60 protein-coding genes and 1 pseudogene (1 of these 61 running past the window's edge) are annotated in these 57,671 nt (G+C 36.2%); 18 read left to right on the forward strand and 43 right to left on the reverse strand.

The genetic code is table 11. The features are described from left to right. The 4 genes from dnaX to amvA form a co-directional block, all read right to left on the reverse strand. Positions 1–1,225, reverse strand: a 1,225-nt coding sequence (dnaX, locus tag MSG66_RS06290; RefSeq protein WP_324653011.1) for a DNA polymerase III subunit gamma/tau, incomplete at its 3' end; no start/stop codon positions are given. Between the two features lie 122 nt (positions 1,226–1,347). Continuing rightward, positions 1,348–1,983, reverse strand: coding sequence for a metalloprotease secretion chaperone CpaB (gene cpaB, locus MSG66_RS06295; RefSeq protein WP_133972944.1), 636 nt, complete (start codon positions 1,981–1,983; stop codon positions 1,348–1,350). 22 nt (positions 1,984–2,005) lie between these two features. Continuing rightward, on the reverse strand, positions 2,006–3,787 hold the full coding sequence (gene cpaA / locus MSG66_RS06300; RefSeq protein WP_262472272.1) for a metalloendopeptidase CpaA: 1,782 nt from the start codon (positions 3,785–3,787) through the stop codon (positions 2,006–2,008). Between the two features lie 300 nt (positions 3,788–4,087). Beyond that, positions 4,088–5,566, reverse strand: coding sequence for a multidrug efflux MFS transporter AmvA (amvA, locus tag MSG66_RS06305; protein WP_202741784.1), 1,479 nt, complete (start codon positions 5,564–5,566; stop codon positions 4,088–4,090). Positions 5,567–5,691: 125 nt separating this feature from the next. Here amvA and MSG66_RS06310 point away from each other — a divergent pair, with 125 nt between their 5' ends. Next, positions 5,692–6,270 carry a TetR family transcriptional regulator gene (locus MSG66_RS06310; protein ID WP_133972938.1) on the forward strand — a complete coding sequence of 193 codons (579 nt, stop codon included), beginning with the start codon at positions 5,692–5,694 and terminating at the stop codon, positions 6,268–6,270. A gap of 51 nt (positions 6,271–6,321) precedes the next feature. On the opposite strand, the gene MSG66_RS06315 is transcribed toward MSG66_RS06310, so the two are convergent. The 3 genes from MSG66_RS06315 to MSG66_RS06325 form a co-directional block, all read right to left on the reverse strand. Next, the gene (locus MSG66_RS06315; protein WP_324653017.1) at positions 6,322–7,584 is read right to left on the reverse strand and encodes a serine hydrolase domain-containing protein; all 1,263 of its coding nucleotides are present in this window, start codon (positions 7,582–7,584) and stop codon (positions 6,322–6,324) included. Positions 7,585–7,655: 71 nt separating this feature from the next. Beyond that, the gene (locus MSG66_RS06320; RefSeq protein ID WP_324653019.1) at positions 7,656–8,510 is read right to left on the reverse strand and encodes a MaoC family dehydratase; all 855 of its coding nucleotides are present in this window, start codon (positions 8,508–8,510) and stop codon (positions 7,656–7,658) included. A gap of 77 nt (positions 8,511–8,587) precedes the next feature. Continuing rightward, positions 8,588–9,979 carry a 3-oxoacyl-ACP reductase gene (locus tag MSG66_RS06325; RefSeq protein WP_324653021.1) on the reverse strand — a complete coding sequence of 464 codons (1,392 nt, stop codon included), beginning with the start codon at positions 9,977–9,979 and terminating at the stop codon, positions 8,588–8,590. A gap of 234 nt (positions 9,980–10,213) precedes the next feature. Here MSG66_RS06325 and MSG66_RS06330 point away from each other — a divergent pair, with 234 nt between their 5' ends. After that, a complete protein-coding gene (locus MSG66_RS06330; RefSeq protein WP_042896925.1) occupies positions 10,214–11,785 on the forward strand; it encodes an acetyl-CoA C-acetyltransferase in 1,572 nt (523 codons plus the stop codon). A gap of 67 nt (positions 11,786–11,852) precedes the next feature. Here the strand turns inward: MSG66_RS06330 and aceI are convergent, their stop codons facing one another. Next, positions 11,853–12,287, reverse strand: a complete 435-nt coding sequence (aceI, locus tag MSG66_RS06335) for a chlorhexidine efflux PACE transporter AceI (protein ID WP_005039851.1) — start codon at positions 12,285–12,287, stop codon at positions 11,853–11,855. 89 nt (positions 12,288–12,376) lie between these two features. On the opposite strand from aceI, the gene MSG66_RS06340 reads away from it, so the two are divergent. The 3 genes from MSG66_RS06340 (at position 12,377) to leuE (ending at position 15,117) form a co-directional block, all read left to right on the forward strand. Next, positions 12,377–13,270, forward strand: coding sequence for a LysR family transcriptional regulator (locus MSG66_RS06340; protein ID WP_262472285.1), 894 nt, complete (start codon positions 12,377–12,379; stop codon positions 13,268–13,270). A gap of 130 nt (positions 13,271–13,400) precedes the next feature. Beyond that, the gene (tal, locus tag MSG66_RS06345) at positions 13,401–14,390 is read left to right on the forward strand and encodes a transaldolase (RefSeq protein WP_324653025.1); all 990 of its coding nucleotides are present in this window, start codon (positions 13,401–13,403) and stop codon (positions 14,388–14,390) included. Between the two features lie 73 nt (positions 14,391–14,463). Then, positions 14,464–15,117, forward strand: a complete 654-nt coding sequence (gene leuE / locus MSG66_RS06350) for a leucine efflux protein LeuE (protein ID WP_324653027.1) — start codon at positions 14,464–14,466, stop codon at positions 15,115–15,117. A gap of 46 nt (positions 15,118–15,163) precedes the next feature. Here leuE and MSG66_RS06355 read toward each other — a convergent pair whose 3' ends face one another. After that, positions 15,164–15,637 (reverse strand): Lrp/AsnC family transcriptional regulator, encoded by a 474-nt coding sequence (locus MSG66_RS06355; RefSeq protein WP_324653029.1) that lies wholly within the window; start codon positions 15,635–15,637, stop codon positions 15,164–15,166. 186 nt (positions 15,638–15,823) lie between these two features. Here MSG66_RS06355 and MSG66_RS06360 point away from each other — a divergent pair, with 186 nt between their 5' ends. After that, a complete protein-coding gene (locus tag MSG66_RS06360; RefSeq protein ID WP_324653031.1) occupies positions 15,824–16,999 on the forward strand; it encodes a benzoate/H(+) symporter BenE family transporter in 1,176 nt (391 codons plus the stop codon). Positions 17,000–17,055: 56 nt separating this feature from the next. Here the strand turns inward: MSG66_RS06360 and MSG66_RS06365 are convergent, their stop codons facing one another. From MSG66_RS06365 to MSG66_RS06375, 3 genes are all read right to left on the reverse strand, one after another. Next, positions 17,056–17,499 carry an RDD family protein gene (locus MSG66_RS06365; RefSeq protein ID WP_202741774.1) on the reverse strand — a complete coding sequence of 148 codons (444 nt, stop codon included), beginning with the start codon at positions 17,497–17,499 and terminating at the stop codon, positions 17,056–17,058. Positions 17,500–17,766: 267 nt separating this feature from the next. Beyond that, positions 17,767–17,940 (reverse strand): hypothetical protein, encoded by a 174-nt coding sequence (locus tag MSG66_RS06370; protein ID WP_133972923.1) that lies wholly within the window; start codon positions 17,938–17,940, stop codon positions 17,767–17,769. 177 nt (positions 17,941–18,117) lie between these two features. After that, positions 18,118–18,345: a hypothetical protein gene (locus tag MSG66_RS06375; protein WP_202741772.1), complete on the reverse strand. Its 228-nt coding sequence runs from the start codon at positions 18,343–18,345 to the stop codon at positions 18,118–18,120. A 288-nt stretch (positions 18,346–18,633) separates the two neighbouring features. Here MSG66_RS06375 and MSG66_RS06380 point away from each other — a divergent pair, with 288 nt between their 5' ends. Continuing rightward, positions 18,634–19,077, forward strand: a complete 444-nt coding sequence (locus MSG66_RS06380) for a universal stress protein (protein ID WP_004643207.1) — start codon at positions 18,634–18,636, stop codon at positions 19,075–19,077. A gap of 259 nt (positions 19,078–19,336) precedes the next feature. Continuing rightward, complete coding sequence (locus MSG66_RS06385) at positions 19,337–20,923, forward strand: ATP-binding cassette domain-containing protein (RefSeq protein WP_324653036.1); 1,587 nt, start codon at positions 19,337–19,339, stop codon at positions 20,921–20,923. Between the two features lie 66 nt (positions 20,924–20,989). Here MSG66_RS06385 and MSG66_RS06390 read toward each other — a convergent pair whose 3' ends face one another. Together MSG66_RS06390 and MSG66_RS06395 are read right to left on the reverse strand one after the other, a co-directional pair. Continuing rightward, a complete protein-coding gene (locus MSG66_RS06390) occupies positions 20,990–21,418 on the reverse strand; it encodes a DNA breaking-rejoining protein (RefSeq protein ID WP_324653038.1) in 429 nt (142 codons plus the stop codon). Positions 21,419–21,452: 34 nt separating this feature from the next. Beyond that, positions 21,453–21,539, reverse strand: a pseudogene (locus MSG66_RS06395) (hypothetical protein); the annotation flags it as partial. A 78-nt stretch (positions 21,540–21,617) separates the two neighbouring features. On the opposite strand from MSG66_RS06395, the gene MSG66_RS06400 reads away from it, so the two are divergent. Then, positions 21,618–22,124, forward strand: coding sequence for a GNAT family N-acetyltransferase (locus MSG66_RS06400; protein ID WP_202741769.1), 507 nt, complete (start codon positions 21,618–21,620; stop codon positions 22,122–22,124). A 92-nt stretch (positions 22,125–22,216) separates the two neighbouring features. Here the strand turns inward: MSG66_RS06400 and MSG66_RS06405 are convergent, their stop codons facing one another. From MSG66_RS06405 to MSG66_RS06420, 4 genes are all read right to left on the reverse strand, one after another. Then, entirely contained in the window at positions 22,217–22,579 is a 363-nt protein-coding gene (locus MSG66_RS06405; protein ID WP_202741768.1) for a NirD/YgiW/YdeI family stress tolerance protein, read from the reverse strand. Positions 22,580–22,828: 249 nt separating this feature from the next. Beyond that, on the reverse strand, positions 22,829–23,116 hold the full coding sequence (locus MSG66_RS06410; RefSeq protein ID WP_005039828.1) for a hypothetical protein: 288 nt from the start codon (positions 23,114–23,116) through the stop codon (positions 22,829–22,831). A 273-nt stretch (positions 23,117–23,389) separates the two neighbouring features. Further along, positions 23,390–23,521 (reverse strand): hypothetical protein, encoded by a 132-nt coding sequence (locus MSG66_RS06415; protein WP_133972913.1) that lies wholly within the window; start codon positions 23,519–23,521, stop codon positions 23,390–23,392. Positions 23,522–23,673: 152 nt separating this feature from the next. Next, positions 23,674–24,543 carry a LysR family transcriptional regulator gene (locus MSG66_RS06420; protein WP_324653044.1) on the reverse strand — a complete coding sequence of 290 codons (870 nt, stop codon included), beginning with the start codon at positions 24,541–24,543 and terminating at the stop codon, positions 23,674–23,676. A 224-nt stretch (positions 24,544–24,767) separates the two neighbouring features. On the opposite strand from MSG66_RS06420, the gene MSG66_RS06425 reads away from it, so the two are divergent. Further along, positions 24,768–25,634: a DMT family transporter gene (locus MSG66_RS06425; protein ID WP_324653046.1), complete on the forward strand. Its 867-nt coding sequence runs from the start codon at positions 24,768–24,770 to the stop codon at positions 25,632–25,634. A 23-nt stretch (positions 25,635–25,657) separates the two neighbouring features. Here the strand turns inward: MSG66_RS06425 and MSG66_RS06430 are convergent, their stop codons facing one another. The 4 genes from MSG66_RS06430 to MSG66_RS06445 form a co-directional block, all read right to left on the reverse strand. Next, positions 25,658–25,921: a hypothetical protein gene (locus MSG66_RS06430; protein WP_042896951.1), complete on the reverse strand. Its 264-nt coding sequence runs from the start codon at positions 25,919–25,921 to the stop codon at positions 25,658–25,660. Between the two features lie 161 nt (positions 25,922–26,082). Beyond that, the gene (locus tag MSG66_RS06435; protein WP_324653048.1) at positions 26,083–27,189 is read right to left on the reverse strand and encodes a minor capsid protein; all 1,107 of its coding nucleotides are present in this window, start codon (positions 27,187–27,189) and stop codon (positions 26,083–26,085) included. Positions 27,190–27,379: 190 nt separating this feature from the next. Beyond that, positions 27,380–27,622, reverse strand: coding sequence for a hypothetical protein (locus tag MSG66_RS06440; protein ID WP_324653050.1), 243 nt, complete (start codon positions 27,620–27,622; stop codon positions 27,380–27,382). A 608-nt stretch (positions 27,623–28,230) separates the two neighbouring features. After that, a complete protein-coding gene (locus MSG66_RS06445) occupies positions 28,231–28,545 on the reverse strand; it encodes a winged helix-turn-helix transcriptional regulator (protein ID WP_324653052.1) in 315 nt (104 codons plus the stop codon). Between the two features lie 110 nt (positions 28,546–28,655). Between MSG66_RS06445 and MSG66_RS06450 the strand changes: the two genes are divergently transcribed. Beyond that, a complete protein-coding gene (locus MSG66_RS06450) occupies positions 28,656–29,072 on the forward strand; it encodes a carboxymuconolactone decarboxylase family protein (RefSeq protein ID WP_133972903.1) in 417 nt (138 codons plus the stop codon). Positions 29,073–29,150: 78 nt separating this feature from the next. Here the strand turns inward: MSG66_RS06450 and MSG66_RS06455 are convergent, their stop codons facing one another. From MSG66_RS06455 to MSG66_RS06470, 4 genes are all read right to left on the reverse strand, one after another. Next, positions 29,151–29,720, reverse strand: a complete 570-nt coding sequence (locus MSG66_RS06455) for a lysozyme (RefSeq protein ID WP_324653054.1) — start codon at positions 29,718–29,720, stop codon at positions 29,151–29,153. 184 nt (positions 29,721–29,904) lie between these two features. Continuing rightward, positions 29,905–30,105: a hypothetical protein gene (locus MSG66_RS06460; RefSeq protein ID WP_042896955.1), complete on the reverse strand. Its 201-nt coding sequence runs from the start codon at positions 30,103–30,105 to the stop codon at positions 29,905–29,907. Positions 30,106–30,361: 256 nt separating this feature from the next. Next, complete coding sequence (locus tag MSG66_RS06465; RefSeq protein WP_324653056.1) at positions 30,362–30,736, reverse strand: TonB C-terminal domain-containing protein; 375 nt, start codon at positions 30,734–30,736, stop codon at positions 30,362–30,364. 149 nt (positions 30,737–30,885) lie between these two features. Next, a complete protein-coding gene (locus MSG66_RS06470) occupies positions 30,886–31,110 on the reverse strand; it encodes a hypothetical protein (RefSeq protein ID WP_324653058.1) in 225 nt (74 codons plus the stop codon). Between the two features lie 310 nt (positions 31,111–31,420). On the opposite strand from MSG66_RS06470, the gene MSG66_RS06475 reads away from it, so the two are divergent. Further along, positions 31,421–31,942 carry a hypothetical protein gene (locus MSG66_RS06475; protein WP_324653060.1) on the forward strand — a complete coding sequence of 174 codons (522 nt, stop codon included), beginning with the start codon at positions 31,421–31,423 and terminating at the stop codon, positions 31,940–31,942. A 53-nt stretch (positions 31,943–31,995) separates the two neighbouring features. Here the strand turns inward: MSG66_RS06475 and MSG66_RS06480 are convergent, their stop codons facing one another. Beyond that, complete coding sequence (locus MSG66_RS06480; protein WP_324653062.1) at positions 31,996–32,184, reverse strand: hypothetical protein; 189 nt, start codon at positions 32,182–32,184, stop codon at positions 31,996–31,998. Between the two features lie 117 nt (positions 32,185–32,301). On the opposite strand from MSG66_RS06480, the gene MSG66_RS06485 reads away from it, so the two are divergent. Both MSG66_RS06485 and MSG66_RS06490 read left to right on the forward strand, forming a co-directional pair. Then, complete coding sequence (locus MSG66_RS06485) at positions 32,302–32,661, forward strand: hypothetical protein (RefSeq protein WP_324653064.1); 360 nt, start codon at positions 32,302–32,304, stop codon at positions 32,659–32,661. A gap of 100 nt (positions 32,662–32,761) precedes the next feature. Further along, positions 32,762–33,157, forward strand: a complete 396-nt coding sequence (locus MSG66_RS06490) for a Fur family transcriptional regulator (RefSeq protein ID WP_133972893.1) — start codon at positions 32,762–32,764, stop codon at positions 33,155–33,157. Positions 33,158–33,200: 43 nt separating this feature from the next. Here MSG66_RS06490 and MSG66_RS06495 read toward each other — a convergent pair whose 3' ends face one another. Together MSG66_RS06495 and MSG66_RS06500 are read right to left on the reverse strand one after the other, a co-directional pair. Continuing rightward, positions 33,201–33,884: a Fe2+-dependent dioxygenase gene (locus MSG66_RS06495; RefSeq protein ID WP_262472308.1), complete on the reverse strand. Its 684-nt coding sequence runs from the start codon at positions 33,882–33,884 to the stop codon at positions 33,201–33,203. A 94-nt stretch (positions 33,885–33,978) separates the two neighbouring features. Then, positions 33,979–36,213: a TonB-dependent receptor gene (locus MSG66_RS06500; protein WP_133972889.1), complete on the reverse strand. Its 2,235-nt coding sequence runs from the start codon at positions 36,211–36,213 to the stop codon at positions 33,979–33,981. A gap of 507 nt (positions 36,214–36,720) precedes the next feature. Between MSG66_RS06500 and MSG66_RS06505 the strand changes: the two genes are divergently transcribed. Further along, positions 36,721–38,913 (forward strand): TonB-dependent siderophore receptor, encoded by a 2,193-nt coding sequence (locus MSG66_RS06505; protein WP_324653068.1) that lies wholly within the window; start codon positions 36,721–36,723, stop codon positions 38,911–38,913. 76 nt (positions 38,914–38,989) lie between these two features. Here the strand turns inward: MSG66_RS06505 and MSG66_RS06510 are convergent, their stop codons facing one another. From MSG66_RS06510 to pepN, 11 genes are all read right to left on the reverse strand, one after another. Next, complete coding sequence (locus MSG66_RS06510; protein ID WP_133972887.1) at positions 38,990–39,541, reverse strand: TetR/AcrR family transcriptional regulator; 552 nt, start codon at positions 39,539–39,541, stop codon at positions 38,990–38,992. Positions 39,542–40,152: 611 nt separating this feature from the next. Further along, positions 40,153–41,172 carry a hypothetical protein gene (locus tag MSG66_RS06515; RefSeq protein WP_133972883.1) on the reverse strand — a complete coding sequence of 340 codons (1,020 nt, stop codon included), beginning with the start codon at positions 41,170–41,172 and terminating at the stop codon, positions 40,153–40,155. 49 nt (positions 41,173–41,221) lie between these two features. After that, the gene (locus tag MSG66_RS06520) at positions 41,222–41,779 is read right to left on the reverse strand and encodes a chorismate mutase (RefSeq protein ID WP_324653071.1); all 558 of its coding nucleotides are present in this window, start codon (positions 41,777–41,779) and stop codon (positions 41,222–41,224) included. Positions 41,780–41,857: 78 nt separating this feature from the next. After that, positions 41,858–42,541 (reverse strand): SDR family NAD(P)-dependent oxidoreductase, encoded by a 684-nt coding sequence (locus MSG66_RS06525; RefSeq protein WP_324653073.1) that lies wholly within the window; start codon positions 42,539–42,541, stop codon positions 41,858–41,860. A gap of 9 nt (positions 42,542–42,550) precedes the next feature. Continuing rightward, entirely contained in the window at positions 42,551–43,312 is a 762-nt protein-coding gene (locus tag MSG66_RS06530; RefSeq protein WP_324653075.1) for an SDR family NAD(P)-dependent oxidoreductase, read from the reverse strand. Positions 43,313–43,319: 7 nt separating this feature from the next. Next, positions 43,320–44,006, reverse strand: coding sequence for a glutathione S-transferase family protein (locus MSG66_RS06535; protein WP_324653076.1), 687 nt, complete (start codon positions 44,004–44,006; stop codon positions 43,320–43,322). 230 nt (positions 44,007–44,236) lie between these two features. Then, positions 44,237–45,256, reverse strand: a complete 1,020-nt coding sequence (locus MSG66_RS06540) for a spore coat U domain-containing protein (protein ID WP_324653078.1) — start codon at positions 45,254–45,256, stop codon at positions 44,237–44,239. Continuing rightward, complete coding sequence (locus tag MSG66_RS06545; protein ID WP_324653080.1) at positions 45,247–47,706, reverse strand: fimbria/pilus outer membrane usher protein; 2,460 nt, start codon at positions 47,704–47,706, stop codon at positions 45,247–45,249. Before MSG66_RS06545 ends, MSG66_RS06540 begins: the two co-directional genes overlap by 10 nt. A gap of 9 nt (positions 47,707–47,715) precedes the next feature. Then, complete coding sequence (locus MSG66_RS06550; RefSeq protein ID WP_324653082.1) at positions 47,716–48,420, reverse strand: molecular chaperone; 705 nt, start codon at positions 48,418–48,420, stop codon at positions 47,716–47,718. Between the two features lie 73 nt (positions 48,421–48,493). Beyond that, positions 48,494–49,030, reverse strand: a complete 537-nt coding sequence (locus tag MSG66_RS06555) for a spore coat U domain-containing protein (protein WP_197731001.1) — start codon at positions 49,028–49,030, stop codon at positions 48,494–48,496. Between the two features lie 585 nt (positions 49,031–49,615). Then, entirely contained in the window at positions 49,616–52,222 is a 2,607-nt protein-coding gene (pepN, locus tag MSG66_RS06560; protein WP_324653086.1) for an aminopeptidase N, read from the reverse strand. A 319-nt stretch (positions 52,223–52,541) separates the two neighbouring features. Here pepN and MSG66_RS06565 point away from each other — a divergent pair, with 319 nt between their 5' ends. From MSG66_RS06565 to thiM, 3 genes are all read left to right on the forward strand, one after another. Then, on the forward strand, positions 52,542–52,799 hold the full coding sequence (locus MSG66_RS06565; protein ID WP_042896973.1) for a hypothetical protein: 258 nt from the start codon (positions 52,542–52,544) through the stop codon (positions 52,797–52,799). Positions 52,800–52,949: 150 nt separating this feature from the next. Beyond that, positions 52,950–54,107 (forward strand): hypothetical protein, encoded by a 1,158-nt coding sequence (locus MSG66_RS06570; RefSeq protein ID WP_324653089.1) that lies wholly within the window; start codon positions 52,950–52,952, stop codon positions 54,105–54,107. A gap of 35 nt (positions 54,108–54,142) precedes the next feature. After that, positions 54,143–54,970 carry a hydroxyethylthiazole kinase gene (gene thiM / locus MSG66_RS06575; protein WP_324653091.1) on the forward strand — a complete coding sequence of 276 codons (828 nt, stop codon included), beginning with the start codon at positions 54,143–54,145 and terminating at the stop codon, positions 54,968–54,970. Between the two features lie 29 nt (positions 54,971–54,999). On the opposite strand, the gene MSG66_RS06580 is transcribed toward thiM, so the two are convergent. From MSG66_RS06580 to MSG66_RS06590, 3 genes are all read right to left on the reverse strand, one after another. Further along, complete coding sequence (locus MSG66_RS06580) at positions 55,000–55,851, reverse strand: AraC family transcriptional regulator (RefSeq protein ID WP_324653279.1); 852 nt, start codon at positions 55,849–55,851, stop codon at positions 55,000–55,002. 81 nt (positions 55,852–55,932) lie between these two features. Then, positions 55,933–56,292, reverse strand: coding sequence for a 5-carboxymethyl-2-hydroxymuconate Delta-isomerase (locus MSG66_RS06585; protein ID WP_197730999.1), 360 nt, complete (start codon positions 56,290–56,292; stop codon positions 55,933–55,935). A 43-nt stretch (positions 56,293–56,335) separates the two neighbouring features. Then, on the reverse strand, positions 56,336–57,671 hold the 3' portion of the coding sequence (locus MSG66_RS06590; protein WP_324653094.1) for an AAA family ATPase. Its footprint extends 377 nt past the window's final position; only the last 1,336 of its 1,713 coding nucleotides appear in the window; the start codon falls outside the window, past its right edge; it ends in the stop codon at positions 56,336–56,338.

A 57,671-nucleotide genomic window follows, 5' to 3' on the forward strand; every position in this document is an offset into this window, starting at 1 on the left:
CTATAGCGGGTTGGCTAATAACTTCAACTGGCTGAATAGCACTTACAGGAGCAATATCTTGGGCTGTTTGTTGAACTTGGGGATTCAACACAATTTGCTGATTTTGTTGAACAGGCTCTGAAACCACAATTTCATTTGGCGCTAAAGGACGGAATGCCAATAAGCGTAAAATACACATTTCAAAACCTTGTTCTTGCGTCACGGCAAGTTGGAGGTCAGACCGCCCTTTACATGCAATTTGATAATACAGTTGTAAATCCTGAGCAGAAATCAGCTTGGACAGTTGCATGATTTTGCGATTGATTTCATCGCTATATTTCAAACTCAAATCAGGCAGATATTGCAAAATTGCCAATTCATGCAATGTCGAAATCAACTGATCAAGCACAAGTGAAACATCGAGCGCTTGATGTCTAAATTGCAATAAAAGCTGACTAACTTTTTCACGTTGGTTCTGATGAATCGCTAAAATCAAATCATAAATAATGGTGCGGTCAATTAGACCGAGCATTTCTTTAACATCTTGATGCTGTACAGCACCCTGACCATAGGCAATTGCCTGATCGGTTAAAGATAATGCATCACGCAATGAACCTTGAGCAGACTCGGCAATTTGCCAAATTGCATCTTGGTCAGAAACAATCTGTTCTTTTTCAAGAATAGTGCCAAGATGCTTTGTAATTTCATCGACAGCTAAAGGGCGCAATGTAAATTGCAAACAACGTGAAATGACCGTAATCGGCAGCTTTTGTGGATCAGTCGTTGCAAATAAAAATTTAACGTGTTCTGGTGGTTCTTCTAATGTTTTTAATAACGCATTAAAGGAATGCGTAGATAACATATGTACTTCGTCAATCAGGTAAACTTTAAAACGACCTTGCGTTGGCGCATATGGAACGTTGTCTAAAAGTTCACGCGTATCTTCTACTTTTGTTCTTGAAGCAGCATCAATTTCAATCAGGTCAATAAAACGGCCTTCATTTACCGCCTTACAAGTTGCACAGACTTCACATGGTGTAGAGGTCACACCTGTTTCACAGTTTAAACACTTGGCTAAAATACGTGCAATTGTGGTCTTCCCCACACCACGCGTTCCTGTAAATAAATAAGCATGGTGTAGACGACCGCGTTCCAATGCACTGCTTAATGCACGAGAAACATGGTTTTGCCCCACTAACTCATTGAAATTACGTGGACGGTATTTTCTAGCAAGTACTTGATACATGTATGCTCCTTGTTACAGGCATAAGCATACTTTGTTTTTAAAAGAGAGTGAACGCATAAAGCTCATATCCGTACAGATAAACTGCGAACTATACTCTTTTCCCATCCAAACCATTTATTTGACTAAGGGTGATCATGATGTAACTCCTGATCAGTGACTCCGTCATCCATCGTTTGTACCAGCCCAACCCCATCTTTAATTTCAGCCGAATAATTTCCTTTTTCGGTAAAAATTTGCATGATCGTATAGTGGTCTTTTTGACTTTGGGTGATGGTAAAGAAATTCTGATTTGGATCTCCCTGATCAAATTTCCCAGTCCACCGAACAATATCTTGGTCAACAGGCTCGATCTCTACAATTTTCCCTGTGCGGTTAATGCCATATTCCAACATTTGAAACTTAACCGTATCACCTACTTTTTTGAGTTCAATCACGTTTGGATCATACTTAATCACCATACCTTGTCCATTTTTAATCAATGGAAAATTAACATTAGAAGGCAGCTGATCCTTTTCTATTTCATTAAAAACAATTTGTTGCTTAGATAATCTTTCTTTCTCTGACGGACTCAAATTCATTGTATTTTGACGAGTAAAACCATTCTGACTTTCAACTCGCTTTAAGCTAACTTCACCTTTCTGGTTATCTGCAGATGACGTTAAAGCAGAAGAACTTTGCTGTGAAAATGCGAGCCAGATGAGAACTGCTAGCGCTAAACAAGCGATAGCAGTTCCTATTAACAATTTATTTTTTTTCATTATTTACGGCTAAAAATAGAGATTAGTTATATAAAGAAATTTTCTGTGCATTTAGGTTAATGACACTGACCGCATCAATTTTTCCTTCCTCACCCAAACGAACACCATATTTAGGGTTATATAGATACGGGTTAGAGTAAAAATTAATATTGTTGCCTCCCATCGCAGTACTCCCTAAAGGATGAGCAAAGCCTGAACCAATATTGGTTGAACCATTATGGTATAGGCCAAGATTATGTCCCACCTCATGACGCATCGCAGCAAAAGAACAACCTGCAATATCATTTGCACCAATCATGTTATATGAAGATGCATTAATCCATGCCCAGCCACAACCGCCATCGCCTGGTTCATTGCCTTGATAATAAACGCCATCAGCCAATACGCGTTTGCGTTCATTTTGTACGGTCGTGTCATCGCGTCCAAAAGAAATAGCTTCTTTTAAAGTTGCAGCAGGGATTTTATAAGTTAAATAGCCCACATCTCTTAAGTAAAAACGTGCATTCGAATTTTCAGCAGTTAAATTCGTTAAATTGACACCTTCAATCATTCTAAGTTTTGCAGCACTTTCACCTAAAATTGAATTTACTTCTGGACTAGAAACCAACAACATATCAATCGTATAACTATCTACTGACCAGCCTTGAGCCATGTAAATAAAACGGCGATTTTCACCCTTTTTAATGGTCGAAGACAAACCATTGGCAGCATTAATATAGGTATCAGCCGATGCATTTGACGCAATAACCACCTTATCCCCGACTTGAGCTTTAACTGGTAATTGTAAGGTTGGCTGCCAATTTGTGGTAGAAAGTTTTACCTTTAAAGCGGGTTGAGTCATATTCGGTAAAATTGCAGGAATTGTTGCCGATGAATCAATCACCTTCGTTGGTGAAGAGATCAGCTGCCAATACCCTTTATCACTGACATACATAAACTCATATTGATCGCCTGTTTTTAGCGTTAAAGTTGCTTGGCTATTAATATTGGTATTATTAATTTTTGCAGACCAAGTCGCCGTAGATTTAATAACAATTCTATCGCGATCATTTGCAGTCGCAGGAAGAGTAAAATTGGATACCCAGTTCGCATCGCCAAATGAAACTTCTGTAAGTGGACTATTTACAGCTGCTAAAGATGTTCCAATTTGCTGAACATTTAACTTCTGCGGTTTTATATATTCTGGGACCCATTTCCCTAAAGCAGAATAATATTTAAACCAATATTCAGACCCATTTTTTAATAAAAAACTGCTTGGAAATAGTAAATTTGCTTTATCTATATTGGAGTCAGCACTGGCTGTGGAAACAATTTGTACGGTTGTACCATCGCGCACATCACTTGGTAATGCAATGGTTTGTGCCCATTTGTCATTTTGAATAAGTACTTTTTGTATGGATGCAGTTGTTAATGGTACAACTTCATAGTTAGTACCATTGGTAGGGCTCACTGTCGCTAACTGAGCAATCCATTTATTTTGAGCAGTATTAAAGATGAATTGGTAAACATCCCCGCTATTTATCTTCAACACTTCTAACGGAATATTCGTATTAGAAGTATCTAAATAACTGCTATAAGCCGCACTAGAACGAATCGTAATTTTGTCTAAATTATTAGCACTTGCTGGTAAAGAGAGATTTTTGACCCAATTTCCATTTGCTAAAGAAAATTCTAAATCTGAATAACCAGATGGAATTGATCCACTATTATTATTCTGATTGGGTGAAAGTACAGTTGCGGCATATACAAGTGAAGATGCAACAATTGCTCCGATAATGAGTGATGTTTTTAATTTTAAATTCACAGCAGCCTCTTTTATTTGTTTTTAGATTTTTCGAATAGCAGATTAACAAACCATTTTTTTACAGTCAATTTTTGATCAATTATTTTTTTATTAAATTTCAATAATATGAAAAATAAATCATTTTGAAATAAAAATATGAAACCTATTAAACAATAATTTTTTTATGAGAATTACATAACTAAAAATATTGAGATAAGGAAAGTTCTATCAATTTATGTGTATTTAAAAATTATATTTATAACAAGAAAAAGAGAGAAATTTTTCTCTCTTTTTCCGCAACTGTTAAACTTGTTTAGATCATTAACTCACTTTCTTTGGAAAACTAAACCAGACAAATACAGTTAAAAGGAAGAAACAAACAGCGGAAATTGTAAGCACCCAACTATGTGCATAGCTAAAAGCTTGCTGAGCAACTGCAATTAATTGCTCTCCTAAAGGGTTTTCAAGCTTAGAAGCTAATTGCATGGTTTCACCAATCGAAATACTCGCTTTTTCAATTAAGTTCATCGGGAGTTCTTCTGGCAAAATAATTGAGCGACTATAAAACCAAGACAACATTAGACCAAAAATAGCGACACCTAAACCAGCACCGAGCTCATAGGCCATACCTTCAATCGCACCTGCTGCACTTGCTTTGTTTGGTGGTACAGAAGACATAATCGCAGCAGTCGAAGCGAGTAAGGCAATCTCAATGCTAAAACCTAAAAAGACCATACACGTCCATGCTAAAAAGTGATCGGTCGAAAAGTTAAGCTGGGCAAGTCCCCAAAGACTAAAGCCACTTATTAAAATCCCAACAGTAGATACAAGTCTAAGTCCCCATTTATTTAAACAGATTCCTGCTAATGGACCACCTAAACTAATTGCAATCATAAATGGAATAATAAACATGGCAGCTTGCAAGGGAGAAAAACCATGCACAAATTGCAACTCTTGAGACAAGAGTAATTCAAAACCAACCAAAGCAATCATTGAAACAACGGCCATGACAATACTGGTAGAGATGACTGGATGTTTAAATAACTCCAAATCAATCATTGGAGTCGTGCTTCTTTTTTGGCTACGAATGAAGTGAATTAAAGCACTTACCCCAACCACAAACATCACGACTGTGAGTACCGAGAAGTTGTACATGGCCGATTTGATCGAATAGATCAGACTTAAAATTGCCACAACCAACACTAAAGCTTGTCCTAAGTTAATTGGTTGATCGGTTTTCTCTTCCTGCTTAGGAATGATCATGACAATCATGACCAGAACAACCAAAATAATTGGGATGTTGATGAGGAATACTGCTCCCCAATGGAAATGCTCTAGTAAAAAACCACCCACTAATGGACCAAAAGCGGCACCACCGCCCCCTACTGTAGACCAAAGGCCAAGTGCAAAATTCCTTTGCTTTTCTTCGGTAAAAGCATTTCGAATTCCCGATAAAGTTGCAGGAATAAGCATGGCTGCCCCTAGCCCTAAAAGAGCACGGGAAGCAATTAAAGCATAGGCTGTTGGTGAAAAAGCAGCTGCCAGTGAACCGACTCCAAAAATTGCGGTTCCAATAAATAATAATTTTTTAAAGCCAATACGATCACCGAGTGCGCCCATCGGCAAAATCAAACCCGCCATAATCAGTGAATAAATATCAATGATCCATAAAAGCTGATTGGCAGTTAAATTCAATGCTGCACTTAAAGATGGTGTTGCAACATGCATCACCGTTGCATCAATTGTAACCGGCAAATAAATAAGGACGATGATCGTCAGGATTAACCATTTCTTTTGCATAACGCTCTTCGATATCCAAAACTTGGACATGTGTTCAAATTACGGTTATTATATACACAATTGGACACTTGTCCAACTTTAAATTTTAATGTAGTTTGTCTCGAATTCAGTCAGGTGAAATAAGCATGGCCTATCTTAATCGTGATCAACGCAGAGAAATGATTCTGCAAGCTGCCATGCAAGTTGCTTTGGCTGAAGGTTTTACAGCCATGACGGTACGTAGAATCGCAAGTGAAGCCCAAACCTCGACTGGACAAGTTCATCATCACTTTTCGTCGGGATCTCACTTAAAAGCTGAAGCTTTTTTAAAGCTTATGGAACAGCTTGATGAAATTGAACAAACCTTACAAACAAATAGTCAATTTCAAAGACTCTTCATTTTATTAGGTGCAGAAAATATAGATAAACTTCAGCCCTACTTACGATTATGGAATGAAGCTGAACTCTTGATTGAACAAGATGTAGAAATACAAAAAGCTTATAACTTGGCCATGCAAAGTTGGCATCAAACGATTGTTCAAGCAATTGAAAGTGGAAAAAAGGAAGGCGAATTTAAAGACATATCTAATTCGACAGATATTGCTTGGCGGCTTATCGCTTTTGTGTGTGGATTAGAAGGAATTTATAAACTGGGATTACAAGGTTTAACTGAAGATGACTTTAAGCGCCATACAGAAGTGATTATTCGCCTAGAATTATTATAAATGTAGAAGCTGGCATTTATTAAAATACCAGCATGGTTGAAAGTACAGAATTTAGAACCAGCCTTTGCGGCCTTTTAAAATTTGGTCGGTGCAACGTAAAGCTTCTTGAGTAAGCCCCCATAAACGATAGTCACCCGTGATTGAACCAATCTGAAAGTTATGAGTATAAGCAAAACTAAGATCACGTTCAGGATCACACCACGCACCTGAACCATTGTAGCCAATATGTCCAAAGCCATTTTTAGCACGCTTACCCATGGTAATAATACGGTGATAACCTAAACGCCAATTCATTGGAATCGGCATAACCCGATCACGTGCGTAACTTTGGATGGTACTCAATTCTTTAAATATCTCTGGACGAATCAGTTGTTGCCCATCCCATTCCCCTTGGTTTGCAAGCATTCCATAAATTTTTGCCAGACTATTTGCAGTGAAAGCGCCATTTGCTGCCGGAATAACGGTTTGCAACCCTTCATCACTAAAAAAGCTAAAATGCTTCATGCCTTTAGGAATCATGGCATCTTGAAAATCTTGAGGGTTTTGTCCCGTCCATGTAATCATTTTTTCTGAAAGTGAACTTTTACGTGGTTTAAAGCTTTTCTTCTTCTCAGATGACGCAGATACAGGTTTAGTTTCTGGTTTCGATTGAATAATTAAACGTGCTACACGATCTAATTCGCTTGCTGGTACACCAAAATATGCCCCATCTAAATCCAATGGTTCAACCAGATATTTTTGCATGAGTTGAGCTAAAGACTGACCAGTTGCTTTTTCAAGCACCCCACCAACAAGCCAACCAAATGTTAATGCCTGATAAGCATTACCCTCTCCCGCGACAAATCTTGGTTTAACAGCCGCGACCATATCTAACATATGTGGCCAGTCGAGCATTTCTCTCGCACTTTCGATGGTATTTCGAATATCAAACATACCGCTTTGATGGCTCAGCACATGACGTAATGTCATTTGCTCTTTACCATTTTGTGCAAATTCAGGCCAATAAGTCGAAATCGGTTTGTCGTATTCTAAAAAACCCTCACTTACTACAATGTGAGCTAAAGTCGCAAGTATACCTTTACCTGTAGAGTAGCAAACTGCCAAGGTATCTGGTTGCCAAGCTTCAGTTTGTGATTTTAGACCGGTGTAGATATCGACAACTTTCTGACCTCTAAAATAAACCGCTAATGCAGCTCCACCTTGTCCCGTTCTGGCATATTGAAGACGGCTAAACTGGTGAGCTAAATCAATAAAACGTTCATCTAAAATACCGTGATAGTTATGGGTATCGGCCAGTAAAATCTCTTTAATCACATGAAGTTCCTTGCATTTTTTGTTATTTTGCTCAAAAGCAGCCCAAACATCTGTTCAGGCTGCTGATATTTTTATAATGCTTTTACAGTTCCTGCAACATGCGGTTTTTGTGATTTCGTATTACGAATCAAGAAATCAGTCTTTTTGTCTGCATTGGCAGTTAAAAACTCAACTTTTGAAGGTAGGTACATTGGCAGTTTAAACCACACATCTGCTTCATAAGCATTTGGTAATTCAAGATTCGCTAGTGCTTTAGCTTTGCTCCACATACCATGCGCAATCGCTTGTTTAAAGCCAAAAGCTTTCGCAGTAATGGCATGAATATGAATTAAGTTGAAATCACCCGACACTTTCGCATAACGGCGGCCTGTGTTTTCTAAAATATCCCACTCTGCCTTAGGTACATAAGCTGGTACTTGTTCTTCTTTGGCTTTTTCGCCGACTCTTTTCTCAACCTTTTGACGAGATAAATAGGTTGTCACGCCTTCCATTACTACTTCGTTGCCAACTCTTGCCGTGGTAATAAAGTCAAACTGAACACCTTTATCATGCGGTTTTAGTTCCCCAAATTTGCATGATAATGTGAGTTTTTCTGTTACACCAATTGGTCGGGTTTGTTTAATCTGGTTACGAATATGGACTAAGCCTAAAATCGGAAATGGAAAAGTTTCTGCCGTCATCATGTGCATTTGCAAACTTTGCGACAGCACAGCCAAATAAATTGCGGGTACAAAGCCATTATTTTTAAAACCACATACTTCGTTATAAGCTTTTAAATGTTGCTGATCAATTTCAAGGCTATCTACCACGTATTCAACTTGTGGCAAGATTTTGGGACCTTTAGGCTTTTTAAAGATTAAACCTTGCACAACTTTTGGATAAGCCAATGCCGCTTTTGGTAGCTGGCTAAAATGACGAGTATTCATACCTAACCTTTTATAATTTATAGATTCTTGAATAAAAAAGGGATGCCCAAGCACCCCCTGTTTTTAGCTAAGAGTGCTTAAGCGCCTAACAAGCTTTGGCCACATACACGAACCACGTTGCCATTTACGCCTGTAGAAGCAGTTGATGCAAACCATGCAATCGTTTCTGCTACATCAACAGGTAAACCGCCTTGTTGCATTGAGTTCATACGGCGACCAGCTTCACGAATTGCAAAAGGAATCGCAGCAGTCATTTGTGTCTCAATAAAACCAGGAGCTACTGCATTAATGGTAATACCATCTTTTAAGATAGGTGCAGTAAATTTCACCAAGCCAATTACACCTGCCTTAGACGCAGCATAGTTTGTTTGACCAAGATTACCAGCAATACCACTAATTGATGATACGCAAACAATACGGCCATTTGCATTTAGACCATCGTTTTCTAACAAGTAGTCATTTACACGTTCAGCAGCAGACAAGTTAATGTTGATCACTAAATCCCAAAGCTCTGGCTTCATATTAGCCAAAGTCTTATCACGCGTAATACCCGCGTTATGAACGATAATATCTAACCCGCCTTGTTTTGCCGCAGCAGTTTTAATTTTTTCACCTGCATCAGCAGCTGTAATATCAATTGCCAATGTAGAACCACCAATGTCGGCAGCTACGCGATCAAGGTCCGCTTGTTGTTGGGGTACATCTAGACAAATGACATGTGCGCCATCACGTGCTAATACATGCGCAATTGCTTCACCAATACCACGGCTTGCACCTGTTACCAACGCAGTTTTACCTGCAAGTGGTTTTGCCCAATCTACATCAACAGCATCTGCTTTAGAAACGCGAATAACTTGACCAGACACATAAGCAGAACGCGGAGAAAGTAAGAAGCGTAAAGTTGACTCAAGGTTCACAGCAGCGCCTTCATCTACATATACAACTTGAGCAGTAATACCCTTTTTAAATTCTTTACCTACAGATTTGATAAAACCTTCAAGTGCACGTTGGGCAATTGCCTGTTTTACAGTTTTTGCAGTTTCTGGTGTTGTACCAATCACAATCACACGGCCAGAAGTTGCAACTTGACGTGAGATCGGGTTAAAGAATTTATAAAGCTCATTTAACTGTTCTGAGTTTTGAATTCCAGAAGCATCAAATACAACTGCTTTAAATTTTGATTCTTTATCGCCTGCATTAAATGGACGTAAATTTAAACCAACTTTTGCAGCTTCTTGTTGTAATGCAACATTATTGCCTACATAGCTGTCTGCATGAATATTGCTAAGTACTTGTGCAATCGCACCAGACAATACACTTGACGGCGCCGCGCCAACCAATACTGCCCCATTCACTACCGGCTGAGCATTTTCAAAACGCTCTAAGGCTACAGGGGATGGTAAACCCAAATTTTTAACAACGAATTTACCAATTGGAGATTGTGTAAATGCTTGGTATTGATCAGTCATGATTATTATCTCTCAAAAAAATGATTTTCTACGACAGGCTTCATTATGTTAGGAAATGCGGAGAAACAATATGAAAGCAGTCGTTCATTAGAGTCATCCCAAATCATACTTGAGTTGATCTTTTGATGTCTTGACCTGAATGCTATCTACAATGTCATTCTAGTCAATACAGGTCTATTTGAATTGTGTTAAGGTAGCGTATAAGAATATCGTTAATATGCTTGGAAAAGCCTTATGAGCAAAACAACTCAAGAAAATCCAGCAGTCGAGAATTCTGCTCAGGAAAAAGTGTCAAATACATCAAAGTCGGCTTCTAACACGGCTAAGCGTAACAGCACAACTCCTAAAGCAGCAACTAATACTCCAAAAACGACACGTACTCGTTCAACGACTGCACCTGCACGAAGCCCTCGTAATAAGAGCGCAGCTTCTGCACCCCCTTCTACATCTTCTAATAATGTAGCTGCAGCACCAAAAGCAACAAAAACCAAAACTTCTGTTCCACAGGATAAAACCATGAGCCAAAACACTGTTCGCCGCGTTGCAATTATTGGCGGCAACCGAATTCCATTTGCACGTTCAAATACCGCTTATTTTAAAGCGTCAAATTCAGACATGTTGACAGCAGCATTAAATGGTCTGGTTGAGCGCTTTAATTTACAAGGCAAACGTATTGGCGAAGTCGTTGCTGGTGCTGTTTTAAAACATAGCCGTGACTTCAACATGACTCGTGAAGTTGTATTAAGCACAGATCTTGCACCTGAAACTCCTGCTTATGACATCCAAATTGCTTGTGGTACAGGTTTACAAGCTGCTTTTGTTGTGGCAAACAAAATTGCGCTTGGTCAAATTGATGTCGGTATTGCAGGCGGTGTAGACACCACTTCTGATGCACCAATCGCTGTTGGTGATGGCTTACGTAAAGTATTACTTGAGCTCAACGTTGCGAAAACTGGTAAAGACCGTCTTAAAGCATTAACAAAAATTGATTTTAAAAAGCTTCTTGATGCACCAAGCAATGGTGAACCACGTACTGGCCTTTCAATGGGTGAACACCAAGCAATTACTGCATTAGAATGGGGTATTACTCGCGAAGCTCAAGACGAACTCGCTGCAAGCAGCCATCAAAAACTTGCTGCTGCTTATGAGCGCGGTTTCTTTGACGACTTAATCACTCCATTCTTAGGTCTTAACCGTGACAACAACTTACGTGCAGACAGTACAGTTGAAAAACTTGCTAAATTAAAGCCTGTTTTCGGTAAAGGCGAAACTGCAACAATGACAGCGGGTAACTCAACTCCGTTGACTGATGGTGCATCTGTTGTGTTACTTGCTTCTGAAGAATGGGCAAAAGAAAACGGTCATGAAGTTTTAGCTTACCTTTCTTTCTCAGAAACCGCTGCTGTGGACTTCATTGGTAAAAATGGCCCTAAAGAAGGCTTATTGATGGCTCCTGCTTATGCAGTACCTCGTATGCTTAAGCGCGCTAACCTTAAACTTCAAGATTTTGATTTCTACGAAATTCATGAAGCATTTGCCTCTCAAGTATTATCTACTTTAAAAGCATGGGAAGACGAAAAATTCTGTAAAGAACGTCTTGGCTTAGATGCCCCTTTAGGTTCAATTGACCGCTCTAAACTGAACGTAAATGGTTCATCTTTAGGTGCAGGTCACCCATTTGCTGCAACTGGTGGTCGTATCTTAGCAACTGCTGCTAAATTGATTAATCAAAAAGGTTCAGGCCGCGCATTAATCTCTATCTGTACAGCAGGTGGTGAAGGTGTAGTTGCAATTGTAGAGAAATAATTTCTACATCTAACTACAAAAAATAAGCACCCATTTGGGTGCTTATTTGATTTTAGGATTTATAAATTTAGTGCAGTGATGCAGCTTTTGCTTCAGGGAAAAACTTATCTTCGATATGGTCATAACACCATTGGAAAATGAAGGTATAGACCAAAATACAAAGCGTTAAACCAATATCTAAAATAAGCGCATCAATGACACTCATTTGTAGCATATAAGCAATCATTGGCACTGTTGCAATAAGCAAACCACCTTCAAAACCAACCGCATGTAAAATCCGCACAGGGATTGTTCTTTCCCAATTATATTTATGCTCTACTTTTTCAAAGTAGTGGTTAAAAATCATATTCCAGAAAACTGAAACCACTGCCATAAACACACCGAGTGTGCCGGTGACATCCATCGGCATATCAAAAATAAAACTTAATGCAATCGCAATGATGACCAATAAAATTCCTTCATAACTGATTGCATGAATGAGCCTTCTCTTGGAAATCAACATTTTTAAATACTCAATAATACTTGGATAAGACATATTTTATTTTTATAATGTTGATTAATCCAATCAGGTTCTTTCAGTTTTTTTGACAGATGAATATTAATCAAGAACAACTACTCATGTTTCAAGCAGTGATTGAAACAGGCTCCTTTTCAGCAGCAGCGCGTAAACTTGGAAAAGTCCCTTCGGCTGTAAGCATGTCTATTGCCAACTTAGAAATTGATCTGAACTTAACCTTATTTGATCGTAAGGGCCGTGAACCCGTTCCTACTGATCAAGCACGGGTCTTATATGAAAAGACTTCTCAGCTTTTAATTGAGATGAACCAGTGGAAACAACATGCACATGCATTAAGCACAGGTTTAGAAGCTAACTTAACAATTGTGATCGTCTCTGAATTACTACACACCAACTGGACCGACTATATTTGCCTTTTAGAAAGTCGTTTCCCTGACCTGCAAATTAATATTGTTTCGGCTCCTCAAGAAGATGCTTTACAAATGTTACTAGATGGTTCAGCCCAACTTGCACTCATGTTTGAACGTGAACATCTGGACAACCGAGAACAATTTGTTGAGCTCAAACGCGAGGCTTTAATTCCAGTTATTGCAAAAAATCACCCACTTGCAACCCAAAATCAGGTTTCTTACGAACAAATCCTTACCACACGGCAAATTGTGGTCGCAAGTCGAGATGAGACGTTGAAACCTGAATTACTGTTTTCAAAACATTACTGGCGTACAGACAACCACCACTCTGCTTGCTTAATGATTTTACGTAATCTAGGTTGGGGAGTTCTTCCGCAAGAAATGTTTAAAGAAAATCCTGAATTAAAAAACAAGCTTAAAGTATTGGATTTATTAGATTTCACTCCAAGATTTGAATATTATGTCGACTTGGTCTGGAGCCGCGAAAGTGAACTTGGTGCAGCAGCCAGATTTCTTATTGAATATATCCGAAAGCAACGAACACAACATGCACCTTAATATTGTTTAAATTTAGATGCATAACCTAAACGTTTTTATTTGAAATATAACAATTGATATATCGACAGCATGAATATACTTTGTGCTATAAAGAAAACATAAGATTTTTTATTGAAGATGTTGAATATCAATGACTCATACAGCACTTGACCAATTAAAAACATTAACGACCGTTGTTGCCGATAGTAGTGACCTTGATGCAATTCGTAAATTTCGTCCTCTAGATGCGACGACCAATCCTTCGTTGATTACAGCAGCAGCAGAACAACCAGAAAGTAAAGAACTCATTGAAGATGCTTATTATCAAGCCAAAGAAGAAGGCTATAGCAACGATGAACTGATTGAACGAACCATTGATATTTTAACCGTAAAATTTGGTGTAGAAATTTTAAAACTGATTGAAGGTCGGGTTTCGACTGAAGTTGATGCTGCTCTTTCATATAACACTGAAGCGACCATTCAGAAAGCGCATGAATTATGTGAGCTTTACAAAGGTTATGGTATTGACCAGTCACGTATTCTTATTAAAATCGCGTCGACTTGGGAAGGTATTCAAGCTGCTAAAGTGCTTGAAGCGGAAGGGATTGCTTGTAACCTCACTCTGCTTTTCGGTTTACATCAAGCTCAAGCCTGTGCAGATGCAAAAGTAACTTTAATTTCACCATTTGTAGGCCGTATTCTAGACTGGTACAAAAAGGCTGAAGGTGTCGATTCTTATCCAATTGAAAAAGACCCAGGCGTGGTTTCAGTTAAAAAAATCTATACCTATTACAAGCAACAAAATATTCCAACTCAAGTGATGGGTGCGAGCTTCCGTAGTATCGATCAAGTTCTTGGACTTGCTGGTTGCGATTTACTAACGATCTCTCCGGGCTTACTTACCCAGCTCGAGCAAGATACACGTACAGTTGATGCAGCTCTTGATGCAACTAAATCAAAACAAGCAGAAGCTATTGTTAGACCAGCTCAAGATGAACAAAGTTTTAAAGACGAACTTAATCATGACTTAATGGCATTCCAGCTTTTACAAGGTGGTGTCGATGGCTTTATTAAAGCTCGTGACCAATTAAGTTTTTTATTACGTCAATCTTTTGGAATTGATGCGGAAATTAAACCTTAAAAAACTGCACTTTTCATACAAAATCACCGATTTTTGTTATCATGGCAAAAATCGGTTTTTTATTGGGTTTCTCGTGTTCGGTATAACAGATTTAACAACATATATTATCGGTACGTTCCTAATTGTGTTATTGCCGGGACCCAATTCTCTTTATGTAATGTCAATTGCTTCACGTTACGGCATTAAAACTGGATATATGGGTGCATTAGGTATTTTTACCGGTGATCTTATTTTAATGCTATGTACCGTACTAGGTGCAGCTTCTTTATTAAAAGCATTCCCATGGGTATTTGTTATTCTTAAATTAACAGGTGCACTTTATCTATCTTATTTAGGCTTTAAGCTCTTACAAGGTAGTATTCAACGCTGGAAACAACGTAATCAACCACAACCAGAAATGGCTGATTTACCCGCTTTAGATAAAATTCATCCTTATAAAACAGCATTAAGCATTAGTTTACTCAACCCTAAAGCGATTTTATTTTTCTTATCTTTCTTTGTCCAATTTGTTGAACCCGATTATGCCTACCCAGCACTAAGTTTTTTAATTTTAGCGATTATTTTACAAGTGATTAGCTTTAGTTATTTAACGGCATTAATCTTCTCTGGAATTAAACTTTCAGCATTTTTTAAACAGAACCATAAAATTGCAGCAAGTAGTATTTTTTTAGTAGGGATTCTATTTTTTGGATTCGGTTTAAAACTGGCAACTTCAACAATCTATTAATCTTTACCCTAGTTTTTGCATTATAAAGTTAAAATATGATGAACTGCTAAAATGCTAGCATGCCATCTGTTTTAACTTCATTGAGCACAAAAAATGTTCTAACTTGTCTTACTCCTGGTAAGGCAATAATTTTTTCACTATGAAATCGATTGAAAGCTGCTAAATCTTTAACACGAATTTTTAGAAAATAATCGACCTCTCCCGCCACCAGATAACATTCCAGAACATTCTCCAAATCACCTGCCGCCTGTTCAAAGGCCTGAAAGCTATCGGGTGTTGAACGATCCAGAACCACACCGACTAGCACCACCGTATCACGCTGCACCATACTCGGATTGATCCGAGCACGCACATCTAAAATTGCTCCAATTTTAAAAAGACGCTGTGTGTGATTCCAACAAGATGAAGTGCTTATGCCTACAAGTTTGGCCAGTTCAGCATTACTTAAACGTCCACTCTCTTGTAAAGCGCGCATAATTTTAAGTTCAAGCACTGTCAAATTTTCAGTCTGCTCTTCCATAAAACAATATCCCAAATTTAGTATCACTTATGAAAGGAATAATAGCATTATTCAATATTTCGAAAATATTATTTCTATTTCAAATCAAAAATAGAAAGCACCTTCTTTAAAAAAATTGTTAGATTTACCTAGCTGAAAGCAAAGACAGAAACATATTAATTTTTCAGGGATTTAGAACATTTAGCTATGCAAAAGATTCTTCAAGATTTTTCAATTCCAGCTGTATTTGCTGGCTTTATTACTTTTTTAATCGGTATTAGTGTTTCAGCCATTTTAGTGATTCAGGCGGCTCAAGCTTTAGGTGCTTCACCCGAGCAAATCACCTCATGGTTTTGGGCTTTAGGCTTAGGTATTGGTTTATCAGGATTCATACTTTCTTGGAAATTTAAATATCCTGTAGCGACAGCCTGGTCAACTGCTGGCCTCGCTTTAATTATGGCAACAGGTAGTGGCTATAGCATAAATGAAGCGATTGGTGCTTTTTTAATAGGTGGTTTACTGACTGCTATTTTAGGCTTTTCAGGTATATTTCAAAAAGCACTTTCATATATTCCTCAAAGTTTAACCAGTGCCATGCTTGCAGGTGTTTTACTCAAATTTGGTATTTCCCTGTTCGCCAGTTTACAAAATAATTGGGAATTCGTTTTATCTTTGCTCGTTATTTATGTAATAACAAAAAAATTATGGCCCCGCTATAGCATTGTATTCACGGCACTTGCGGGTATTGCCCTATGCCCTGTATTTTTAGAATTTCATATGCCTACACTTCAGTGGTCTTTGGCTAAACCTGTTTGGATTAGTCCTGATTTTAGCTGGTCAGCACTTTTGGGATTAGCTCTGCCACTTTTTGTGATTAGCATGGCTTCGCAATATTTACCCGGAATTGCCATGATCAAAAGTTATGGCTATAAACCGCATGTTAATCAACTGATTGGCTGGACAGGTTTAACCCAAGTTGTACTGGCACCTTTTGGTTGTTATAGCGTAAATATTGCTGCGATTAGTGCAGCGGTAAGCTTAGATGATCAAGTCCACCCAGACCCAAGTAAACGATATATTGCAGGCATGAGCTGTGGTTTTTTCTATATTTTAATTGGCCTGTTTGCTGCAACACTGACAAGTTTGCTGATGTCTTTTCCACATATTTTTATTGTAGCTTTAGCAGGTATTGCATTATTTGGTACGATCAGCCACAACATTGCAATTGCCTTCGCTCAAGTTGAAGACCGTGAAGCTGCATTATTTACCTTCTTATGTAGTGCTTCAGGCATTCAATTTTTCGGTATTGGCTCAGCCTTTTGGGGACTTATTGTAGGTGTAGTTGTATATTTTATTTTAAAACTTAAAGTCAAAAAAAGTTAATAAAAAAGCGTTCATAGCCCCTATTTTCAATGCTATGAACGCTTTTCATCTATTTCCTATAACTCTCTTACTACAACTGATTTTGCCATTTTGTCATGCCATCCTTGTTTTTTTGCATCAAATGCGACCCAAAAAAGACCAATACCAAAGACTAAAATTGATGGAATATAGCCAATATATCGAATAATACTCTGCATGACTGTGAGCTTATTACCTGTTTTTTCATCTAAAACTTTTAATCGCATCAATCGTTTACCTGGAGTACCTGCAAAATACAGCCAACATAAAATTGAATACAATAAAGGAAATATATAGTTCACGATTAAATCGAACCAATAATTTTGAGGCTTAGTACTTAAGCCCGTGGCAAAGACTAAATCATAATCCCCCTGATAAAAAATCCATGCCGCAGGAATAACCGCCAAAAAAAGAATAAGAGTATCAATAATCATTGCACCAAATCTTAACCAGAACCCTGCATACTCATACTTATAAGTCATGCTCACCTCGCTTTGTTATTGTTTAATCGCTACAAACGCTTTTACAATTTTACTTTCATCCTAAATTAAACTTTTTTATTTTTAAATACTTAAATAAATTTAAAAATTTCTACTTTTATATTTTATTGTAATAATTTCGATCAAAAAAACGTTATTGCATCAATATTCATCATAAAAACTAATTTAATTATTTAGAACTGAAATTTTTCGTTTCAGTTCTATTGAAATAGTTTTATAGACAACTAAAAATACAAATACATATTATATCTATTTCCAGAATAAAATATCTAATTTAAATTCTTTTTTTAATAATAATGCTGCAAATAATAGAGCTAATCCAATAATAATTAAAAAAACACTTAAACTGAATAATCCACAAATAACAGCTATACTGCCTAATATAGCTAAAACATAAAATATAATTACACTGAGTGTTGGCATTTCAATTTATTCCACTACTTAAAAATAAAAGCAATTTATTCTATCGAGTTTATAAACGATTGCTGTTTTCAAATGTTTGCTACACTATTAATTTGTATCATTATACATTGAACATGTTATTAAACTTATTTAAGTGTTACTTTACTTTAATAACAAGTGATGTATTTCACATAAATTTTATTTAACTTCAAAGTAATGTTTTTCAGTTATAAGTTTAATTTTTAGATTTTTATATAACCGTTCTTTTGAGTCTTCCCGTGAAGGGACAATTTTTTCTGCAAATTTATCTTCGGTCATCAATCTGGCATAAGTTTTATAGCCAATCACTAACTTTTCGGGTTCTTTACCTGTTTGACGAAATTCTTCAATGAGTTTATTGACTTTCTTTGCTGTTAAATCAGCCATCTTCCTCTCTCCCCTTAATTTACTATTTTGTTATACGTTTTCTATATGACAGAAATATGTACGGTAATTTTTTTTAATTTTCATGTAAATATTATCGATTATTTAGCAATGCCGCTTAAACACCATCACAACCAATAGAAAAATAGATACAAATATATGATTTAAAATAATTTTATTTAATTTTCCTTTCTTGTAATCGAATAGATGTCTACCTAGAATGAAATATGTTAATCTTTAATTAATAAATGCTTCATACATATAACAACTGTAAATAAGAGGAATAACATTATGAATTACCAACATATTATTGTACCTGTCGATGGTTCTGAAATTTCATTAGCAGCAGCAAGACAAGCAGCTCATATTGCAAAGGCTTTTGGAAGTAAATTGACTGCTATTAGCTTAGTTGCGGTAGATCCTTTTAGCGGTGTAGATTTTTATTACATCTCACCTGTTGTAAAAGATTATTTTGTTGAAGCACGCGCAAATGCAGAAAAAACTCTCGCAAAAGTAAAAGCTTTATGTGCCGAAGAAGGTATTGATGCTGAAACTCAAATTATCCAAGGTGAGATTTCTTCAGATGGCATCCTTAAAGCAGTAGAAGGCTTAGGTTCCGATTTGATTGTGATTGGTTCTCATGGACGCAAAGGCTTCCAAAAGCTTATTTTGGGTAGTTTTGCTCAAGATGTTTTAAACAGTACTAAAATTCAGGTATTGGTTGTAAAAGAATAAACTTTTTTAGATGCACAGGACCCAATCCAACGATTGGGTTTTTTAATAAAACCTATTGTATAAATTTTATACTAGCTAAAAACCCAGATAGAATAGTTTCTTATTCTTCCAATTTCGTGAGTCACGCCAATGAAGTAAGTCTTTTTTCTCATCATTTTTTCTTTCTTTGATGTGCAAAATAGACTTTTTTTGTGATTTAACGTCTCTGCTTAAAACTACTTTTTCCTATTTTGTACATCCTGTATTTATGAGGTTTTCTATGACTCAGCAGGCATGTGTAATATCACAACTCACTTTAGAATTTTCATCTAAAGTTATGTTTAAACAATTAAATTTTAGTCTTGAATCGAACCAGATAGCGGCTTTAATTGGCCGTAATGGGCAAGGCAAATCTTTGCTTATACAAATGTTAAATCAGACGCTTAGCTTAGATTCAATTCTTACATCTGGGCAAATATCGTGGCATATAAAACATGCATATTTACCTCAATTGCATCGGTTAACAGGACTGACCATAGCCGAAGCATTAGATATCGTAGACATTTATCAAGCTTTTAAAAGAGTTGAGCAAGGCGTTGCCAGCTTCAATGATTATGATTTATTGGAAAGCAAATGGGATTTACCCATCTTATGGAATAACTTATTAGAGTCTGCTCATTTGCCCACTGATTTAGACTTTCCAGTTAAAAATCTAAGCGAAGGTCAAAAAACTAAATTGGCATTAAGTTGTTTATTTTTAAAATCAGATCATTATTTACTGCTTGATGAACCCAGTAATCATCTAGATCAGGAATCTAGAAAATGGTTAATTGATCAGTTGAAGAAACACCCCGCAGGTGCGCTTATCATTAGTCATGACCGAACTTTGTTGAATGAAGTAGATCATATTTATCATTTAAATGAACATGGTTTACATCACACAACAGGAAACTATGAGAAATTTGATGAGCAATATCAAACTAACATTGCGGCTTTAGAACAATCTATTCAACAAAACCAACGCGACGTTAAACACATGAAGCAAAAGCAACATGAAGTATTAATGAAAGCTCAAAAACGTGAACGTGCTGGCAATAAATTACGCGAATCAAATTCTCAAGCCAAAATTCTGCTCGATTTTAAAAAGGAACAAGCAGGTCAAAGTATTGCGGCTATACAGTCTCAGCACCAACGACAAATTTCAAATAGTCAAAATGATTTAAAAGACAAAAAAATGCGTCTTGAGACCGTTAAGCCGCAACAGTTTGTCTTCCCTACTTTCCATAAAAAATCTGGAGAAATTCTTCGAATTAAAAAACTCAAACTAAAATATGGAACTCACAAACCCATAGATTTAGCTGTACAGGCAGCCCAAAAAATCCACATAACGGGTCCAAATGGTATTGGAAAATCAACACTACTTAAAGCAATTAATGCACAGAAGAATCAGTCCTGTGACAGCATTCAATTATTTGTAGAGTGCTTTTATCTCGATCAAAACTTTAGCTTTTTATGTGATGAGATGACTGTTATTGAGAATTTAACTCGCATGAATAAGGAGCTTTCAGAATTAGAATGGAGAAATTTATTAGGTCAACTTCGAATTCGCGGTGATAAAAGTACTTATCTCTTATCACAACTAAGTGGTGGAGAAAAACTCAAAGTAGCTTTATTGGCACTTAGCCAGATCCACCCTACACCGGAACTCCTGTTATTAGATGAACCGGAAAATCATTTAGATATTGAATCTAGAGAATTATTAGCTACTGCTATTCAGAGCTATGAAGGTGCTGTATTACTCATTTCACATGATCAAACATTTGTTGAAAGTTGTGGCATTCATGAGTCCTTTTCTTTAACCGAATAATGAGTATCTATACCATTTTTTAAATTTACTAGCTCTCATGTGAAAGCTAGTAAATTTTATCAACTATTATTTTTTTACTTTATTTAATATTTCGACATCTAGACTATATTTCACTGTTTTATTTTTACGAGCACTATTACGCATTTGATAAACTTGAACAATATAATCGCCATCCACAGGTAAAGTGAGCTCTCCTTTAAAGCCTACAGTTGAGCCAATTAATAATGCATTATCTTTACCTGGTTTTTTCCCCGGTGCAAAAATATTGACATAGGCTAAATTACTAAGACTATTAATATTAAATTTCAATATTTGCCCATTCTTTGCATAAATCCTATATCTCACATCATCATAACCCTGAAATTTTCCAGTTAATGTGGTATGTGTTGAACCTTGTAAAAAATTAACTTTTTCCTCAACATTTTTTGCTAAAACAGTGAATGATGTAGTTGAAATGAGTATAGATAATAATAAAGTTTTAATGATTTTTTTCAATTTCTAACCCTCAAAATATTTTTAAATTATTATATTAAAAATAATTTTTATAAAATTTTAATTTATGTATGAGTTTCATAAGTAGTAGTTGTTTTTTATAATTAGTAACAAATAAGGTATCTTAGAAATCTAAATTATAGTTTTACTTATTTAAAAAATTAAAGCGTATGATTGTTCAATAAATAAGGAAGAATCTTGAATGAATATTACGATTCGTGATGAACGAAATGAGGATATTGAAGCAATAGAAAAACTAACAGAAGCAGCTTTTCAAAATGCTGAGCACACGAGTCATACCGAGCATTTTATTGTGAATAGTTTAAGAAACCACGGACAACTTACAGTCTCACTAGTTGCGATTGAAGATAGCGCTATTGTTGGGCATGTTACTATTTCTCCAGTTCAAATAAGTTCAGGGGAAATGGGATGGTATGGTTTAGGGCCTATTTCGGTTCATCCAAATAAACAAGGGCTTGGTATTGGCTCACTTTTGATGAATAAATCACTAGAAAAATTAAAAAACTTAGATGCAAAAGGATGTGTTTTACTCGGTGACCCCAAATATTACAGCCGATTTGGTTTTAGAACCTATCCCGAACTCATTTTGCCTGATGTGCCAAGTGAGTATTTCCAAGCTTTAAGCTTCTCGGGCAATATTGCTAAAGGGTATGTCAGCTATCATGAGGCATTTAATGCAACACAATAATTAAAAATTTTAATCTTTAAAAAGAAAACTCCTCAGAACAGGAGTTTTCTTTTTTATTTGAGCTGAGCAATATTTATATAAATAATCTGGCTTTATTTAACACGCTCAATCTGAAAAACTTCGATATCGGTAGGCTTAACTCTATGTGTATCCACCTCTCCTACAACACGTACTTTATCTCCAGCTTTTAATTGTAGAGGCTTCCACAAGTCATCATCAATATCAATTACAATTGAACCCGTAGCATCTTTAAACTCAAAATGATCACCTGCAATATGCTTTACGATGGTGCCTGTTAAGGTTACTCCAGATTCATCAGCCAAGTTTTTTGCTTTAGACACCGTGACTACATTTTTTGTCGCTTCTTTTAACAAAACAGCATCTGGTTTAGCCAATACCGCATTACTACCCAATAAAGCCAACCCAGTGAGTGTTGCTAAGAATATTTTTTTCATTACCATGACCTACTTTTAATGTTCTTAGTTATATAAACAAATTCTTTTAAAGTTATAGATTTAGCTTTTGTGATTTTTTGTATCTTATTAGAGTCTTTGTTTAATGAGGATGAATAAAAATACCAAATAATTTCTTTAAATTTTCTCTTCCGATAACTATTTTATAGCGTATTGTTGTTTCGTTAATTTACTTAAGAAAGAGTTTTCCTTAAGTAAATTAAACTGACTACTAAAAATATCTCTTAATTGTTAAACGACGAGTTGTCCTAAATCCAATAAAACATTCATGGCTTCTGTCTCATCTGTTGTTTGCATAACAATCATTCGATCATATGAAATTCCACCAATCTCAATATAAATTTTCGGATGTGGAAGCTGAGGAATATAGACTTTTAGGGGTTGATAAAGAGCAAGAAGATAACCAAATGAATCATAAGGATAATGATCATTTTTTAATGTCTTCTTTACCACAACATAAGTATTCAATATGTCTAGAATAAAACCATATTCATTTTCAGAATGAAATTTAGCATCCATACCCACCTCCTTGATTAATTAATATTTTTATAATCAAATTTAAAGGTTAAATTTCTGATCTGATGGCATTTGAATCAATTTATTTTAAATATAGGGTTATATTTAAAATGATCCGTGTTGAATATAAATATATTTAAAACCAACCATACTAGTCAACATATTTTGAACAGTGCCATTAAAAATAAATATTGTGAGTTACAAATCACATTTTCAGATGATAATAAAAAGATATAAAAAAGCCCATCTTACGATGGGCTTCGGTATTCATCTGGGTTATGAATCATTGTCCATTGAATGAGGGGTGGTCGTTTTATCTTGCTGTTTTGTGTCATTTTCACCTTGGCAAGCACTCACACTTAAAGAAATAATGGCAGCTAAACTTAAGGTAGCCATAATTTTTTTCATATTTCACCTCATAAATTATTCAGATAGTGAGTTAATAAATACTTTTTATTAGTTTTACGTTCAGCATACGTTTCTAGGCTTTTTTGTAGATTTAACGCAAAAATGTAAAGCTCTTTCATTTTATTTTTAAATATCAACTTAATATTTGGCGATTAAACATTAACAGAATGTCTGAGCGTTTTAATGAGTAATTCATATAAGTGATCTACAGCTTTTGACTCTAAGGATGACCGACTTCGATAAACAGCAGTCTCCATAGGCTCTAAAGGTCCGAGGCCATGATCAGCACCTAATATGGTTAAGTGTTCAGGTGCACTACACTGCGTGAACACGGCGATTGCTAAACCACTTTCAACTGCTGCGATTTGACCTGCTAAACTTGAACTATTGTATACAGCACGATAACAGCGTCCTTGTAATGCTAAAGAATGAATAGCACTCTTTTTGGCTTGGCTCGTACTTTCATAAACGGCAATTGGAAGTGGGTCTTCTCGCCAGAGTTCAAATTGTGGAGAGCCTACCCATACCATTGGTTCATGAAATAAAAGTGTTCCTTGACGAGCGTTATCTCTCGAAATTAAAGCCAAATCTATATCACCACTCTCTACTCGTGGAATTAATGAAGTCGATTGCTCACAGATCAACTCGATTTCAACACCTCCATAACGCGGCGCAAAACGCTTAAGTACGGGTGTTAAATATTTAGAAGCATAATCATCGGGCACTCCAAGGCGTATACGACCCGTTAATTCATCTCCATGAAATGCCATTTGTGCTTCTGCATGCAAATCGAGAATACGGCGTGCATAACCTAAAAGTAGTTGTCCTTGAGAGGTTAATTCAATTTGTCTGTGCGTTCGTATTAAAAGTTGGCAATGTAGCGCTTCTTCTAATTTTTTTAATTGCATGCTAACAGCAGATTGTGAACGATATAACTCAGGCGCCGCATTTGATAATGAACCTGTATCTACTACTGTGACAAAACACTTTAGCCAATCAATTTGTAAGTTTTTTATATTCATTACAATGTATCTATTCGATTTTCAAATAGTATATAAAAGAATTATACGCTTTTCTTTATTTATTCTCTCTTCCATACTGAATTTAGAAAAGGTAAAACAATTCACTTTTGTTAAAGAAACTATCTGTGAATTGATTAATGTCTAAATCACACGGTAATAGCAACACCTACTAACAATTTCATCATTTCGTATTTCTTAGGTATTACGCACTAGGAGGAGGTTTTATGCGCCTAAATAAACAGATGCTTGCATCACAGAGTGCAACATCCGCTTTTGTTTTACTCTGGGGTAGTGCCGCAATTTTTACTCGATGGGGACTTGATAATGCCTCACCCATAGCATTATTAATTCTGCGCTTTTCTACTGCTTTCATTATTCTGTTTGTACTTACTCTTTTTCGAAAAAGGCTTTTACCCAAACATGGAACTCGAAAACAAGTTCTGCTTACTGGCCTTCTTATTATTGCTGGTTATTCGATATGCTACTTTAAAGCCATGGCGCATGGGGTTACACCTGGCTTAATGGCGACAATTATGGGAATACAGCCAATCTTAACCCTTTGTCTTATTGAAAAGAGCTGGCCAAAAGAAAAACTTCTGGGCTTATGCATTTCATTGGCCGGACTCATGCTTTTAGTGTGGAAAAGCCTGTCAATGTCATTTATTGCCCCAATTGGAATGCTGTTTGCCTTGACTGCTCTCCTATGTATGACTTTTGGGGCCATCATGCAAAAGAACATTCAACAAGCCCCTACAGATGTCTTACCGCTACAATATATAGTCAGTCTGGTAGTCTGCCTGTTTTTGGTTCCTTTTGAACATTTTGAAGTACATTGGAATTCACAACTGATTATTTCTATTTTATTTCTTGGAATCTTAATTTCTGTAGTGGCCCAACTTTTACTTTATCGGCTTTTAAATCAGGGCAATATTGTAAATGTGACAAGCCTGTTCTATCTGGTTCCTATTGTTACTGCAATTTTAGATTTTTTAATTTTAAAAAATAAGTTACCGCTGGCAGGCTTAATAGGAATGATTGCAATTTTGCTAGGCTTAATGCTTGTATTCAAAAAAAATAAAGCCCTCGACTGAAGGCTTTATTTTAAGTAATAAATTTAATCTAAATTTTTCCAGTTTTTACCAATCTGAGCTAATGCTGGAAGTTCATCACTATTAAAAACATTAGAATTGCGGTCAATAGCAAATCGATAGATGGGTACAGAATCAGCTTCAGTTTTCTTAAAGAAATTGAAGTTTTCAGTAGGGTGATAATTACCAACTTCTGTAGATTTCATTGCTGTTCCTGAGGGTATATGAATATAACTTTCACACTCTACTTCAACATTATTTCCAGCAAGATCTTGGTAGGAAAATTTCATGTTTTCATCCTTTCTAAATTTTTATGATTGAGAAAAACTTAACATGCTATCCAGCTAGATTATTGAAACTTTTCTCAACTAATTGTTTAAGTGTGTACGTTTAGTTAAAACTAGAATTTATCAAAAATAAAAATCTTATTACCAAATGCTTGTGCTCTAACTCACAATCCCAACACTTTTAAAGCTCGCTCATCAAGTTCTTTGAGCTCATCAAGTGTATATAACCGCCCTTCTGGATCAAAGAACTTATCAAAGTCGAATTGCCCTTCTTTATATAGTTGATATCTTTTAGGCCCTAACCACTCTTTTTGAAAGAAATCATCCGTCAGTTTAAAAAACTCTTTAAAAGAAGTATTTGCATCTAGCTGACCAGTTAATTGTTCACGCTCATCTTTAGGAATATCCTTAAATTTCCTTTCATCCATAATGAAAACTCGACTTCCAATAAGCTGACCATCCTCGTGAGTTGGAACTAAAATACTGCGGCAATGCGGATGCAAAGGAGGAACTTTTTTTGTCGGATCATCAAGCTGCCATACCGTACCATCAAGTGCAGCGCATGTTTTCGATGTTCTACCGTCAAGAACACTTACAAATCTGACATATTCAAACTTTAATTGTTTATAGCTGTTTAAATATGCCTGATTAGATATATGGCTTCGAATCGTACGCACAGTTCGCTCAATATCAGCTTTGGTACTATTTAGTAGCCCATCTTCATATTTAAGGCGTTTGGTTCCATGAATACGCTTAACAATTTGCGGGGTTGTAGCAGCATTGTTAAGACCATCCCGAATCGCATATTCAACTCTTTGGCGAGCAACCTCAGCAATTTTAGAGAGTAACTCATCAACTAATGCTCCACCTGCTAAAGGAACACGTTTAGCAGCTTTATAGAGCTGCTCACCTTTTAATTCTTTATGTTTTCCACCAAAAATTTTTGACATATATCTGGCTTCATATACAGCCAATGCCACAGCAGATATTGTAAAAGTGTCAGTCAGAACTTCATTAATCAAATTAAACCATTGAGAAATAAGTGCACGTATCTTTCTTAAATTAGTGGTTGAATAAACTCCACCAGCCAATGCGGCTTTTTCCTTTTCATTTAGCTCATCTAACAAATTGCCCAACTTAGTAAGCATGTTAACCGTTTCAGAATTAAATAAATTGAGAAGTTCATTGACTGATCTTGAAGATGCCCGATATAGATAAGCCTGATGTTGAGTCAAGATATCAAAAAGTGTTTTCTGCTGAAGATTAGCCATAAAAATTTACCTCTACGGAAATGCTTTTTTATTATTTTGTATTTGCCTATTTCACCTTATGTCATTTGCTTTCATTTATATTTTCAGTATCTCTAGAATAAGTTATGACTAACAAGCATACCTACGTAAAGTTATTTAGCTAAATGCTCATCCTTGTAATGCAAATTTTAAAACGTAACTAATGTCTAAGCTAAATAGGATCTTTCATGCTGAGTAAAACAGCATTACTCGGAATACTTTTAAGTATTTTCTTTTGTTGTTTCAGCCATTCTTTATAAAATTTTTTATCAGACGGTTCCAAAAAATTGTCTTTATGCTTTTTACAGGAAACATCGCCCATTTTTGTAGATAGTACAGACGGCCAATTGTTTAATTGGGGTGTCAAAACAGCATTACTCACCAATGAAAGTTCTTCTAATCTAATTAAATTCATCTCTACTTCCTTGCCTACCTCTAGCCCCCTCATTTTTCAATAGATTCGTATAGAATTTTATCTTGAATAATTTACAGACAGCTATGGTTTTATTTGCTAAGCCAATCTAATCGGAGCCCACCCACAAATACCACAACCTCAAAAATCCAAAGTGCAAATTTTGTGTATTGGCTTATCAAAGATGTAAGTTGCAATAAGAACGAATAAATTAAGTTTTAATAGGATAAGGAAGATAGTTAGAAAGTTTTCTTCTTTGTAGCTTTAATTTCAGATATACTGAACTTAGTATGAGATGAGCCTTATATAGTTCATTGCTAGATCAATGAACGACTAAGCCCTTAGCTTTCGAGCAAGGGCTTTTTTAATGCCTATAATTTGAGAAAAATTATGCTCATATGAACTGTCCGGTCGACCATTAGTTTGCCTTTATAGTTCAGGTCTGTTAGATTGGTCTTGTTCATTAACTCCTATTGTTGATGAATACTGAAGCCTGATTCGTAGCATCAGGCTTTTTTACGCCTAAAATTTGTATAAATGATCCTGTTAAAATAATGACATACGATCTCGGCCTGAGCTAAAAACTAAATAAAACTATAAAATAAACTGCATTATCTTATTTTTAGCCAAGAACCAACTTCTTTTAGCACATCAACTAAACTGTTTAATTTCTTGCCATCTTCCGTCAATGAATACTCAACTTTGACAGGAACTTCCGCAAAAACTTCTCTGTTAATCAACCCTTCTTCTTCAAGAAAACGTAATTCTAAAGTTAACATTCTTTGTGAAATATTAGGTATTGCGCGTCTTAGCTCATTAAAGCGCATAGGTTTTTCGATGAGAAATGAAATAATTAACATTCTCCAGCGACCACCTAATACTGTCATTGCCTCTTCTACAGAACAGCCAGAAATATTATCTTTCATTGATTAATTAAGTATAAAAAATATACCTATATAACAAAATAGTGCCTAATTTACAATCTATACCTAGTGGTAAATAATAGTTTTTTATCTTGAAAAGACTGGCCTATATTATGGAATATAAAGAAATTGCTAAAAAAACGATTAGCCATTTGTACTCAGCACATGCATCTATTCGTAACTCAGGCATTGATCCTCAAATAATTGCTTTAGCTGAGTTATATGTGTCACAAATCAACGGCTGTGCTTACTGCTGCGCTTTTCATGCTCAGGAATTAAGGGATATGGGACTAAGCCAAGAAGTCATTGATAAAATTCCGGGCTATAAACATTCGAATGTCTTTTCAAAGAAGCAACTTCTCGCTCTTGAACTTGCAGAAGCAGTCACTTTTCTATCTGAAAAAATTGAAACTGTAAAAATTCAATTAACCGAATACTTTAGTGAAAGAGAGATTGTAGAGTTAACGACCAGCATTTCACTCATGGGAGCATTAAACAGGCTCCGAATTACTTTAGGCGATAAAAGTTAATCCATTTAATTTATATATGAAAAAGCCCAGACTATTCGCGGCTTTTTCATGACTTTTAAAAGAATTGAGGCAACTACTTTATGATAAAAATAATTTCTTTTCGATTGCACGGCGATTAACCAGTCCTTGCAAACGCTTACCGCCTGCATTTACCCAGACATCAAACTGGTTTGCAGCTTCTTTGTAATCACCTAAATTTAATTTTTTGAGTAAAGTCGAGTTTTTAAAGGCACCTACCCCAATGTTATAAGTTAGAGATACTAATGCATCAAATTGATTCTGTTTTAAAGGCACTTTTACAGAACTATTTACGGCACGTTCAAATATCTTTAAATCATGCTGCATATAGGCTTTAGCCTGATCAAGCGTGCATCTGTCTCCTTCACTTACACGCTTACCATTAGGATATCGTGTCGTGCCATATCCAATAGTCCATACGCCATTACCATCATCATAAGCTCTGAGTTTTAACCCTTCAAAATTACAGATCAGATCTATTCCTCCTAAACTAAGAGACATCTCATCAACGGCGACACCTATCAATTCATCGCTATTATCAGTTGCCGTAGCAATGAGGTGACCCGCTGCTGCATCTTGCTGAGACTTGGCAGTAAAAAATTTGCGGAGATAATCCAATATTTTTTGCATTTAATGCCCTATGATCTTAGTTTTTATCTATAACTCAAAACGTAATATACATCTCTACGCTCATTGCGTAGTTCTTAATTTTTCGAGTCATTAATGATAATGATTAATTAACCTCGGGCATATCGTACTATTCAGATAAAAGTCAAACCTATTAAAAATGCCCAATATTGAATTGGGCTTTGAATTATTCTTCAACTTCTATGGGATCCCCATCTTCAGGACGAATGTGCCGCTCGCCATCATCTGCGGGATCTACACTTGAGCCATCTTTTGTAATACTGTTATATAATTCATCCTCTTTTTTATCATCGATAAATTCTTCATCAGCAAATTCAAGAGGCTCTTCATCATCGTCAAAATTTAAGGGTTTTTCTTCATCTATCATGAGATTCATCCTTTACTTAACTTGTGTCATTCCATGCTTAAATAATTCACGGATACATTCAACACCAAACAATCATCATTTGTGTAACTGACACTTTAAGATACATTTACCCCTCTAAAATGAGATTACTTTTTCTTTTAAAGGAAATATTAATAGCGATTAAACTAACTAGTTTCGGTATTCATAAAGCTAGAGAGCAAATTTATATACTTGAACAATTCTAAATTCGCCCCCCTCATGCTTAAGAAGAACTTATTTATTTCGCCTGAAATTTCATATTGAATTTTCTTGCTTGTTTTCTTGCTTCAGGATTTGAAGGCAAAGCAAAGGGGCTTGCACGCCAGATCGCTTTTTCAATACTTGTTTTAAATTTCTGTTCTTCTTTATCTAAAAAGATGATTTGCTCAATTTCACCACTGTCAGTTAAAAATACTTTAACGCTTGCACTCATGCCAGTAGAAGACTTTGGAATATCCCATATTTTATAAATTTTCTTTTGGTATTGCTTTTTATATGTCTCAGCCTCTGAAGTAATTTTATTATCAGTCACTTGAACAGGAATGACCTGTTTGTGACCAGTCGTACACCCAACTAATAAAAATAAAGAAGCAATAATACTGAAGTTTTTCATTTAAAATACCTTTTTTCAATAATTAAAATTTAACAGTTTAAAATTTAAAAAACCACCCGAAGGAGGCATTAATCATTGATTATCTCTAGTCAGCAAAGGTAGTAAGTCGTCCTTATCTACCTTTGCTTCGATTAATGATTTATTTTTCTTTAAAAAGGGGCTTCATAACGGATATTCATGTTTGAATTTTCTGGCATATTATAGATATCTTGATCTGTAAAAATTCCATGATCAGGTGTTTTAAAACTATTAAAAGCTTTATTTTCTGGAACAATTGGAGTTTTATTTAAATAATTTTCTTGAGAATTATATGTAGAGGAAGCACAGCCAATCAGCCCAAAACCCAATAAAGATATAACTAAAAACGTCTTCATAAATTTCGCCCACTGTTATAAAAACCACACAATTTAACAAATTGAATCGCAGTTGTCACACCAAAACTATTTAGTAATACTTAACAATTAATTTAAAAGAAGTATTATGAAAAGCAGAACCTGTTACGGGACAGATATTAAAATTAGATAATAGCTAATATCCTAAAATTAAAAATATTAGATCTCATCTTATATAAAGTTTTTTTGAGCGGAACTCTCAATAGAACTCCACACAAACCAGTCCATTCATCATATTATTGACCAGATGATCAAATACTCTGAAACTTAAACCTTTAAAAATCCAACTTTAATGTTACAATACAGTGATTTACTCAATTTCAATTGGACTTCAAAAGAAATGAATAGATTGTTATTAACTTTTTTATTTTTAAATATTAGTCTTTTTTCTCCCGCAGTATTTTCTGACACAAATACGTTTCAAATGAAACAAGAATATAATCACCCTCAATTTAATAAGCACAAAAGCATTCTTGAAGTGAACGTGAGTTCTCAAAACCATCAGTTTAATGGGCAACCGAAAGACTTTTCTAATTCTGCCACCAATAATCAAAATGTAGATTTTTTTGAAATTGCAAAACAGTATCAAGAAAATGAAGCTAAGCCGTCCTACTCTACTGAAGAAACAGTCAATATGAGTGATCATGAGCGTAGTCTTTACTACATTAGAAATCATGATAATGTGAATATTCAAAGAGAAATTCGTGGCCAGCAATTTAGATCACTAAAACAACAGCGAGATAAAGGTGTCATTTCCAATGATGTATACAAAGAAAAGGTCTACAAAATCTTAAGCCAACCTTCTTTTAGATAAGTTAGAAGTCCTCGCTAGAGGGCTTTTTATTTAGTTTAATATTCACCTAACTATTACTTTGCAGCTTGAGGCGGATTTCTAAAACTAATAACGATAGTTAAATCTACAAGTTCTTTTTCATCAAATACAGAATAGACAAGCTGATATACGTCATCAGGCACTCCGGTTATCGAGACTTTAGTTACTGACTCAGCCCAAGCTAAACCAGCTCTGACCTGCCTGATAAATTTTTGGCTTCTCACTATTCACTTTACACTCAATATTATCCTCAACCACATAGGCATATAAAAGGTGATTTCACATGAATATGAGGAATATAAGCTCCATCACTATATTTACAACTTTCAATTCAAGAGTTTATGCATTCAGGTCATTTTTTAAGACATTCAAGACGAACAAAGAGAACCTATAGTGCTCGGCGTGATGAACTAATTAAATGTTTAAAACAATTTAATCTGCAAACCTACACTGCTGGCTTATCAGTACTCATCAATTTACTGCCCTCATTAGTTGATCAAAAAATTACCAATGAAGCATTAGCGATCAATCTGGCTCCCGCTCCATTATCCCTCTGGTATCAAAACCCTAAAAATACTGTTTCAGGTTTAATATTAGGTATGGCTTTCTTCGAAAAAGAATCGGCTTCTAACTTTTATCATTTGAATTCAGCATTTTTACTTTTTCTCATAATACTTTTTATACCAAATGGTTTACAATAAAGATTAATATCATTGGTTTTCAAATAGATTTTTTTACCCACTACTAAAAAAGCCTTAGTAATCAATTTAAATGCAAATAAGCCATTAGCAGAGGAACTAAATGGATTATCATCAAGAGTTAATTGAAAATGGTTTATCAGCTACGCCTTCGCGAGTTGCTATTTTTCGTTTTTTACACGAGAACGATAAAGGAATAACCGCAGAAGAAATATATCTGTTATCCCAAAAGAAAAACCTAAAAATAAGTCTAGCTACTACATATCGTACTTTAGCGGAACTTGAACATAGAAAATTAATTAAAAGAGTTGTTTTGGGTAAAAGTAATAGAGGAATTTATAGACCAGCTTCTAATAAAATTAGTTTAAATCTTATTAATACAAAAACTGGCAAATCTCATCCTTTCGAATATGATGACAAAGTAGAAGAACTATTAGAATGTTTGTTGAAAAAAATTGATGAAAAAGCATTAAATATTGAAGTAAATGTCTATAAGTAGCATATTAAATAATTTACGCTACTTAGCTACTCTTCTTGCTTGTTTAAACATCAGCCCACTTACGGATTAAGTTGTGATAAGTGTTTGTTAAGTTCAAAACTTCTTTGTGATCATCACCTAGTTGCATACGTAAGTTTTGAATAGTTTGATCTAGATTAAATAACATATGTCGCTCTGCATCATCACGAATCATACTTTGTACCCAGAAAAAAGATGCTATACGACAGCCTGAAGTAATAGCTGTCACTTCATGTAGACTAGTAGATGGATACAAAATCATGTCACCAGCAGGCAATTTAATTTCATGATAACCATATGTATCTTCAACAACTAACTCGCCACCTTCATATTCCTCAGGCTCGCTTAAAAAAATAGTACAAGACAAATCTGTTCTTAAACGCTGATTACTACCACGTATTAGCCGTATTGAATTATCTACATGAAAACCGAACGACTCATGATTTTCATAGCGATTAAATAAAGGCGGTATGATATTTAGTGGAATTGCAGCAGATAGGAATAATGGATGTTTTCCTAAAGCATCAAGGATGATATTACTCAATTGATGAGTTAGAGGATGATCTTCAGGCAATTGCTGATTATGTTTTACCGTAGCCGAAAGTGTACCAGCAGTGACTTTTCCATTCACCCATTCTACTTTGTCCATTTCTTGACGGAAAAACTGGACTTGTTCTTTACTAAGTACATTAGGAATATGGTGAATCACGGCGATACCTCTAAAAATAGTTCTAATTAATAAAATAGCCTCAAATTGAGGCTATTTTAGGTTACTTCTTAAGACTAATAATTTTTTAAACTTATTAGTATTTGAAGTTAACTGATACTACTGCACTACGTCCTTCTGCTTCAGTTGCATAGTGTGAAGCATACGCTTTAGTAAAGTAACGCTTATCAGATAAGTTATTTAAGTTAAGTTGCAAGTTAACATTCTTGTTAACGTCATAACGAGCCATCGCGTCATAGCGAACATATGATGGAGCCCATTTTGTATTAGCTGCATCACCATATACTTTGTCAGCATAGAAAGCCCCAGCGCCTAAAGTAAATTGTGGCAATACTTTATATGTAGTCCACAATGATGCTGAGTTTTTAGGTACGTTTGGAAGTTGCTTGCCTTTAGCTGCATTTTCAGGAGTACATACACCAGCACGGCTACAACTTGGCCCTGGATCAGTATTTTCACTGTCCAAGTACGTATACCCTGCACTAACAGCCCATTTATCAGTGATATTACCATTTGCTGAAAGTTCAATACCGTCAACTTTACTATCACCACCATTAGTATAAGTGCTTGAATCAATTTGAATACGAGTATTTTGTTTTTCTGTACGGAAAATGGCAGCAGTCAAATTAAGTTTTTCGTTTAAAACGTTCCACTTTGTACCAAGTTCAATTGTTTGGCTTTCTTCTGGTTTAAGGTCCATATAAGCTTGGCCAATTGACTCAGAACCGTCCCCACCATCAACACCTACAGGGTTGGCAGAAGTTGCATAACTTGCATAGATACTACCGTTTTCAGTAGGTTTAAAAGTTATGCCTGTATTGTAAGTAACAAAATCTTTATTACTTTCAATTTTTGCTCCAGTGGCATTTGTAACCTGTTCAGTATCAAACTTATCCCAACGAACCCCTAAATCAAGTAACCATTGAGGATTAAACTCAATATTATCCAATAGATAAACAGAAGTATTTTTTGTAGTCGTTGTCGTTGTTGCTTTATTGGCGATACGGCCACCTAACCACACATCTTTAGAATTAGGATTAGTTAATGAAGTACACCATGCATCATTAATAGCACAGTCACTATTAAAACCGCCTGTTGTAGAGCCTGCATAACCTGGATATGTTGTTGAGTAGCTACCTTTATCTGACTCTTGATCACTATATTCTGCGCCAATATTGAAACTATGCTTGATAGCTCCAGTATTAAACTTACCTCTTAAAGATAATTGGTCAGTGAAAACATCAGTGTCTGTAATTCGAGAGTTGATACGACGCCAAACTTTGCCGTTTGCTACATTACCTTTTGAATCATCTGGTTGAGTCCAAAGGTAATCATTTTTTGATTTGCTATAGAGTAAGGTGTTAGCAAGAGTAAGATTTTCATTTAAATCATGCTCTACTTTAAAAGTACCAATGTGATTTTCTTGTTTTTGGAAATCACGACCTTTTAAACCATAGTAAATACCTTGTTTAACATCTACTGGCTTGCCAACAGTGGCTTTTTTAGAGGCATCATAATTATATGGAACACCTGAATCTGGAGTGTCATCTGATCTTAGATAGTAGTAACTTAAGGTCGCACGTGTTGGTGTATCTAATCCAAATGTAATACTAGGCGCGATACCTACGCGTTTGTATTCAGCGCCATCACTCTGCCCAGCTTTCTCATTTTTGTGTCCCATTAAGACAACGCGAGCAGCAGTACCATTACCAAAGTCTTTATTACCATCTAAGGTGATACGTTGGTAGTTATCGGTACCTGCTTGCACAGAGCCTTCTAAAGAGTCACCTTTTTTAGCAACTTTAGAAATCATATTGATGCTACCACCAACAGAACCTGCACCGCCCATAGAAGAAGCAGAACCTTTAGTCACTTCAACTTGCTCAATCGCAAACATTTCACGGTTTTGTGATGATGCATTACGAATACCATCAACATACATTGAACTTTCTGAGTTATAACCACGAATAAACGGTCGATCACCATTCGGGTTACCGCCTTCACCAGCACCTAAGGTAATGCCTGGTACAGTACGAAGTGCATCACTTAATGTATTTACTTTCGTATCTTCAATAAGTTGTTTAGAAATTACCGAAACTGATTTTGGTGTATTTAATAAAGGTGCTACGAACTTAGAATTAGCCGATTTATCAACTTTAAGGCTCTGTGCAACTTCTGCATCTGCTTGAACATGAATTAATGGAAGTGGTACAGAATTTTCTGGCGCAGCCATTGCAGTTGTAGCTACAATTGATAATGAAGAGGCTATTGCTGATTTAGCAATCTTCTTGCGAGACTTAATAAATTCCATATGTATTTTGTGTCTTCATGTAAATATTAGCGCGAATAATAATGATTATTGATTATTAAAACAATAATTTAATATAAAAATACTATAACAATTGTTCAAAAAAAATTAATAATCTTTTGATTTTTATTAAAAATATTTATTAAATTATTCTCAATTTCACACAAATAGCTTTCAAACTCAACTTATTGCTGATTTTTTCCTACAACTATTAGAAAAACCTAATTTTAAGTACCCCAACCCTTTTATACTTCTAATGTCTTTAAGAATGAGGGTTGTATGCATATCAATGAGCTCTCTGCAAGCTTTACATAAATACAGTTCACCTGAATCTTGCTAAAATTTTTTCTTTATATAAAAAATTATAAGCATACTTTTTAAATTAATATCAAATCTCATTTTTTAGAAATTGTTTAAAATTCCAAGGAAAAAATTAAACCTTTTCATAAAATTTTGTTACTTTTTGGCTATAATGATTATAATTATCGTTTAGGACTTCGATACATCAACATGGAACGCTCATCTGCTCTTTCACAACCAAATTTTAAGTTCAAAGTTTCTACTCTTAGCTATGCGATCGGACTTGCTTGTACTTATCTAGCAATTCCAGCACATGCCGAAGATACAGCTACCAGCGCATTACCAACCATCACTATTAAGGCGCAAGGTAACTGGTTAGAAGAAGCAAATGCTGAAACAGTTCACAAACACCCTGGTGCTCGAACTATTGTTGACCGCAAGCGTTTGGATGAAACAGCAGCAACTTCAATTCGAGAAGCCCTAAAGCAAATTCCTGGAGTTCAAGCACAAGATAGTAGTGGAACTGGTGGTAGTGACGTTTCATTGAATATTGGTGTGCGTGGTTTAGCATCACGTCTTTCACCACGCTCAACAGTTCTTGTCGATGGTATTCCTCTTTCATTTGCTCCTTATGGACAACCACAATTATCTTTAGCACCCGTTTCAATAGGTAATATTGAATCAGTTGACGTAGTACGTGGTGCTGGGTCAGTTCGTTTTGGGCCTCAAAACGTAGGCGGAATTATTAACTTTGCCACTCGATCAATTCCACAAGATTTTAGTGGAACTGTTAGCTTAACTTCAGAATATGCATCTGGTACGGACCAAGTAAAACTTAGCCCTAATCTCTTTGTTGGGGGAACTCTAGACAACGGTTTAGGCCTTGCTCTCTTATATTCAGGGACTAAAGGAAATGGATATCGAGAAGCTAACAACAAGATTGATATTGACGATGTAATGTTAAAGTCAGCTTATCAATTTAATGATAAAGATTCAGTTGCTTTAAATCTTCATCATTATGAAGGTCGAGGCGAAATGCCAGAGGGTTTAACTCAGGCTCAGTATGCTGAAAACCCTTATCAGTCTTCTGGTGAAAAAAACTATTTTGCAGGTCGACGTACAGATGTCTCTTTACGTTATAGCCATAAAGATGAAAAAAATAATTTTGAAGTTCTGAGTTATTACATTGACTCTTTCCGTACAAGTAATCTTGAGACCATATTAGCGAATGGCCAAAAACGTCTTGATTCTGCTCCGCGTGATTACAAGGTCTATGCAATTGAACCGCGTTACTCACGTATTTATCAACTTGGTAATACTCAAAATGAAGTAACAGTTGGCTATCGCTACTTAAAAGAAGAAAGTTCTGAGTTTGCCGGACGTACCGCATCTTATGGTTCAGGTGCAGCAGTTCCAGATTTTGCTCCACGTAGCAGTAGTGAGGGTGGTACTAAAGCGCATGCGGTATATGTTGATAACCGTATGGAACTCGGTCGTTGGACGATCACACCCGGCGTCCGCTTTGAATCAATTGAAACCCATAATAGTTTCACTGGATATGATAAAAATGGTCTAGCGAACGCAGTTTATCCAAAAATTGATTCAGATGAGTTTTTACCAAGTTTGTCTGTCGTGTACTCAGCAAATGAAAACTGGAATATATTTGCTAATGCTGGCGTATCGTTTGGTCCACAACAGTACAGCCAGTTGGCTCGTCTTGAAGGAACGACTGCAACTGCTACAACTGAAGGTTTACACCCAGAGAAGTCTAACAACTACGAAATTGGAACCAAATATTTAGGTAACGGTTTAAATGCCGAATTTACCGTGTTCTATCTAGATTTTGATAAAGAGCTTTCATTGGTACGTGATGCTGGCAATAACGGAATCTGGACAGATTTAGGTGCGACCAGCCATAAGGGTATTGAAACAGGTATTAGTTACGATTTTGGTCAATTATCCGATGCACTAGAAGGCTTAAAAGTATATAGCAACTATACTTTTACCAAAGCAGTAGCTGAAGCAGGTCAGTTTAAAGATAAAGACCTACCATTTTACTCGCGTCATGTCGGTAATGTTGGGTTAGGTTATACCATGGATAAATGGTCTTTAAATGCTGATATGTTTGCACAGTCTAAGCAGCATTCACCAGATGTTCCTGATAGTGATTTCTATCAAACAGAAGAAACTGCGGACGGTAAATACGGAGACATTCCAGGTTATACCACTTTTGCTCTACGTACCTCTTATGACTTAAGTTCACAAGTTAAAGGTTTAAAAATTGCTGGCGGAATCAAAAACGTCTTTGATAAGCAATACTTTACTCGCTCAACAGACTCTACGGGCGGTAAATATGTAGGACTGCCACGTACTTTCTATCTACAAACATCTTTTGACTTTTAAAGCTAAATTTAATTGAAAAAAAAGCCCTCTTCGGAGGGCTTTTTTATAGGTATTAAACACTAGAGTATTAATTGATCTAAACGAACATCGACATAAAATATTCTAATAACTTATCTCTTTCATCGATCTTGTTTGCACTTAAAAGCTGAACCATTGCCCCATCAATCACAAATAAAAACATGTAAGCATCTTCAACTGTGGCTGTAACTTTTACGGTTAAAAGCAGCTTATAAATTTCGTTAATGAACCAATTACGGTAGTCAATGACGTGTTTATAGGCCGCTGGATAAAGCTTTTCAATTTCAAAAATCGCTTTAAATAGCAAACGATAAAAGCCTTCTAAATCTGCATGTAAGAAGTAGATTTTCTTTAACTTATCGAAAACCATAAGTTCTTGGTACGAATGAATAATAGAAAACACCTCATGTTTTAATGCGTCTTTTTGAAAAGTCAGAGACATCTCAACCAATTTTTCTTTAGAGTGAAAGTAATTATAAAAAGTGGCTTTAGGGATTTTGGCTTCCTCAATAATTCGATCTATCCCGATGTAAAACCCATGTTGATTAAATAAATCTTTTGCTGCGTGGAGCACTTGTAGTGCTCTAAATGAAGCTTCTAAATTTGGCATATATATACCGTTTAAAATAATTTTTTGTTGTATATAAATGAGATAGAAATGCCGTCACTCTTAAAATGAGCACTAAAAACAGGCATGTGAAAACGACACAAAAGTGGTGTGTTCGCCTATCTCAGGTTTTATTGTTGCTATGATTTTTTAGTCGTAATGATCTAAAGGTGTAGAAAACCTAGAGTCGATTAAACTGTTTTAAAGACCAGTTGAATGGTATGAATAGTGAGAATTTGGCAAAGGCCAAGAAATAAGAAGAATTGGTACGCATAGCGGACTCCTAGATAAAATAGAAGTTCTACCAAATCACTGCTAAATGATTATGGTGGCAGAACGAAGAAGGGTTAGCAGACCAGTCATCTAGGAACCGGCACGCCCGAAGGCGTCCCTCCTCCGTCCTACCGCTACGAAGGGAGACGAACGAGTTCGACACCAAAAAATTGCTCTTTTGATGATCTAGATGAAAACGGTCTGCTAAAACCGACTGGCAATGTGGCCAGCAGGCAAAGGATAATCGGAGAGGTTTTAGGTGTCAATGTTCAAAAAGAAAGAATCAAAACATTAGATATAAAAAAAGCTCTTTAAATAACAAGAGCTTTAAATATTGAAACTTACTTAGTCTCTTTAACATGAAATGACTGTATAAGCCGAGTTAAATTATTTTCTATATTCTGCCAATCAGCTAAATGCTTATCACTGTAATGTGCGGTAATACTCATCGGCAGTCCCTTCACATTAAAAGTATGGCTACAATAGTATTGCTGATTTGGTTTAGCATAGTCTTCTAGAATAGCCTGTTCAGGATCTGGTTTACTTAATAAATAAGTACGAGCAAAAGTACTACAACTAATATAAGAGGCTATATTTCCATCAGCATCTTTTTTAAAATAAATCTTATAATGATTATAATCCTCTGTTACATCATCAGGATATTTCTTTCGCCAATCCTTATAAACAAGAACTTTATAGAACTCGCCTGGTAAATTAGGATCTAGTGATACAACTTCTGTTAAGCCTAATTCTGGAGCTGGTTTAGTTTGTATATATTTAATTAATTTTGGCGTTTCAAAATACTCTTTCGGATGAAACACTGAACTTAAATTTATACCCATTGTAATTTCTGCATCACTAGCATTCACTTTATGGTTCTTAGGTATCCAGCTATTTAAGGAAAACCAAATTACATACTTATAAAACTCTTGCCAGTCCTTAGGTATTTCATAATCAGCTCTTATTGATTCAGGATTAAAAATATGTAAATTCTCTAATGTTTTACCTTTGTAATCAGGTAAAAGAACTTGAAAAAGCTCAGTACATTGAAATCTATCACATAAGGCTTTATTACTCTCATATCGTTGCTTTTTTCTGAATTCCAGATCTTTCTTTCGTGAAGATTCAGAAATAGCAGTTGCATCCATAAGATAATTTGCTGGAATATCTAATGTGACTCCATTAGGGTCAAATTCAGATGGCCAAATCTCTCTATACAATGGTGGATGTAAATAATATTCTCTAAATAGAATCTTTTCTTTGTAATTGTGGTATTTGCCATAAGCAAAGAGTGCAACTAACAAAAATATCAGTAAATACCTCTTCTTAAAAAGAAAAGATATTGAAGAGGTTTTTTTCATAAAAACTCTCCTGATAATAAATTCAATGTTTTACTTATCTTAAATAAATTCATTCTTTTAACTTAATTTTATTTAATGCCACACATAAAGCCTTCTTATCCGCTTCTTTAAGTTGAGGATGCTGAACAGACCACATGTAGCCACAGCTATGAGGTGCTTTGTTATTATTTTTTTTAAGTTGATCGGCAATATTCTTTAGAAGTTCAGTGTTTAACGTACTAATTTTTAGACGTACTTCTGGTAAATCCTGAGGCTTCCAATTGGTTTCCGGACTCGACAACCAGTCTGCTCGATATCGGTACTGAATTGCCTTGGCAACATTCATTTGAGTCACAATAAATGGCTTCACTGTTTCGCTATTTAAACCAAAAGATTCAGCTTCGGAAACAGATTGATCAAGAACTTTCTTTTCTTGAATTAAATCTTCAATCGGCAAATGCTGCTCTGCTTTATAACCCGCTACATCCTTCATATAAGATAAGCGCTCATTAATTAAATGGGCAGTTTGATTATATTGATACGCTTGCGCTAATGAAGAAAAACCCATGAAAGCTACCAACGTACAAACCACTTTAACCGCTTGCTGAGCGCTCTTAATTTTTGCCATGTAAATACCTATCGAAATTATTGTTCTGTCATCATTCCAGATCAGTACTGTATTTTAAGAACATGCGAAAGTAAAATTTCAAGATAGGCTAAGTTCTTGGCTCCATGCCGAATCAGGTTGCTGATAGATGTGTTGGCACACTTGCTTAACAGATGAAATAAAATGTTGGTTTTGTCCTTCCCATTTCTCAACCATACAATAGGCGATATGAATGCCTTTAGGTTGAAACTCTCTTGCCAATGACTGAGATAAAGCGCGAACGCCCGCAAACATGCTTTGGCTTAATACATCATAATGAGTCGAGTTGCTAAACGGTGCTCCAAGAAAAATAACTGTGCCCCGCTGCTGTTTTAAGATTGGCTTAATCACAGCTTGCGCGACACTCACCGCACTTAAACCTGTGGTTTGCCAATGGTGTTCAATCTCTTCTAAAGATAAAGCTTCAATATTTGGTGAAGATGAAAAGTTCGGCTGAAACATACAGAGTTCAATTGTGTGTCTTTGACTGGAAATATAACGCATCAAACTTTTGAAATGATCAGTATTTACCAAGTTCAAATGAACTGCTGTCACGCCATCATTTATAGAATGGACTTGCATATTTTTTTCGGCTGAATCATTCACAACTTGATAAAGATGTAATGGAAATTGTGCATTTTTATCTAGAATTACAAAGTCACGCTCAATCAGGTGTAAATCATGACCAGCAATGACCACACAGCCCTGCTTTTTTTGAAACCTTTGACATATTTTTTTTAGCATTTTAGTCTCTCAAAATTTTTCTTGATAAGGGCGTAAATCTAACTCATGTGTCCAAAGCTCAGGTATTTGTTGGTAAAGCATCCAATAGTTTTCGGCAATTGCCTCAATATTGAGACCACCCGTACCACGTGTAAGGCGGGCTAAACGCCCCAAACCAAATAATGCCTTATTGACTCTATCGCCATCGACCATTCCATCAATAATCACATGAGCAATATGGATGCTTTGTGATTTATAGATTTGAGCTAGATTTAAGGCATAAGCTCTTAAGGCAGATTTACCCATCGTAAAGGCTGCAAAAAAAGGTTTCCCGCGCAAAGACGCACTCGCCCCAGTAAAAATAAGCGTACCGTGGTTTTGATCTTTAAAGATTTTTAGACAGCTTTGAGAAACTAAATAAGCTGATAAAAAAGTGGATTGCCACATTTGAGTAAAAAATGACAGCGGACTACGTAAAAAAATTGAGGGAATATTCCCTCCCACATTATGAATGACAGCGGTAATGCGCTCATTTTGACTGGTGATTGTGTCAAACAAGGCCTGTACTTGTTTTACATCTTCTGCATCCAAACGAAATGCGACAGCATTACCACCTTTCGAATGGATTTCGGCAGCCACTGTTTCAATTTTCTGGAAAGTACGCCCAGCGACATAAACTTTTAGGCCTTCTTTTGCAAAACGATGGCTCACGGCTGCACCAATACCTTGTGATGCCCCAACGCCAATAACAACTACACAATCTAATTTTTTATCTGGTGTTGCTAATGTCATGGTCGTTTCACCCTGTTTGTTTTTTATACCATAATGCAATAAACGGACGATCCAAAATTTCTTTACGAAATTTTTTGCTTGTACGAATCACTTCACCGAGTTGAGCGACAACAGCAATGTCTGCAATTGTCTGTGAATCTCCAACTAACCATTCACTTTGTGATAAAACTTGTTCAATACGGCCTAAGTGTCTTCTAAACTCTGCTTCAATATGTTCAGCTTTCATTCGGCCAAGGCCCTGAAAGAAAAGCTGTGTTTTTAATTCAGCTAAAATAAATCCTTTTACTATAGGCTTTTCATATGCTGGGCGACCGATACTGCTAATACGAATTGCTTCATCTAACGCTTCTGGATCATTTACACGTAAATAGACTTCATAAAAATAAAGAGATTCATCTGCCCAGTCCTCCCACAACTCTGCAAGTGCCTTTTGATTTGGATCTGCCGGATAAAGTCGAGGGGTGTTTGGGTAGGTTTCTTCTAGGTAACGGGCAATTTGAGTACTGTCTTGTATCCGCTGTCCATTATGGTCAATTACAGGGACCTTACCTACTTTACTGAGTAAAGGAACTTTAGCCCCTAAAATGCCGTTATAGTTAACTATTTCAAATGAAATTCCTTTAAATTTCAAAATTCTTGAAACTTTTTGACAAAATGGGGAAATCTCCCATTGATGCAAAATAATATCCGACATTTCTTTACCTTTATTTTAATTGCCTATTTTACTTACTAGTTCTTTTTTAGAACCAATCAATAAATATACAGTATGCATTTTTAAGTCAAACTATTTTTAATGACGAACAAGTTTTTAAAAACTAAAATTATTTGATTTATATCGTTTTATGCTCGGCTAATTTCACTGAATATAATTAAAATTACACGGCACCATGTTATAAAAATAGAACCGTGTATAGACTCGATAAATTAATAAGTTACTGTAACAACAACACTATCCGAATAGTTTCCTGGTGTACTTGCGATGGAAGTACCTTGCGGAATCTTTCCATAAACGGTGGTGGTTTGAGCGCTACCTGTTCCTGTTTTAGAAACACCTCCAGAACCTCCAATTGCGGTTACACCGCCTGTAGCATCCCACACCGTACTATAGTTAGAATCTTTATATAACTGATAGGGAATATATTCATTATTAGCATTGGTCATACGCCTAAATCCACCGCTTATACGGTTATTGCCATCTCCTAAATAAATGCTATATGGCGTTCCATAATTACAGGTCGAATTTACAGCCCCTTGCGCAGTGTAATCACGCTTAGTCGTACTAATATCATTAATATTGCCAAAATCTACAGTTGAAGTTGAGTTTAATTGACACAAACTTGGTACCACAAAGTTTGCTGTTAGTAACGTATCGCCTGAATCCCAGCCACCAATTAAATCACCACATGATAAACCCAAAAGATCCATATCCCAATACAACCGAACCGAAGCCGTATATATCCCTTGAGGATATGCAATGAGGGACCCCGTTCGGGCTGGTACTTTTACATTCACCGAGTAACTAATAATATTATTTGAAGCGACGGTTCTCACTGGGCCGTACCAGACATTCGAAGTTTGGTTTGTGCTAGAAGACCCAGCCCCACCCACAGTTGCAGTGACGGTATAAGGTAATGAAACACTATTATGAGCATTTGTGGTTCCAGTAAATACGGTTTTCATACACATGAAATTAGAAATCTGGGGAAGTCCTAAATTCGTGCAAGTAATTGTGCCTGAAAGGTTTACGGTTGCATCATTATTAATATTTGCTGCCGTGTAGGTAAAAGTATTATTGGTTGTTCCGCTTACTGTACAAGCGGCTTGTGCAGGACTAAAAAGTGCATAAACAAAATAAAATAAGCTCATACCTATGAAGTATTTTAAAAATAATGAAAATTTCTTGTAGCTCTCTATTTGAGTCTTATTCATAATATTTAGCGACATACGTAAGGTCCCAATTTTTTAGTTGAGTACTGATTACTGTTATAGGTGAAGTCAACTTGGCATGAACCATGATCCAGAAGATCTACTTCAAGTTTGTTTTGCTTTAATAGGTTTGGAATAAATACTTCACCGTCGTAACCCAGTACTCCATCTTCTTGGCCATTAATTCGAACTGTATAACCCGGTAATAAAGATGAGTTACTCGAATCAACAAGTTTTACTAACCCTGAAATGACCTGATGAGCACCAAAGTCAACCAGAGTGCCTTGGCGATAACCTACCACCGTTTTTTGATCTGTAGATTTAACGCTCCAATTTAAAGGAAGATACGACGGATCTAAATAAATATGATTCTCTTTATATGGCATTAAACTAGGAATCAGAAATCTTCCAGACTTATCAGTTACGCCTAAATTGACTCCACCATTTAGAATTTGGCTTTGCGGTCCAGCATTAGTCACAACCGCATAACCGTCTCCAATTTCATTGGCCGCAAAAATTCGTCCTGCTGCCGCAACCAACGATCCCGTCGCTGAAAGTGCAACTTGATCGTTATCCCCAATTCGGTTATATCGACCTGTCAGGTAAGCAGCACGGGCACGATAAGAGGCATAGACCGATGCATTGTTTTGATTGGCATCCTGATCACGCTCAACATAGCCACCCCATCCAAATGCACCGATTTGTGGTTCTGATAAACCAAATATTTCTTGGCGATAACTCAACCTGCCGCTATCACTAGAAACACTTGTAATCGCATTAACTCGGGTAGACGGTGTATAACGCAGCGCAAAATAAATGCCATAGTCTTTGTGGTTTTCATAATCTTTATACGCTGAAGTATAAAATCCCCAGTTCTTGTTCAGGCTTCCGCTTAAATTGGCAGACAATAACTTATAAGAGTTATCACTAAATTTAATCTGGTTATAACCTAGATAAGCCCCATAGCCTGAATAAAAATTATAGTTAATCCCTGCTCTAAAAATCTCATCTGCCAGTGCGCTGTAGCTCAGATAGTTTTTGGGTTCAGCATCGCTCTGGTTATCTTTTAAATATCGAATTTGAGACACACGGGCAAGGTCAAAGTAGTTATCAAATACTTTGCGGTAACTGGTATTAAACGAAATATTCTTACTGATACGCCCTTCTAAACCAACTAAGGCAGAATAACCGTTTTCATCTTTATACTGGCTCGCTGCAATATCAGCATTGACTACCCCTATACCAAACAGGTTCTTGGCAAAGCCAGTGCCCAGATTTGATAGCCCATCTGTTGAAGCCTCTGCACCACCACTTAAGGTCAGTGAGTTACTATAGCCGTATCGGATCGCACCCGAAGCGAAGGTGGCATCATCATAATCGTTTGAATACAGTCCAAAGTTATAACGTGGAACCCCGACATCTACTGAAAACTCATTAATGCCTTTAGCTAAAATTTTAGATGAAAAATAGTAAGCCTGTTTGGTAATGCTCTGCTGACCCGTCGCATCGGTGGTCACAAGCGTGACTTCATTTCCGGAAATAAACGGGAGCTGTTTAACGTCAAACGGCCCTGAAGGCACTAATCCTGAATAAATTTTTTGCTGGTTGACATATAAATCTAAAGTCGAAGGTAATGCAGCCGAGCCAGAAAATTGCGGTAATGCCGAAGTGACAATATCACCTCGTTGAGTGTAGGCACTCGACCACTGAAAACCTGCCAGACGTACGCTATTTCCCCAATCCGAACTATTGGAAATAAAGTCTCCTAAGGTATATATCCTGACCTTTTCAGGGTCGACATATTGCCACTTACTTTCCAGACGTACCCACTTTTCATGGCTATAACTATTTTCATTACTACCGTTATATAAAACACCTGATGAAAAGTTACCGATTGCGCTATTAAAGATCCCTTCTGCCGAACCGGAGAAAACATTCTCGTCATTGGTCAGGGTGTGGTAGAGGCTATAGTTCAGAATGGCAGCGTTTAAGGGTTTCATTTTGAGTAAATGAGGGCTTGTGAGCTGTTGACCATTTAAGTCAACTGCATAGCCCGTCAACATGCTTGAAGGAACTTGTAAGTTTAGAGACTGCTCATTTTCCAGATATTTAAACTGAACACCTTTAAGTTCATTAAGACTTACCCACTGGGTATCAGCAATATTCTCATCCACTTTAACTCTTAATTTTTTTAATTCATTGGGCCGGATATATAATTTCCCATCCTTAGATTGCTTTACAACAACTAAATCTTCAAAAGTATTAGCATTAATAGAAACATTGAGAAAAAGCTGAGTGAAATTATTAACTGGCTCTAGATCATTCATGTTTACCTGTGCATTTTTATTTTTGCTACCTATAGAGTTGGGAATACGGGCAACTGAAGTATTTGTACTATCTTGTAATTGTTCAGCAAAAGAATGGACAGGAAAATATGCAACACATAAGACACCTATAATATATTTCATATAAGCCTCTTAAAGTGTGATTTTCTTACCATTCACTGTTAGAGAAACACTGTATTTATGATTTGGCTGATATGTAAAATTATTAATAGTGTAGCTGCGTGTCTGTTCCGCAAGAATATAACCATTTATTGTATTTACTTGAATGGGATAACTTTTATTTGCTGTTGCATCTACAAGTGTTAAATTATTTAAAAGTGCATGTCGATTTCCGATATTACTCATATTTAAAGATGGTGCTTTTTGATTTGCATCAATTTTCCAACTTAATTTGGTTATTGCATCCTTATTCACCACAAACACAGGTAATGACGAACGTAGCAATACATTTATACCTTGATCAGCTTTACGGCTATCTACAGGCTTAGGTAACTCATCAATAATAATACGGTAGGTTTTTTCGCCAGAAACAGGTTTAGGGTTAATTCTGACTACACGTAGATTATAAGAATCATTAGGCTTTAATTTTAAAAATGGCGGGCTGACAGCAATCTCATCGGTAGGTATGAGTTGGTCTTGTCCATTCTTTTGATTCCATTCAAATACACGTACCTGTAAATCAGTACTTTCACTCGATTGATTATAAAGACTTAAAGAAGATGCATTTTGATTACTTAAAAGTTCCACAGTTACAGGTGAAAGGCGAATTGTAGCTGCATCAACCGTGCTAGATAAAGACAAGACTAAGCCTGCAATAATAAAGATATTTTTTTTCATGTTTTACTCGAATTTCTATTTTTAATATATTAGCCCTTCAAAAAGGGCTAACAACATATTTAATTTATAAAAGTTAATAAGTTACTGTCACTGTAACTGTATCAACATAACTACCGGCACTTGGTAAAGTCGTCCCAGCAGGAATACGGCCATAAACATTCACGGTCTGAACGTTACCTGTACCCGTTCCACTATAAGCTGTCGTTGCGATGCCAATCGCTGTTGAACGACCTGTGTCAGAAAAAAGGTTATAGGGAATATATTCAGTAGTTGTCGCACCGCCAATCATACGACGTTGAGTCGATAGAACATTTTGGCCGCCATCGAATGACAATGCCCATGGCACAGTGTTATTACATAACACTGTGATTGGTGTGCCGCCAGTCGTTGTCGTATCAGCATCCACATTACTCGCAATAGAACTTAAAGTACCAAAGTCTAGAACAGCATTTGTCGTGGTGCCTGTTGCGGAAGTATTGAGGACACAACTATTGGTTACTGTAGCTCTAACAGTTAATGTACCTGTTGCTGTCGCAGCATTTGCTGTATTGAGAGAAAATAGTCCTACAGCAATTACTGATAAATGAAAAAAAATCTTTTTCATAGTCAAAACCTTTTAAATTAAATTGTTAAAATTAATAGATATAAAAATTTGGTACTTATTCTTACAATCATTTTTATTTGACTGCTCCTTTTAAAGTTTATTTTTTACCCTATTTTTAAACATCATACATAAAAACAATGAAAATGTATGATCTTATTATTATTTTAATTTCCAATTAATAGAATATAATTACTCAAATTAACCTCCTGACTACAAAAACCAACATTAAAAAAATCCAATCATTTGATTTTAATAACTTAAATAAACCCTTTACAAAATTTATTAAGTAAAATTTAAGTAAATATGTCAAAAATTTAGCTAATTTTATAAAAGTAAGGCTAATTATAAATTTTATTAGTTATTTTTTATATTGTCATTCTACCTAATTTTTAATTTTACCCATCTCATTTAAAGATATATTTAAAATAAGCTATTAAAGATTATAAATTAAGTAAAAATAAAATGATGAGCAGCAGCGTTAGAGATGAACCATCTATAAGGACAATTATTTTTTTGAAGCTATAAATCTTTATAGAGATATATAAAAATAAAGGCCTCTTACGAGACCTTTATTTTTATATTTAAACCTAATTAAATGCTCAACATACTATTTAAAGTTTCAGAGACGTTTTTCGACTTCACTTTAGGCTGTAATGCTTGCAAAGCCTGTTGCACTTGAGTCCGCTGAGGTTCTGCCAATGTATACCAACGAGATAATACCTGTAGTAAACGAGACCCTAAAATCGGATTCTTTTCATCAAGATATTGTGCAAGATTAATGAAGTGAGCTATACCAAAACCCCACGTGTTTTCAGGGTTATTTGACAACCCTCCACTCACCGCACGAATACGGTTTGGCGTTGTTAAATCATAGTCCGGATGTTGAGTTAAATACTCAATTGTTTCTGTTGTCGCATTTGGGTTTGCTGCCTGAATCATAAACCACTGATCTAAAGATAAAGCTTCATCTTTAAAACGGTCATAAAAATCAGCAAGCGCATCTTGAGCTTGAGGTGCATTTTGCCAAACAAGTACACGTAGCGCACCTAATCGTTCAGACATATTACCTGTGTTCTGATATTGCACATGTGCGAGTTCAAATGCAGTTTGATCCCCCTGACGAGCCATCATCATCAGCATAATGTTCTTTAACGCACGCACACCCATTGCCAAAGAAAATTCTTTTTGCAGATCTGGGTCAAGTGTAAGGTAAGTATCTTTCCAGAATGAACCCAACTCTTGTGCTAAACGATTGAGCAATGCTTCACGTTTTACATGAATATCAGCTGGTGCATAGTTCTGATCGATACGACTACCCAAATAACCTTCGCTTGGTACATCAAACAAACGCGATGCCAATAGCGGGTCGCGACCGACTAACTCAGGCAAAGTACGTTGAATTGCCTGAATGTATGCATCAGCAGAATGGTCGTCTAGCAAAATACGTTCAAGCAAAGTTTGCGTTGCTTGCCATTGGTTAAAGCCGTTTGTTTCGTGCTGAATTAAGAAAGCTAACTCGTCATCAGTATAATTAAATACAAGATTTACGGGTGCAGAGAAATTACGGAGTAGCGAAACAACTGGTTGATCAGTCACACCTGTAAACTCAATGATTGCCTCATCTTGGTCAAACAAATACACGCCATCTTTAACATCGTTTACAAACAAGCTTTCACTATGCAATGTATATTGCTCGCCTGTTTTTGCATTAAACAGTGCCAATGCCACAGGAATTGGCACAGCTTTTAAATTTGGATATTTAGGATGCGCTTTTAAACTCTGTTTAAAGCTTAAACGATACGTTTGAGCGACTGCATCATATTCACCTTTTGCTACAAGCTTTGGTGTTCCAGGCTGGTTATACCAAGTTAAGAATGCAGATAAATCGACACCTGAGCCAGCAGTTAACGCGGCAACCCAATCTTCTACAGTCACGGCTTGTCCATCATGACGGCGGAAATATTCATCGGTTCCCTGACGGTATTTTTCTTTACCTAACAAGGTCGACATCATGCGGTTAATTTCCGCACCTTTTTCATAAACAGTAGCTGTATAGAAGTTATTAATTTCGACAAAGTGATCTGGACGTGGTGGGTGCGATAATGGACCTGCATCTTCAGGGAACTGATGTGATTTAAGCACAGCTACATCATCAATACGTTGAACAGCAGCAGATTGTAAATCTTCAGAGAAAGACTGATCACGGAATACGGTTAAACCTTCTTTTAAGCAGAGCTGGAACCAGTCACGGCAAGTAATACGGTTCCCTGTCCAGTTATGGAAATATTCATGGGCAATCACAGACTGTACACGCATAATTGCAGCGTCAGTTGTGTATTCTTCATCAGCAAGCACACATGAAGTATTAAAGATATTTAAACCTTTATTTTCCATTGCGCCCATGTTGAACTGACTTACCGCAACAATCATATAGTTGTCGAGGTCGTAGGCGCGGCCATAGTGTTCTTCATCCCAACGCATAGAATGCTTTAATGCTTCCATTGCGATATGGCATTTTGGAATGTCTTTCTCAATTGCATAAATTTCTAAAGCAACATCGCGCCCTTCAGAAGTCGTATAGCGATCTTTAAGAACTGCTAAATCACCAATGACACAAGCGAACAAATAGCTTGGCTTTTTGGTTGGGTCTTGCCAGATTGCAAAGTGGCGGTTTTCACCTACCTCACCCGTTTCAAGCAAATTACCATTGGCAAGTAACACTGGATATTTTTTGTCTGCTTCTACACGTGTAGTAAATACAGAAAGTACGTCTGGACGGTCTGGATAGAATGTGATTTTACGGAAGCCTTCAGGTTCATTCTGCGTTACAAACAAGTCATCTGCTTTATATAAGCCTTCTAATTGAGTATTCGTTTCAGGATGAATAATGACTTGTATTTGTAAAATGACTTCATCTGGTGCATCAGTGATCACCAGTTGCTCACTATCGAGTGAATATTGTGCAGAAGTAAGAATTTGACCATTTAGCTGAACAGATTGCAGCTCAAGATCACGGCCTAGCAAAACCAGATCACCCTCAGTTTGGCGCTTCATGACCAGTGTTGAATCAACAATTGTTTTGTCATCATATACTTGAATATCTAGATTAATTGATTCAACCAAGAACGCAGGTTTTTGATAATCTTTTAAATAAACTGTTTGATCTGCCTGAACTGGAGGCTGCGCCGCAATATTCATCTTTATTCCTTATATACTCGTCTAAAACGGTAGTATGAGTCGCCATGAAATATCATACGCCAAGTCATACATACTGTATTTAATTACCTTTATGAAATTAATGGGACTTCATTTATACATTTCAAATTAGAATCTTGTTTTATTAGCACAGATTAGACCAAATTTACGACAATCGTTGTTTATATAAGCAATCTATACAATAAAAATAAAACACCTTTAGCTTTTAACATTTTTTAGAGTCAGCTTACATTTTGGGCATGGTTCTTGCCTAATCAACTAGACCAATATGGGTATTTCAATAAGAGCAAGAGGTGTCAACATGGAATTAAAAGCACATTTTCATCGTTTAGAAAATATTAAAGCTATTCATGATCTATCTTCAGCAGGACTCGATCACCATGTGATTGCCGTGTTCTTATCTGCGGAAGGTATTTCTATGACGACTCAGGAGGTTACGACCATTGTGAATACCTACGATGCACTAGGTAAAGTAAAATTACCAAGTAAAAAAGTGCAGGCACTTATTAATGCCAAAAAACTTGGACAGAACGATGAGAACTTGCCGTGCCCTGTTTAATTAACTATTTAACTCTCAATAAAGACCTAAAATTTCTACATAAATTTTAGGTCTTTTTATTTTAATAACAAACGAAACTAGCAATCTCAGCCATATACAGTGCGCCTGTGTATAATAGCCCCATCATTTTTATTTTATGTTCGGAGCAAAATGGCCTTACAAATTCTACAGAAACAACTGGATGAAAGTAGCCATTGTCCTCTCTGCCAAGCTTCAATGTACTGGGTAGATGCCGAGCAATTTGAACAAGACATTCAATTTCATGAATGCAGTCATTGTCAGCACCGCATATTTAAAGATGAAAGGATGACTTGCCACTGTGAAACGTGTACTAAACAACGGAAAAAGCTTTTACAACAAACACGCTTACAAGAACAACGCCAATTTAAATCAAAAGAGCAGCCACAACGCAGTCTGGAACAGCTCAGTTTCTTACATAAACTTTTCTTGCTGAGTCTTTTAGACGAATATGCCCGTGAAGACATCGCTCATGATGAATATATTCATTGGGATAAAATTAAATACCATCACATCACGCCTAACTGGATGTTTCAGAACTATTTAATTAAACAGATGCATAAAGATGGCATTTTGAATGCAAATGACCAAACTGATGACCCACAATGTTTTCACTTAAATATTCGTTTAGATGGCTACAGCGATCCAAGTTTATTTAGTGTGGCTCAACAGTTACGTAATTGGTTTTATGAAAATTTAAGCTTTGGTATTCCTTTTCGTAGTGCAGATGAAGTTAAAGACGTACTTTTTCAGGTGCTCTATCAAGAAATTATTCAGTTTATGCAATTCTATTGTCGAACTTGGGGCATCCAGATTGCTGGAAATTCAAATTTTCAAAGCTTTTGTTATCGTTTAATGGATTCATTGGCAATTGGACAAATTTATTATCTTGTACAAACCGCGCTTGAATATCTTTATAAGCAAAAAGCCTTGCAAACTCGCAATGATAAATTTATTAACACGAATCTATTAAAGAAGACTTTAGAACAATATCGCGAAAGAGCCGTGACCGAAAAGTGGGAAACGTCAATGCTGCCTCGTCCGCACAATATTCCCTATAGTAAAATGAGCCACATTCTGCTTAACCGTTTCTTAGGTTACGACGAACAAATATTTGTACAGCCTGTATGGAAAGCATGGCGAAAAATTGAACCACGTTTAAATTTTTATTCTGTCAAACGTTGTATGTATTGTGGTTCAAATGACTTAAGCGTTGACTATGATGCAGCAGATTATGTTTCATTGATTTGCCAAAAATGTAAGCATCAAGATCACTATTTTACCCACTAAATTTATAATCACTTTGGCTTAATAGGGATAATAATATGACATCAACATCTAGATTGATTGAACAGGTCATTGAGGCTTGGCAGAACATGCAGGCAAAAACACCTCTTGTGCAATGTATTACCAATAGCGTTGCGGCTAACTATACGGCCAATGTATTACTAGCCTCTGGTGCGTCACCTGCGATGATTGATAATCCCTATGAAGCAGAAAGTTTTACAAAAATTTCATCAGCTTTAAGTATTAATTTAGGTACGCCCACCACCGAGCAAATGCAAGCCATGCAGATCTCAGCTAAAACAGCGCAGCTAAATGATATTCCATGGGTGCTTGATCCGGTGGGCTATGGACCAATTTTAGCTTGGCGCAGTCAAATGACAGATGAACTTTTACAGTTTAAGCCTAGCGTAATTCGTGGTAACGCTTCAGAAATCAGTACGCTTGCAGGCAATCAAGTTCAATCTAAAGGTGTAGATAGCACCCTAAGTAGTGATGATGCCTATCGACAGGCCTACGCGTTATTAGTACATACAGACTGTATCGCAATTTCAGGCGAGTCAGATTACATTTTATCTAAAGAACTTGATGTCGTTATTCAAATTAACGGCGGAAGTCCCTTACAACCAAAAATTACAGCAACTGGCTGTGCTTTGGGCGCATTAATCGCTGCATATAGTGCAGTAACGGCTCCAACCATTGCAGCACTTTCAGCACATGTGCATTTTGCAATTGCGGGTAAACTTGCAGCGAATCAGGCACAAACTATGGGAAGTTTTAGTAACATCTTTATGGATTATATCCATATGTTAGATGCCAACCTGATTGAGCAATATGCAAATATAAAGCTATTAGGTTTAAAGGCATAACCGCAAGTTATGCCTTCCTTGGTAAAGAATTATCTTAAAAGTAAATAAATATCTGTAATAAGATCACATTCTTTCACATCATGCACAAAGTTATGATAGTGAAAGAAGACTGGATAATCCCCTGCTTCTTCGGGTTGCTCAGGTAACCAGTTTTTAAAGATGTAATACACACTTTCTTTGATCTGGTCATGGCTACCCAAATGTCTTATGGTCGCATAACGACCCGCAGGAATTTCTCCTGTTTGTACACCGTAACTATTTTCAGGCACAACTTTTTCAATTGAACCCGCGATATCAAACCGAAACTCATCAGATGGTGTCTGTTCAGGGTCAGCAAACGGAATACCATAAGTTCTAGACTTCGCCACAGGTAATAACCCTGTTTCTTTACGCCAAGCAATAAAACGTGCAGCAGTTTCAAAAACTTTATCTGGACTTCCTAAATGGGACAGATAGGCAATCTTTTCAGCAGGTCGCTCAACAATATTTACATTCATTTTTAGCTCACTTTTCGGAAGTGTAAAAATAAACTTCTGGTGCCAAGATTCCCAGTCTGGTTTATCTCTAAAAGCGCGAGGAGTTTGATCAAATGAGCGCTTAAATGCACGAGTAAATGCCTCTGGACTATCAAACCCTGCTTGCCATGCAATATCAATAATCTTGAGATCGGGTTCAAAAGCCAGTTGAAAAGAGGCTCGTTTTAAACGAGAAAGCTGAATAAACTTCATCACATTTGAACCAATATGAATGGCAAAAATACGATGAAAATGAAACTTAGATAAGGCTGCAATCTGGCTCAGTCGATCGATATCTAAATCTTCATCTAAATGTCTTTGAACATAATCGCAAACCAGTTGCAGCTTTTGGGTATATACAGCCATACATTTATGTCTGTTCATTCGATAGCACTACTTTTACATAGTGCTGATCTCTATTCTTGATCGAAATTGCGTTTTTTAAGATTATATAACTTGCTTGAAGTAATCTTCTCTCGGCATATCAATGAGTTCAACACACAATTGAATTTCTTTATTAAACCCTTGTTCTAGATAATTTTTATTACTGAGTGCCGTTAATAACTGATCACCCATCAGCTGTTTTTGCTCTGCATTTCTTCCTGACAAAATGTAGGCTTTCACATGAATATAGGCTTGGTCAGCTCCTAAACCGATTAGGAAAACTTCATCTTTACGCGCACGGCTTTTGATATCTTCTGGGCTAAATAACTCTGTTTCAATGAGCGTGGTATTAATTTCTTCAAGTAATTGTTTTGCATTTAATCCAGTTAAGTTATCTGAATAATCAACTACAACGTGCGGCATAGCCACCTCAGTTTATGTAATAAGTAATTAAATTAATTAAACTTTACTCAATAAATAATAAAGCTAATCGAACTTGATCATATCCCATTCGAGGACTGGTTGCTTCAACGATTGGTCTTAGTTTGATCGAACCGTCATCAGAAAAATGATCTAGATTTTGTCGCTTTTTCAGTTTTTTATAAATTTTACGGATTTCTTCGACCACTTCTTCACCAGGATGAGCAACAGAAATATCCAGTTTTTGCTCTTTATGAAGTCGGGCCAAATGATTAATGATGGTTGCTGGGGTAAGGCCACGTTCATGTGCAATATCTTCAATCTCATAGCCCTCCTCAAACAACGCACGTGTTTCGTCTAACGTTGCTGAGGCGTAATTTTGTTTCGCACCTTTTGAGAGTTTTTTCTCATTACGAGAAATTTCTGTTTCATTTAAGGTTCCGCCACAGTGACGAATAAAGGCTTTGTGTTGCGGCGTTAAATCTACATCAGCAAAATTAACTTCCGCTTCTTTAGAAAGCTCTTGAAAACGGCGATCGGCTTTTACAGCCAAACTGTCTAACTCTAAAGCTTGCTCGTTAATACCTAATAATTTTAAACCGGTCAAAGATTTTAAACGCGACAATGCCACATAGCCCTGACCTTTTTCAAAGGTGTTCATGAGGTTAATTTCAGCAGCTTCTAAGGTCATCCCTTGGCTTTTATGAATGGTAATTGCCCATGCCAAACGAAGTGGAATTTGCTGAAAACTAGCAATTACTTTGCCTGCATCGTTTTCAACTGACCAAGTTTCAGGCGCAACAAGCAATGTCGTGCCATCGGTTAGTTTTACCTTTGGTAGCAAACCATTTTCATCATCTTCTTCAAAACCAATGACTTCACCTAAACTCCCGTTGATATATCCCATATCAAAGTTGTTTTTTACAAACATGACTTTTGCATGTTTCTTTAAGGTAAGTTCTTCTGGTGCACGAACTGAAGATTTTAATGTTTCTACCAGTTTTTCATTACCATCTAAAACCGCATTGAATTGATGCCCTTCATTATCAATTTCATTTAAGTGCTGACAATTGATATTGTCAACATCCATATTGTGCGTATAAAGACGGGTAAAGGTTTCACCAATATCATGTGAACGTGATTGACGCAGTGCGTGTAGGTGATCTGATTGAATATTTTGCGCACGAATGGCATTTAAAATCTGGTTAAGAATTTCATCATCCTGACGGTGTTGTTCTGTTAAATAACATACGCGAAATTTGGCTTCGACCCATGCATCCGACATAAAACAGAACTTGTCACGGTTGGCTTCACTATTACGTCCAACTGGCGGTAACTGAAAGAAATCTCCGGCCACAATGACTTGAATACCACCAAAAGCT

It is taken from the genome of Acinetobacter sp. IK31 (genome assembly GCF_035615195.1).
Classification (GTDB): Bacteria; Pseudomonadota; Gammaproteobacteria; order Pseudomonadales; family Moraxellaceae; genus Acinetobacter; species Acinetobacter calcoaceticus_C.

Bases quoted from the DNA above. Each gene is read 5' to 3' on its own strand.
- MSG66_RS06360 (WP_324653031.1), top strand. From the start codon at position 15,824: ATGCAAAAGATTCTTCAAGATTTTTCAATTCCAGCTGTATTTGCTGGC.
- MSG66_RS06550 (WP_324653082.1), bottom strand. From the start codon at position 48,420: ATGAAAAAAAATATCTTTATTATTGCAGGCTTAGTCTTGTCTTTATCT.
- MSG66_RS06380 (WP_004643207.1), top strand. From the start codon at position 18,634: ATGAATTACCAACATATTATTGTACCTGTCGATGGTTCTGAAATTTCA.
- MSG66_RS06540 (WP_324653078.1), bottom strand. From the start codon at position 45,256: ATGTCGCTAAATATTATGAATAAGACTCAAATAGAGAGCTACAAGAAA.
- pepN (WP_324653086.1), bottom strand. From the start codon at position 52,222: ATGAATATTGCGGCGCAGCCTCCAGTTCAGGCAGATCAAACAGTTTAT.
- MSG66_RS06330 (WP_042896925.1), top strand. From the start codon at position 10,214: ATGAGCAAAACAACTCAAGAAAATCCAGCAGTCGAGAATTCTGCTCAG.
- MSG66_RS06385 (WP_324653036.1), top strand. From the start codon at position 19,337: ATGACTCAGCAGGCATGTGTAATATCACAACTCACTTTAGAATTTTCA.
- MSG66_RS06365 (WP_202741774.1), bottom strand. From the start codon at position 17,499: ATGACTTATAAGTATGAGTATGCAGGGTTCTGGTTAAGATTTGGTGCA.
- MSG66_RS06410 (WP_005039828.1), bottom strand. From the start codon at position 23,116: ATGGATGCTAAATTTCATTCTGAAAATGAATATGGTTTTATTCTAGAC.
- MSG66_RS06510 (WP_133972887.1), bottom strand. From the start codon at position 39,541: ATGCCAAATTTAGAAGCTTCATTTAGAGCACTACAAGTGCTCCACGCA.
- MSG66_RS06470 (WP_324653058.1), bottom strand. From the start codon at position 31,110: ATGAAGACGTTTTTAGTTATATCTTTATTGGGTTTTGGGCTGATTGGC.
- MSG66_RS06505 (WP_324653068.1), top strand. From the start codon at position 36,721: ATGGAACGCTCATCTGCTCTTTCACAACCAAATTTTAAGTTCAAAGTT.
- MSG66_RS06585 (WP_197730999.1), bottom strand. From the start codon at position 56,292: ATGCCGCACGTTGTAGTTGATTATTCAGATAACTTAACTGGATTAAAT.
- MSG66_RS06455 (WP_324653054.1), bottom strand. From the start codon at position 29,720: ATGCAAAAAATATTGGATTATCTCCGCAAATTTTTTACTGCCAAGTCT.
- MSG66_RS06430 (WP_042896951.1), bottom strand. From the start codon at position 25,921: ATGAAATTTTCCTACCAAGATCTTGCTGGAAATAATGTTGAAGTAGAG.
- MSG66_RS06465 (WP_324653056.1), bottom strand. From the start codon at position 30,736: ATGAAAAACTTCAGTATTATTGCTTCTTTATTTTTATTAGTTGGGTGT.
- MSG66_RS06475 (WP_324653060.1), top strand. From the start codon at position 31,421: ATGTTACAATACAGTGATTTACTCAATTTCAATTGGACTTCAAAAGAA.
- MSG66_RS06485 (WP_324653064.1), top strand. From the start codon at position 32,302: ATGCATTCAGGTCATTTTTTAAGACATTCAAGACGAACAAAGAGAACC.
- MSG66_RS06320 (WP_324653019.1), bottom strand. From the start codon at position 8,510: ATGAATACTCGTCATTTTAGCCAGCTACCAAAAGCGGCATTGGCTTAT.
- tal (WP_324653025.1), top strand. From the start codon at position 13,401: ATGACTCATACAGCACTTGACCAATTAAAAACATTAACGACCGTTGTT.
- MSG66_RS06520 (WP_324653071.1), bottom strand. From the start codon at position 41,779: ATGGCAAAAATTAAGAGCGCTCAGCAAGCGGTTAAAGTGGTTTGTACG.
- MSG66_RS06515 (WP_133972883.1), bottom strand. From the start codon at position 41,172: ATGAAAAAAACCTCTTCAATATCTTTTCTTTTTAAGAAGAGGTATTTA.
- cpaB (WP_133972944.1), bottom strand. From the start codon at position 1,983: ATGAAAAAAAATAAATTGTTAATAGGAACTGCTATCGCTTGTTTAGCG.
- MSG66_RS06325 (WP_324653021.1), bottom strand. From the start codon at position 9,979: ATGACTGATCAATACCAAGCATTTACACAATCTCCAATTGGTAAATTC.
- MSG66_RS06405 (WP_202741768.1), bottom strand. From the start codon at position 22,579: ATGAAAAAAATATTCTTAGCAACACTCACTGGGTTGGCTTTATTGGGT.
- MSG66_RS06355 (WP_324653029.1), bottom strand. From the start codon at position 15,637: ATGGAAGAGCAGACTGAAAATTTGACAGTGCTTGAACTTAAAATTATG.
- MSG66_RS06545 (WP_324653080.1), bottom strand. From the start codon at position 47,706: ATGAAATATATTATAGGTGTCTTATGTGTTGCATATTTTCCTGTCCAT.
- aceI (WP_005039851.1), bottom strand. From the start codon at position 12,287: ATGTTGATTTCCAAGAGAAGGCTCATTCATGCAATCAGTTATGAAGGA.
- amvA (WP_202741784.1), bottom strand. From the start codon at position 5,566: ATGCAAAAGAAATGGTTAATCCTGACGATCATCGTCCTTATTTATTTG.
- MSG66_RS06450 (WP_133972903.1), top strand. From the start codon at position 28,656: ATGGAATATAAAGAAATTGCTAAAAAAACGATTAGCCATTTGTACTCA.
- MSG66_RS06340 (WP_262472285.1), top strand. From the start codon at position 12,377: ATGAATATTAATCAAGAACAACTACTCATGTTTCAAGCAGTGATTGAA.
- MSG66_RS06570 (WP_324653089.1), top strand. From the start codon at position 52,950: ATGGCCTTACAAATTCTACAGAAACAACTGGATGAAAGTAGCCATTGT.
- MSG66_RS06460 (WP_042896955.1), bottom strand. From the start codon at position 30,105: ATGATAGATGAAGAAAAACCCTTAAATTTTGACGATGATGAAGAGCCT.
- MSG66_RS06425 (WP_324653046.1), top strand. From the start codon at position 24,768: ATGCGCCTAAATAAACAGATGCTTGCATCACAGAGTGCAACATCCGCT.
- MSG66_RS06580 (WP_324653279.1), bottom strand. From the start codon at position 55,851: ATGGCTGTATATACCCAAAAGCTGCAACTGGTTTGCGATTATGTTCAA.
- MSG66_RS06400 (WP_202741769.1), top strand. From the start codon at position 21,618: ATGAATATTACGATTCGTGATGAACGAAATGAGGATATTGAAGCAATA.
- MSG66_RS06440 (WP_324653050.1), bottom strand. From the start codon at position 27,622: ATGAATTTAATTAGATTAGAAGAACTTTCATTGGTGAGTAATGCTGTT.
- MSG66_RS06565 (WP_042896973.1), top strand. From the start codon at position 52,542: ATGGAATTAAAAGCACATTTTCATCGTTTAGAAAATATTAAAGCTATT.
- MSG66_RS06310 (WP_133972938.1), top strand. From the start codon at position 5,692: ATGGCCTATCTTAATCGTGATCAACGCAGAGAAATGATTCTGCAAGCT.
- MSG66_RS06370 (WP_133972923.1), bottom strand. From the start codon at position 17,940: ATGCCAACACTCAGTGTAATTATATTTTATGTTTTAGCTATATTAGGC.
- MSG66_RS06530 (WP_324653075.1), bottom strand. From the start codon at position 43,312: ATGACATTAGCAACACCAGATAAAAAATTAGATTGTGTAGTTGTTATT.
- MSG66_RS06490 (WP_133972893.1), top strand. From the start codon at position 32,762: ATGGATTATCATCAAGAGTTAATTGAAAATGGTTTATCAGCTACGCCT.
- thiM (WP_324653091.1), top strand. From the start codon at position 54,143: ATGACATCAACATCTAGATTGATTGAACAGGTCATTGAGGCTTGGCAG.
- MSG66_RS06420 (WP_324653044.1), bottom strand. From the start codon at position 24,543: ATGAATATAAAAAACTTACAAATTGATTGGCTAAAGTGTTTTGTCACA.
- MSG66_RS06415 (WP_133972913.1), bottom strand. From the start codon at position 23,521: ATGAAAAAAATTATGGCTACCTTAAGTTTAGCTGCCATTATTTCTTTA.
- MSG66_RS06500 (WP_133972889.1), bottom strand. From the start codon at position 36,213: ATGGAATTTATTAAGTCTCGCAAGAAGATTGCTAAATCAGCAATAGCC.
- MSG66_RS06445 (WP_324653052.1), bottom strand. From the start codon at position 28,545: ATGAAAGATAATATTTCTGGCTGTTCTGTAGAAGAGGCAATGACAGTA.
- MSG66_RS06375 (WP_202741772.1), bottom strand. From the start codon at position 18,345: ATGGCTGATTTAACAGCAAAGAAAGTCAATAAACTCATTGAAGAATTT.
- MSG66_RS06435 (WP_324653048.1), bottom strand. From the start codon at position 27,189: ATGGCTAATCTTCAGCAGAAAACACTTTTTGATATCTTGACTCAACAT.
- MSG66_RS06535 (WP_324653076.1), bottom strand. From the start codon at position 44,006: ATGTCGGATATTATTTTGCATCAATGGGAGATTTCCCCATTTTGTCAA.
- MSG66_RS06525 (WP_324653073.1), bottom strand. From the start codon at position 42,541: ATGCTAAAAAAAATATGTCAAAGGTTTCAAAAAAAGCAGGGCTGTGTG.